General features: G+C 36.5%; 56 protein-coding genes and 2 riboswitches (2 of these 58 only partly in view). Of the genes, 20 read left to right on the forward strand and 36 right to left on the reverse strand.

The genetic code is table 11. The annotated features are described in order from the left end of the window. The 7 genes from BLR62_RS01585 to BLR62_RS01615 form a co-directional block, all read right to left on the reverse strand. Positions 1–37: the 5' end (the start) of a class I SAM-dependent DNA methyltransferase gene (locus tag BLR62_RS01585; RefSeq protein ID WP_090792276.1), read on the reverse strand. It extends 608 nt beyond the left edge of the window; only the first 37 of its 645 coding nucleotides appear in the window; its start codon is at positions 35–37; its stop codon lies beyond the left edge, outside the window. Positions 38–300: 263 nt separating this feature from the next. Next, positions 301–1,149 carry a VOC family protein gene (locus BLR62_RS01590; RefSeq protein ID WP_090792279.1) on the reverse strand — a complete coding sequence of 283 codons (849 nt, stop codon included), beginning with the start codon at positions 1,147–1,149 and terminating at the stop codon, positions 301–303. A gap of 84 nt (positions 1,150–1,233) precedes the next feature. Then, complete coding sequence (locus BLR62_RS01595) at positions 1,234–1,986, reverse strand: DUF7225 domain-containing protein (protein ID WP_090792590.1); 753 nt, start codon at positions 1,984–1,986, stop codon at positions 1,234–1,236. Next, positions 1,986–2,339, reverse strand: a complete 354-nt coding sequence (locus tag BLR62_RS01600) for a DUF2200 domain-containing protein (RefSeq protein WP_090792282.1) — start codon at positions 2,337–2,339, stop codon at positions 1,986–1,988. The genes BLR62_RS01595 and BLR62_RS01600 overlap by 1 nt, the downstream gene beginning before the upstream one ends. Before the next feature lie 21 nt (positions 2,340–2,360). Then, entirely contained in the window at positions 2,361–3,137 is a 777-nt protein-coding gene (locus BLR62_RS01605) for an alpha/beta hydrolase (RefSeq protein WP_245719369.1), read from the reverse strand. 11 nt (positions 3,138–3,148) lie between these two features. Beyond that, entirely contained in the window at positions 3,149–4,609 is a 1,461-nt protein-coding gene (locus BLR62_RS01610; protein ID WP_090792285.1) for a glycoside hydrolase family 43 protein, read from the reverse strand. 89 nt (positions 4,610–4,698) lie between these two features. After that, entirely contained in the window at positions 4,699–4,887 is a 189-nt protein-coding gene (locus BLR62_RS01615; RefSeq protein WP_090792288.1) for a hypothetical protein, read from the reverse strand. Positions 4,888–5,090: 203 nt separating this feature from the next. Here BLR62_RS01615 and BLR62_RS01620 point away from each other — a divergent pair, with 203 nt between their 5' ends. Beyond that, positions 5,091–5,492 (forward strand): helix-turn-helix domain-containing protein, encoded by a 402-nt coding sequence (locus BLR62_RS01620; protein ID WP_090792290.1) that lies wholly within the window; start codon positions 5,091–5,093, stop codon positions 5,490–5,492. A 71-nt stretch (positions 5,493–5,563) separates the two neighbouring features. Here the strand turns inward: BLR62_RS01620 and BLR62_RS01625 are convergent, their stop codons facing one another. Beyond that, the gene (locus BLR62_RS01625) at positions 5,564–5,773 is read right to left on the reverse strand and encodes a hypothetical protein (RefSeq protein WP_090792292.1); all 210 of its coding nucleotides are present in this window, start codon (positions 5,771–5,773) and stop codon (positions 5,564–5,566) included. Positions 5,774–5,935: 162 nt separating this feature from the next. Then, a riboswitch (TPP riboswitch) is annotated at positions 5,936–6,043 on the forward strand. Between the two features lie 89 nt (positions 6,044–6,132). Here BLR62_RS01625 and BLR62_RS01630 point away from each other — a divergent pair. Together BLR62_RS01630 and BLR62_RS01635 are read left to right on the forward strand one after the other, a co-directional pair. Continuing rightward, on the forward strand, positions 6,133–6,729 hold the full coding sequence (locus tag BLR62_RS01630) for a YkoF family thiamine/hydroxymethylpyrimidine-binding protein (protein ID WP_090792295.1): 597 nt from the start codon (positions 6,133–6,135) through the stop codon (positions 6,727–6,729). Between the two features lie 144 nt (positions 6,730–6,873). Next, positions 6,874–7,269, forward strand: a complete 396-nt coding sequence (locus BLR62_RS01635) for a (deoxy)nucleoside triphosphate pyrophosphohydrolase (RefSeq protein ID WP_090792296.1) — start codon at positions 6,874–6,876, stop codon at positions 7,267–7,269. A 17-nt stretch (positions 7,270–7,286) separates the two neighbouring features. Here BLR62_RS01635 and BLR62_RS01640 read toward each other — a convergent pair whose 3' ends face one another. Further along, positions 7,287–10,052 carry a DEAD/DEAH box helicase gene (locus BLR62_RS01640; RefSeq protein ID WP_245719370.1) on the reverse strand — a complete coding sequence of 922 codons (2,766 nt, stop codon included), beginning with the start codon at positions 10,050–10,052 and terminating at the stop codon, positions 7,287–7,289. A gap of 292 nt (positions 10,053–10,344) precedes the next feature. On the opposite strand from BLR62_RS01640, the gene BLR62_RS01645 reads away from it, so the two are divergent. Next, positions 10,345–10,743 (forward strand): RDD family protein, encoded by a 399-nt coding sequence (locus tag BLR62_RS01645; RefSeq protein WP_090792299.1) that lies wholly within the window; start codon positions 10,345–10,347, stop codon positions 10,741–10,743. A 156-nt stretch (positions 10,744–10,899) separates the two neighbouring features. Here BLR62_RS01645 and BLR62_RS01650 read toward each other — a convergent pair whose 3' ends face one another. Beyond that, positions 10,900–12,120 (reverse strand): Fic family protein, encoded by a 1,221-nt coding sequence (locus BLR62_RS01650; protein WP_090792302.1) that lies wholly within the window; start codon positions 12,118–12,120, stop codon positions 10,900–10,902. Positions 12,121–12,949: 829 nt separating this feature from the next. Here BLR62_RS01650 and BLR62_RS01655 point away from each other — a divergent pair. Together BLR62_RS01655 and BLR62_RS01660 are read left to right on the forward strand one after the other, a co-directional pair. Next, the gene (locus tag BLR62_RS01655; protein WP_176759178.1) at positions 12,950–13,417 is read left to right on the forward strand and encodes a hypothetical protein; all 468 of its coding nucleotides are present in this window, start codon (positions 12,950–12,952) and stop codon (positions 13,415–13,417) included. 127 nt (positions 13,418–13,544) lie between these two features. Further along, positions 13,545–14,453 (forward strand): M23 family metallopeptidase, encoded by a 909-nt coding sequence (locus BLR62_RS01660; RefSeq protein WP_090792307.1) that lies wholly within the window; start codon positions 13,545–13,547, stop codon positions 14,451–14,453. 317 nt (positions 14,454–14,770) lie between these two features. Here the strand turns inward: BLR62_RS01660 and BLR62_RS01665 are convergent, their stop codons facing one another. From BLR62_RS01665 to BLR62_RS01675, 3 genes are read right to left on the reverse strand one after another with little or no spacing between them, the layout of a single operon-like run. Further along, positions 14,771–16,186, reverse strand: a complete 1,416-nt coding sequence (locus BLR62_RS01665) for a PTS transporter subunit EIIC (protein ID WP_090792310.1) — start codon at positions 16,184–16,186, stop codon at positions 14,771–14,773. Positions 16,187–16,208: 22 nt separating this feature from the next. Then, on the reverse strand, positions 16,209–16,958 hold the full coding sequence (locus BLR62_RS01670) for a carbohydrate deacetylase (RefSeq protein WP_090792313.1): 750 nt from the start codon (positions 16,956–16,958) through the stop codon (positions 16,209–16,211). 21 nt (positions 16,959–16,979) lie between these two features. Continuing rightward, positions 16,980–18,290 (reverse strand): family 4 glycosyl hydrolase, encoded by a 1,311-nt coding sequence (locus BLR62_RS01675; RefSeq protein WP_090792315.1) that lies wholly within the window; start codon positions 18,288–18,290, stop codon positions 16,980–16,982. Positions 18,291–18,433: 143 nt separating this feature from the next. Between BLR62_RS01675 and BLR62_RS01680 the strand changes: the two genes are divergently transcribed. Together BLR62_RS01680 and BLR62_RS01685 are read left to right on the forward strand one after the other, a co-directional pair. Beyond that, positions 18,434–19,195, forward strand: coding sequence for a MurR/RpiR family transcriptional regulator (locus BLR62_RS01680; protein ID WP_176759179.1), 762 nt, complete (start codon positions 18,434–18,436; stop codon positions 19,193–19,195). 100 nt (positions 19,196–19,295) lie between these two features. Then, on the forward strand, positions 19,296–20,969 hold the full coding sequence (locus BLR62_RS01685; protein ID WP_090792319.1) for a GGDEF domain-containing protein: 1,674 nt from the start codon (positions 19,296–19,298) through the stop codon (positions 20,967–20,969). 115 nt (positions 20,970–21,084) lie between these two features. Here BLR62_RS01685 and BLR62_RS01690 read toward each other — a convergent pair whose 3' ends face one another. Continuing rightward, on the reverse strand, positions 21,085–22,026 hold the full coding sequence (locus tag BLR62_RS01690; RefSeq protein WP_090792322.1) for a DUF5692 family protein: 942 nt from the start codon (positions 22,024–22,026) through the stop codon (positions 21,085–21,087). Positions 22,027–22,039: 13 nt separating this feature from the next. Then, positions 22,040–23,518, reverse strand: coding sequence for a methyl-accepting chemotaxis protein (locus BLR62_RS01695; RefSeq protein ID WP_176759180.1), 1,479 nt, complete (start codon positions 23,516–23,518; stop codon positions 22,040–22,042). Positions 23,519–24,550: 1,032 nt separating this feature from the next. Here BLR62_RS01695 and BLR62_RS01700 point away from each other — a divergent pair. Together BLR62_RS01700 and BLR62_RS12405 are read left to right on the forward strand one after the other, a co-directional pair. Beyond that, positions 24,551–25,219 (forward strand): hypothetical protein, encoded by a 669-nt coding sequence (locus BLR62_RS01700; RefSeq protein ID WP_090792327.1) that lies wholly within the window; start codon positions 24,551–24,553, stop codon positions 25,217–25,219. A 29-nt stretch (positions 25,220–25,248) separates the two neighbouring features. Next, positions 25,249–25,410 carry a hypothetical protein gene (locus BLR62_RS12405; protein WP_176759181.1) on the forward strand — a complete coding sequence of 54 codons (162 nt, stop codon included), beginning with the start codon at positions 25,249–25,251 and terminating at the stop codon, positions 25,408–25,410. A gap of 104 nt (positions 25,411–25,514) precedes the next feature. Here BLR62_RS12405 and BLR62_RS01705 read toward each other — a convergent pair whose 3' ends face one another. The 4 genes from BLR62_RS01705 to BLR62_RS01720 form a co-directional block, all read right to left on the reverse strand. Continuing rightward, complete coding sequence (locus BLR62_RS01705; protein ID WP_090792329.1) at positions 25,515–26,240, reverse strand: hypothetical protein; 726 nt, start codon at positions 26,238–26,240, stop codon at positions 25,515–25,517. 224 nt (positions 26,241–26,464) lie between these two features. Next, positions 26,465–29,632 carry a type I restriction endonuclease subunit R gene (locus BLR62_RS01710; RefSeq protein ID WP_090792331.1) on the reverse strand — a complete coding sequence of 1,056 codons (3,168 nt, stop codon included), beginning with the start codon at positions 29,630–29,632 and terminating at the stop codon, positions 26,465–26,467. Positions 29,633–29,644: 12 nt separating this feature from the next. Further along, complete coding sequence (locus BLR62_RS12555; protein ID WP_090792334.1) at positions 29,645–30,901, reverse strand: restriction endonuclease subunit S; 1,257 nt, start codon at positions 30,899–30,901, stop codon at positions 29,645–29,647. Beyond that, positions 30,891–32,486 carry a type I restriction-modification system subunit M gene (locus tag BLR62_RS01720; RefSeq protein WP_090792337.1) on the reverse strand — a complete coding sequence of 532 codons (1,596 nt, stop codon included), beginning with the start codon at positions 32,484–32,486 and terminating at the stop codon, positions 30,891–30,893. Before BLR62_RS01720 ends, BLR62_RS12555 begins: the two co-directional genes overlap by 11 nt. A gap of 400 nt (positions 32,487–32,886) precedes the next feature. Between BLR62_RS01720 and BLR62_RS01725 the strand changes: the two genes are divergently transcribed. After that, entirely contained in the window at positions 32,887–33,408 is a 522-nt protein-coding gene (locus tag BLR62_RS01725; protein WP_090792339.1) for a DinB family protein, read from the forward strand. Between the two features lie 98 nt (positions 33,409–33,506). On the opposite strand, the gene gtfA is transcribed toward BLR62_RS01725, so the two are convergent. The 6 genes from gtfA to BLR62_RS01755 all read right to left on the reverse strand — a co-directional run bounded on the left by gtfA (position 33,507) and on the right by BLR62_RS01755 (position 41,224). Next, on the reverse strand, positions 33,507–34,976 hold the full coding sequence (gene gtfA, locus BLR62_RS01730; protein WP_090792341.1) for a sucrose phosphorylase: 1,470 nt from the start codon (positions 34,974–34,976) through the stop codon (positions 33,507–33,509). Then, positions 34,977–35,930 carry a carbohydrate kinase family protein gene (locus BLR62_RS01735; RefSeq protein ID WP_090792342.1) on the reverse strand — a complete coding sequence of 318 codons (954 nt, stop codon included), beginning with the start codon at positions 35,928–35,930 and terminating at the stop codon, positions 34,977–34,979. An 18-nt stretch (positions 35,931–35,948) separates the two neighbouring features. Continuing rightward, the gene (locus tag BLR62_RS01740; RefSeq protein ID WP_090792345.1) at positions 35,949–38,138 is read right to left on the reverse strand and encodes an alpha-galactosidase; all 2,190 of its coding nucleotides are present in this window, start codon (positions 38,136–38,138) and stop codon (positions 35,949–35,951) included. A gap of 32 nt (positions 38,139–38,170) precedes the next feature. After that, positions 38,171–38,983 carry a carbohydrate ABC transporter permease gene (locus BLR62_RS01745; RefSeq protein ID WP_090792347.1) on the reverse strand — a complete coding sequence of 271 codons (813 nt, stop codon included), beginning with the start codon at positions 38,981–38,983 and terminating at the stop codon, positions 38,171–38,173. Beyond that, entirely contained in the window at positions 38,983–39,876 is an 894-nt protein-coding gene (locus BLR62_RS01750; RefSeq protein ID WP_245719371.1) for a carbohydrate ABC transporter permease, read from the reverse strand. Before BLR62_RS01750 ends, BLR62_RS01745 begins: the two co-directional genes overlap by 1 nt. Before the next feature lie 70 nt (positions 39,877–39,946). Beyond that, a complete protein-coding gene (locus BLR62_RS01755) occupies positions 39,947–41,224 on the reverse strand; it encodes an ABC transporter substrate-binding protein (RefSeq protein ID WP_090792352.1) in 1,278 nt (425 codons plus the stop codon). 316 nt (positions 41,225–41,540) lie between these two features. Here BLR62_RS01755 and BLR62_RS01760 point away from each other — a divergent pair, with 316 nt between their 5' ends. The 4 genes from BLR62_RS01760 (at position 41,541) to BLR62_RS01775 (ending at position 45,885) form a co-directional block, all read left to right on the forward strand. Beyond that, the gene (locus tag BLR62_RS01760; protein ID WP_090792355.1) at positions 41,541–42,533 is read left to right on the forward strand and encodes a LacI family DNA-binding transcriptional regulator; all 993 of its coding nucleotides are present in this window, start codon (positions 41,541–41,543) and stop codon (positions 42,531–42,533) included. 414 nt (positions 42,534–42,947) lie between these two features. Further along, positions 42,948–44,417, forward strand: coding sequence for a methyl-accepting chemotaxis protein (locus BLR62_RS01765; RefSeq protein ID WP_090792358.1), 1,470 nt, complete (start codon positions 42,948–42,950; stop codon positions 44,415–44,417). A gap of 197 nt (positions 44,418–44,614) precedes the next feature. After that, entirely contained in the window at positions 44,615–44,992 is a 378-nt protein-coding gene (locus BLR62_RS01770; RefSeq protein ID WP_090792361.1) for a hypothetical protein, read from the forward strand. A 74-nt stretch (positions 44,993–45,066) separates the two neighbouring features. Continuing rightward, positions 45,067–45,885 (forward strand): hypothetical protein, encoded by an 819-nt coding sequence (locus BLR62_RS01775; RefSeq protein ID WP_176759182.1) that lies wholly within the window; start codon positions 45,067–45,069, stop codon positions 45,883–45,885. Between the two features lie 459 nt (positions 45,886–46,344). Here the strand turns inward: BLR62_RS01775 and BLR62_RS01785 are convergent, their stop codons facing one another. The 9 genes from BLR62_RS01785 to BLR62_RS01820 all read right to left on the reverse strand — a co-directional run bounded on the left by BLR62_RS01785 (position 46,345) and on the right by BLR62_RS01820 (position 53,593). Further along, a complete protein-coding gene (locus BLR62_RS01785; protein ID WP_090792368.1) occupies positions 46,345–47,397 on the reverse strand; it encodes a homocysteine S-methyltransferase family protein in 1,053 nt (350 codons plus the stop codon). A gap of 99 nt (positions 47,398–47,496) precedes the next feature. After that, positions 47,497–48,417: a LysR family transcriptional regulator gene (locus BLR62_RS01790; RefSeq protein ID WP_090792371.1), complete on the reverse strand. Its 921-nt coding sequence runs from the start codon at positions 48,415–48,417 to the stop codon at positions 47,497–47,499. 33 nt (positions 48,418–48,450) lie between these two features. After that, on the reverse strand, positions 48,451–49,185 hold the full coding sequence (locus tag BLR62_RS01795) for a cyclase family protein (protein WP_090792374.1): 735 nt from the start codon (positions 49,183–49,185) through the stop codon (positions 48,451–48,453). A gap of 150 nt (positions 49,186–49,335) precedes the next feature. Next, positions 49,336–49,439, reverse strand: a riboswitch (SAM riboswitch). Positions 49,440–49,530: 91 nt separating this feature from the next. Continuing rightward, positions 49,531–49,707: a hypothetical protein gene (locus BLR62_RS12410; RefSeq protein ID WP_176759183.1), complete on the reverse strand. Its 177-nt coding sequence runs from the start codon at positions 49,705–49,707 to the stop codon at positions 49,531–49,533. Continuing rightward, the gene (locus BLR62_RS01800; RefSeq protein WP_176759184.1) at positions 49,700–50,272 is read right to left on the reverse strand and encodes a CDP-alcohol phosphatidyltransferase family protein; all 573 of its coding nucleotides are present in this window, start codon (positions 50,270–50,272) and stop codon (positions 49,700–49,702) included. The genes BLR62_RS12410 and BLR62_RS01800 overlap by 8 nt, the downstream gene beginning before the upstream one ends. Continuing rightward, on the reverse strand, positions 50,233–51,132 hold the full coding sequence (locus tag BLR62_RS01805; RefSeq protein ID WP_090792379.1) for a lysylphosphatidylglycerol synthase transmembrane domain-containing protein: 900 nt from the start codon (positions 51,130–51,132) through the stop codon (positions 50,233–50,235). Before BLR62_RS01805 ends, BLR62_RS01800 begins: the two co-directional genes overlap by 40 nt. Further along, complete coding sequence (locus tag BLR62_RS01810) at positions 51,126–51,611, reverse strand: class I SAM-dependent methyltransferase (RefSeq protein WP_176759185.1); 486 nt, start codon at positions 51,609–51,611, stop codon at positions 51,126–51,128. The genes BLR62_RS01805 and BLR62_RS01810 overlap by 7 nt, the downstream gene beginning before the upstream one ends. Positions 51,612–51,663: 52 nt before the next feature. Continuing rightward, positions 51,664–53,373, reverse strand: a complete 1,710-nt coding sequence (locus BLR62_RS01815; RefSeq protein WP_090792386.1) for a ferrous iron transporter B — start codon at positions 53,371–53,373, stop codon at positions 51,664–51,666. Next, positions 53,360–53,593 (reverse strand): FeoA family protein, encoded by a 234-nt coding sequence (locus BLR62_RS01820; protein WP_090792389.1) that lies wholly within the window; start codon positions 53,591–53,593, stop codon positions 53,360–53,362. The genes BLR62_RS01815 and BLR62_RS01820 overlap by 14 nt, the downstream gene beginning before the upstream one ends. 206 nt (positions 53,594–53,799) lie before the next feature. Here BLR62_RS01820 and BLR62_RS01825 point away from each other — a divergent pair, with 206 nt between their 5' ends. The 3 genes from BLR62_RS01825 to rpsN all read left to right on the forward strand — a co-directional run bounded on the left by BLR62_RS01825 (position 53,800) and on the right by rpsN (position 55,320). Continuing rightward, a complete protein-coding gene (locus BLR62_RS01825) occupies positions 53,800–54,513 on the forward strand; it encodes an HAD family hydrolase (RefSeq protein ID WP_090792392.1) in 714 nt (237 codons plus the stop codon). A 129-nt stretch (positions 54,514–54,642) separates the two neighbouring features. Beyond that, a complete protein-coding gene (locus BLR62_RS01830) occupies positions 54,643–55,044 on the forward strand; it encodes an AsnC family protein (RefSeq protein WP_090792394.1) in 402 nt (133 codons plus the stop codon). A gap of 6 nt (positions 55,045–55,050) precedes the next feature. Beyond that, positions 55,051–55,320 (forward strand): 30S ribosomal protein S14, encoded by a 270-nt coding sequence (gene rpsN / locus BLR62_RS01835; protein ID WP_090792397.1) that lies wholly within the window; start codon positions 55,051–55,053, stop codon positions 55,318–55,320. A gap of 317 nt (positions 55,321–55,637) precedes the next feature. Here the strand turns inward: rpsN and BLR62_RS12415 are convergent, their stop codons facing one another. Together BLR62_RS12415 and BLR62_RS12505 are read right to left on the reverse strand one after the other, a co-directional pair. Then, positions 55,638–55,913: a hypothetical protein gene (locus BLR62_RS12415; RefSeq protein WP_090792400.1), complete on the reverse strand. Its 276-nt coding sequence runs from the start codon at positions 55,911–55,913 to the stop codon at positions 55,638–55,640. A 343-nt stretch (positions 55,914–56,256) separates the two neighbouring features. Further along, positions 56,257–56,433, reverse strand: coding sequence for a hypothetical protein (locus tag BLR62_RS12505; protein WP_218119743.1), 177 nt, complete (start codon positions 56,431–56,433; stop codon positions 56,257–56,259). A gap of 447 nt (positions 56,434–56,880) precedes the next feature. Here BLR62_RS12505 and BLR62_RS01850 point away from each other — a divergent pair, with 447 nt between their 5' ends. Together BLR62_RS01850 and BLR62_RS01855 are read left to right on the forward strand one after the other, a co-directional pair. Then, the gene (locus BLR62_RS01850) at positions 56,881–57,420 is read left to right on the forward strand and encodes an RDD family protein (RefSeq protein WP_090792406.1); all 540 of its coding nucleotides are present in this window, start codon (positions 56,881–56,883) and stop codon (positions 57,418–57,420) included. A 3-nt stretch (positions 57,421–57,423) separates the two neighbouring features. After that, positions 57,424–57,671, forward strand: partial view of an AraC family transcriptional regulator gene (locus BLR62_RS01855; RefSeq protein ID WP_090792409.1) — the 5' end (the start) only. Its footprint extends 616 nt past the window's final position; 248 of the gene's 864 nt are visible here — the first part of the coding sequence; the start codon lies at positions 57,424–57,426; its stop codon lies off the right edge, out of view.

Raw genomic sequence — 57,671 nt, forward strand, 5'->3', positions numbered from 1 at the left:
CCCAATCATTGAACAACGAGACAAACTCTCTTCCCATGCGACTCCCTCACTTTTCGTTTTAATTCATACTATATATGTATGAATTATCGGATTAATTAGTTAATAAGTTACCACAAGATTGACAGAAAAGCAAAAACAACTTGATACAAAAAGCCAGATGCCTTGTAAATGGCATCTGACTTTTGGATTTGTGTGCGAAAATCCTATTTTGTGTTCATTTTTTTGATTTTGTGTGAAAAAATCTTAATTTGTGTGCTTTTTTTGAATTTTGTGTGCAAATATCCTATTTTGCGCGCGAACTCACATCACTTTGAAATAAATCTTCATCCCTTGTGGATCCTCAACATATAATCGCCCAACTGATGACTGAATCTCAACGTTCGACTTTTCCAATTGATCGAGTACTCGCTCAAGTGCCTCCTCAGACGGGTAACGGATCGAAAAACCTTCCATTTGAATCGTATCTGGCGCAGGCGGCATTTTCCCACTCCATGTATTCATCCCAATGTGATGGTGATAGTTTTCTGTTGCTAGAAATAAAGCCTGATGCCCTAATGTGCTTACCACATCAAACCCGAGTAACTTCGTGTAAAAAGCACCCGATTCTTTTAAATCACGAACGTGCAGATGAATATGACCGAGCGTTGTCTCAGGCTCAACTCCCTCAAACATTTGAGTCTGATCCACCTCGTTCAAAATACCTTCAAAATCTAGTGGCTCCACGGTCATCTTAACCAATCCATCTATCCATTCCCATGTCGATGGATCTCGGTCTCGATAAATTTCAATCCCATGACCATCCGGATCATCAATATAAATCGCTTCACTCACTAAGTGATCAGCGGAGGCCACTTCATGATTATTTTTAATGAGCTGAACAATAATACGACCTAATGCTTCACGAGTCGGGACAAGAAACGCAACGTGATACAAACCTGTTGAACTCATGCTTCTTTTCTTCCGATCCTTATCCTCAAGTAATGTAATCAAAACATGCTTACCATCAGCTGTCAGCTCAACTTTTTTAGCTGATTGCTTAAATATACGAAAACCTAACACATCACAATAAAACGTAATCGAACGATCTAAATCATGTACATATAAACAAATATCCTGCACGAACGTCGCAGCTGTTTGATGGAATGGCATCTTCTATCTCCCTTTCTTATCTAAGATATCCACTCCTCTTCCCGAAAAACAATAAATTAAACATCTTGAATTCAAAATAAAAAATCACTCCACCAACCGCTTCAACCCCGACAAACTGACTTCATATTTATCTTTATACACGCGTGCAATCTTAAGAATCGGTTCTTTTGGGCCGTCATACAAGATATGAAATTCATCATTTATATACTGCAAAACGAATAAATAATCGAATTGATCAAATGTTTTCGAATTAATGGTAATAAAATCTTTTGTTTGAGCGGTTGTTTTCACACTAATTCTCGTCTGTCCTTTCCAGACATCAAATCCATGCTGATTGACCTCTTTGGCTAAATGGCCGTTTTTATAAATCGCACAATAAAATTCACCTAATCGACCGAGCAGGTGCCTCACCTCTGTTGGCTGACACCCTAATACATTGATTTCATAATTTAAAATGCGACTATACTCTTCAAACAATTTTTTCATTTGTTCCGTGCTTATAGCACCATCTTCTAAATCTGTATTTATTGTTTTCTTGCCTTGTTGCCACTCCCCAACAATTTGATCATCTTCACTACCTCTTGGCCGTTGGAAAATCAAACCCGTATACGGATAATTTTCACCTAAATACTTATAAGTCGCACGATTGATTCGCTCAAATAAATGCCGGTCAAATGCAATACCTTTGTTGTAAAGGTTATAGCAGTAATCTGATATGATCACACTTTTCGGGTTTGTTCCGAATCGATCATAAAGCTCGTCTTTTAACTCCGCCGGTGAAATAAGTGGATCTTTTCTTTCCTGCATGACAGTTTTGATTTGGTCATATATCGTCATCATGATGAACGTAAAATCTTCTCCATCTTTTTTCCTTTGGCGAGTTCATCGATCAACTTGTCCATATAACGAATCTCTTGCATTAGCGACTCTTCAATCTCTTCCACGCGCACACCACAAATAACACCCTTAATAAGATGACGATTAGGATTAAGCTCAGGTGCCTCGTCAAAAAATGTCTCAAAATCAACCTCTCGTTTAATTTCATTCTCCAATTCCGCTTGTGTGTAGCCTGTTAGCCAACAGATAATATGATCCACTTCTTCTTTCGTTCGATCTTTTTTCTCTGCCTTTGTTACATAGTGTGGATAAACTGTGGAAAAACTCATTGTATAGATCTTAGGTTTTGTCATTAAAGGTATCCCTTTCCTTACTTAGTGTTTTTGTTTAAAAAATTCGTACGTTTCTTCATAAAGTTTCATCCGATCAGGATAAGTGCCAAATGCATGGTCTGCACCTTCTAAAACAGATAATTCACCTTGTGCTCCATAATAGGTCATATATTGATGCGAATACGATAATGGAACGACTTGATCATCACTGCCATGAATAATTTTAACACGCTTTTCATATTGCTTGGCTCGCTCAAAAAGCTCAAACGTTTTTAAATCGTCGACAAAAGAAGGACCAACACGTAAACTATAAAAATCAAAGTAACCTTGATGTGACATTTCCTCTTCAATATCGCGTCCTTGAATTTGCTTTTGCTTATTCACGTCATCCAAAACAACGGCTGCTGGTGCCCACATACATAACGCATGAATCGACTCTTTCATCTCGCCAGCGACGATGCTTGCTACCACGCCACCTAAACTTAAACCTAATAAATCGATTCGATCAGGATCAACAAAATCGAGGCCTTTGACGTAGTCAACTATAGCCTTTGCCTCATCCACCTCATTAGAGAGCGTCACATCATAAAAGTCTCCTTCACTTTCGCCATGACCTGAAAAATCAAATCGAACGCTTGCGATCCCACGTTCTTCAAAGTATCTCGACATCCTAACGAATAAACCTTTACTTTCTAAGCGGCTTCCACCAAAACCGTGAAACATAATCACAGTTGGATGTTGATCCCTTTCGTTATCCGGTATGTGAACGGTACCTGTTAACTGTTTATGATTATGTTCAATCATTTCAAATTTCATCATATGATCACTCCTCATTCACCTATTCTAAAATAATCAAAATCCGCATAGCCACCCATAGCTTTTGTCGCATAATTAAAAAGCGCGAACCGGTAGCCCATAAAATGCTTCGGTAACGTGTACTTCATTTGAAGAATATCACCAATTGAAAACCACCCTGATTGATCAGTGCGATAATAAAAATGAGCTTTGTCATTCCTATTTTCAAAATCACACTCAATTTTAAAATAGATTCGATTTGTCTCAAGTGGAATTTCTTCTATAATCTTTTCTTCTTCACTATTTCCTCGCACCATCACAATAGACTTTCGATCATCATCGGCCTTAACCCCGACAAAACCGTAATTCTCTTGCAATAAAGCAAGACCTGCCACATCACCAGCCTTCATATGATCCACTTCCATCGCCACTTCCCCAGAACAAAACGGTCCGAATGTTCGCTGTGTTAAAGTGTTTTTGGCAGAAATCAGTGTATCTCGAACCGATCCATTTTTTAACCTTAAAAAGCCTTGTCGTTCAGTTAAACTCCAATACCGCTTGTCAGGGTTATGGTTCCACTGCCAAGCGAGTACAAGCTCATGATCATCAAAATCATCAGCGGCGACGACATTCGGAATAGCTTGATTAGAACCCTCATCTAAAGTTACATGATGCAAGGGCCAACCGTTATCCCATGTGATGTCTACGAGGTAAGGCACTCGTCCGACCGCACCACGGTCTTGAAACAATAGTGCATACCAATCACCATCTGCTGTATCAACTAAACCACCTTGTGCGATACCACGATTCTCTAAAGCAATGCGACCTTCATACTCACCGTCCACTCGATCTGACCGGTACATTAATTGAATCCGCTCACCATCTTTTCTCATCATAATTAAAAATACATAATACCATTCATTATTTTTTTGAAAATGAGAGCCTTCAGCTGGCAATAGATAATCCTCACCCAACACTCCACTCGCATTTGGAATCAGCGTTTTATGTAGCCCATCTTCTTTAATAGCCGTCGCATCTTGAGTCAGTTCAATGATGTTAATATCGCCACCACCATAAGTCATAAAAACCCTGCCCGTATCAAATAAAAGTGACATATCATGATAAACGCCATCAAAAGTAGACTTTTTCCATTGCCGACTCGTGATATCTTTTGTTTTAAATATGTACGTCTTATCTGCGCTAAACGAAGCCACCGCTAAATAAAACACGCCCTCATGATAGCGAAGACTACTCGCCCAAGAACCGTGCCCATACTCTTCCTGGCCATTCGATAACGTTTGTGGATCATTATGTTCTAATACATCGTAGACGTATGTTAATAGCTCCCAATTGACTAAATCCCTCGACATCATAATCGGGACACCTGGATTCATATGCATCGTCGTACTCGACATGTAATAAACATCACCCACCCGAATGACACAAGGATCCGGCACATCTGCCCAAATAACGGGATTTTTGTCACTTACCTTCATAAAAACATCTCCTTAGTACAAAGCAAATTGCATTTATACTTTCATTGTAAGCGCAAACAAATAATTGTAAAGAAAAACAAATGACATTATTACGGCTTTGCTTTCTCTTTAGGTTTTGAATCTGTCATTTTGTACAACTCATGCAGTGATCGAATTGCATTATTCATGTAAGCCTCAGCATGAAACAAACGCCCTTTATTCACCTCATCATAAGCACAACTTAAACAATATAATAGACAACCTTCTTCTTTATCTTTCTGATCTTCAGCTAATAACACCTCAATCACCTCTTGATTTAAAATTTATCTGGCTTTTTTTACCCTCATCAATCCTTCGTCCAATAAATTTGGATATCATCTACATTTTAAGCGGAAATATATGACATTTCAACAAAAACATATGACTTTTTTGGACTATTGTTTTAGAAATACGTGTTTATAGTACAATTAATTTGAATTTCGAAGTGTAGGGGGATTTAAAAATGCTTTCTGAAAGACTCAGAATCGCTAGAAAAAATAAACAACTAACCCAAGAACAATTAGCTGAAAAAGTGCATACTAAAAAACAAACCATCTCTAATTATGAAACGGGATATAGCTCTCCTTCAAATGAAATGTTAAGTGAGATTGCAGATATATTAAGTGTTTCAACAGACTACTTACTCGGCCGAACAAGTAACCCGAACACCCATAAATTTGAACCCATGTCTGAGATCAACAGACTCCTGGATGAATACTGTATTGAACAATCTGGCCTTTATGACATTGACCGTTGGAAAGCGATGGGACCAGAAGAAATGAAAGAACTTGAAAACTATTTTAAATACATTACCGATCAAGCAAAGAAAAAAACGGATAAAAACGATGCAAATAAAAACACTTAACTATGAAATGACCGTCAAAATGAGGGCTGTTTCACACTTAAGTGTATTTTTATCTATTATACAAGAAAACGTTAGCGAGAGGCTTTAGGTGGTTGGCAAACATCACATTTTCGCTGATGTTTATTTTTGAATTTCGTAAAGTTCTTTTCAAATAGATTCCCACAAGCACATCTAAATTGTAATTTCTGAGAAAAACCAGTATATTCTGTCGTCAATAATGTGCTTTCTGAATTATTTTCTACAAATGTTTTAATTTCATTAATTGTCCATCGTTTGTTCATTTTCTTATCCCTCCATCAATCAAGTGCTTCATTATAACATGACTTCATGAGCCCATGTTAAAAATCCATTAAATCTTATATAATCCGCTTCATATTTCAAATGCACAAATCTTTACATCACGTTTTCAGTTCGTTACGATGAACATGAACAATCTTATAAAAGCGTTGCACTAGGGGTGCCGATTGAATTGGCTGAGAGGAACGAACCTGTTCTAACCCTCAGAACCTGATCTAGGTCATACTAGCGTGGGGAAGTGCAGTCTGGATCCATGTATAAAATTAAGTCAATGTCTCATTATACATAAAGGCTGCATTCCTAAAAGGGGTGCAGCTTTTACTATTTTTAAGGAGGTCATAACATGACACAATTTGTATGCGATAGTAACAGAATAGCAGGCGTTAACTTTTCCATTCATCCGAAGCGCGATGATTTCGTTGAGATTATTACCGGTGCCTTGGAGAAGGTCGACACATCGAAAGTATGGATCGAAACGGATGATGTCAGCACATTAGTCAGAGGGCGGATTCCACACATTTTCGACGTGACAAAAGCGATCTATCTACATGCGGCGAATACAGGCGCGCACGTTGCGTTTGAAGCGACGTATTCAGTTGGCTGTCCGGGGGATACGTCTGGTGAAGTTTATATGGCAGAAGATGACATCGTGCTAAACAAAGAAAAGGTTGATGACATTTCACAACAAGCTGCCACGAAGTTCGCCCTATATCCACTAGGTGGTGGCGATTATATGGATCAAATCTACGCCCAAATCGAAGCGATGAAAGATCGTGGTGTAGAGGTGAGTCCAACACACTACGCAACACGATTAGATGGGGAAGCCACGAAGATCTTTAATGGGTTAGAACAAGTCTTTATCGACATGGAAGAAAGCGGATCATCTCATACCGTCATGACGGTATCAATGTCAGCTAATAGTCCCTCAACGAAAAAATAAATTAGCTTAAGCCTAGAAAACCACCTATTTTCCGATGGTCAAACGACTCAAGAAAATAGGTGGTTTTTTAAATAACATAATTGTAAATCACGTCATTTCTGTCTATTATGAGAGATAAGTATAGACTTAGGAGGCATATAGAACATGAAAAAAACAGTCAAAGTAGTTGCGGCTATTATTGAGAACAATCATAACGAAATACTATGCGCATTAAGATCGACAGAGATGACAATCCCTAATGTATGGGAGTTTCCCGGTGGAAAAATTGAAAATGGCGAGAACCCTTACAATGCTTTAAAAAGAGAAATTGAAGAAGAAATGAACTGCACGATTGAACCATCAGAAATATTGAATGTACATACGCACGAATACAATCATTTTATTATTGAATTAACCGCTATAAAAGCTAAAATTGTCAAAGGACACCCTGAGCTTAGTGAACATGATCAATTCGTTTGGTTAAAACGTGAAAACCTTGATTCCCTTAAGTGGGCACCCGCAGACATACCAGCTGTGGAATTATTAATAAATGAGGTCTAGCCTTCAATATGATATGGCTAGACCTTTTCTGTAAACTCAACGTATAACTGGGAAGGCACTTCATGCTCTAAACGAAGCATCACTTGAATAGGCTGTTCGCCTGAATAGTCAACCACATCACCCTTACCAATATAGATATATGGCTCACTTTTATTTTTCTCAATCTCTTTGTACTTTCTAACAAAAAGATGCAATCGGATGTCATGTTTATTATTAAAAATAATATTTTCCCCTCGTTCTGATGACTGCTTCGTGCTATTCGGCGTCTCCCATTGGAATGTTTGTCTATCAATAAATTTATCATTATAATTAATGCTATCTTTTATCGTTGCTTCTTTGTGTAAATCTACAAATAAAAAATAATCATTTCCGTTTACTAATAGACCTTGTCCTCGGAACGAGCTATGAATCTTACGATAGTTTGATAGATGTGCAGCATCCACCATTTTATATTGTTCATATAACTTAAAGTGAGGAATGCCATAATCTGTTCGATCAAAATAGTGACTATATCGAAAAATACCATAATCTAATACGTCTTCAATATAACGATTGAATTCGGAACTTGTTTCAAGCAATGTCCGAAATGTTTCAGTTCTTATTAATGTATCTTCGTGTAATTCACATAGTTTCTCTTTATTACTTCGTTGAACACGATCAAAAAATGCATGATTTAGATATTCAAAAGCATGATAAATGCTATCTGTTGCAACATCATCCACAACTTTCAAAATCTCTTCTCTTGCTTTTTCCATCGATATTTCTTGATGATTCATCAAATAACGTAGAATGATGAACTCATAAACTCTCTTTAACGGCAACATGCTTGAAAGGTCTTTTAGAACCCGTTCGAATTTATCATGATAAAGGAGCAACTTTAATTGTTCATCTTTTTCTACCTTTGCTACAAAATTAAGGTATGTCTTTTCTTTTTCAATAAATTTAATTGGATCTGGTGAACCATCATATTTCATGTAATCCATTAAATAAAGAGGTGTTTTTCCATTATTCAAATGCTTAAATTCAAAATACTCCTGTTTTAAATATTTCATTGAATAGAAATTTTCAGCATCAATTTGCGCTAATATTCTCTCTTGAGAAATTTTATCTAATTGAATATGTGTATTCCCAGGTATGTTAGCAAAATCTGTTGCGATTGCTACTTTCAGACTGTCTTTATCGTAATATCTATTCCCGCGTAAAGCTAAGGCAATTAAAAACGTCTTGTTGTGATTACCTATAAAATCTAAAACCGTAAGAAATTCTTTATCAGGATGCTTTCTTAAGCCCCTTCCTAACTGTTGAATGAAAACAATAGGAGAATTCGTGGGCCTCAACATTAGCACCGTATTGATTGAAGGAATATCTATACCTTCATTAAATATATCAACTGTAAATATAATAGATAATGGATCATGATCATCTTCTAAGCGATTGATATGCTCACTACGCTTAAGAGAAGAATCATTGCCATCCAATGCAGCTGTTGTATACCCTCTCTTATTGAACTCTTCAGCCATATACGCAGCATGATCTCGACTGACACAAAATCCAACACACTTTCGCTTTTCATTATCGTGACTATAAAACTCTAAGTTTTCAATGATAAAGTCAACACGCTCATTGACTTTAAGACGCTTCGTTACCTCAGCTATATCATCAACATCAATGTCACTAAGGTCAACAGATCCAATGTCAGTTACACCAAAGTAATGAAAAGGGATTATCAATTCTTCTTCTAAAGCTTCATGTAATCGAACCTCTAATGCAACATTTTGATCAAACAAGTCAAAAACATTTTGACCATCTGATCTTTCGGGCGTCGCGGTCATGCCGAGTGTGAATTCAGGATCGAAATAATTAATAACATCTTGAAAAATAGGACTTGTCACATGATGAGCTTCATCATAAATAATATAATCAAAATCACGAGGCTGAAATTTTAAATAATGTTTGCTTAATGTATGTATATTCGCAAATAAATAATCTGCATTAAAATCCTTTTTGGTTCCTGTTAAGTAACCAAATGATCCGGGCTGATTAATTAATATCGTCTCAAAAGTTTCTTTTGCTTTTCTCAAAACTTCTTCTCTATGCACAACAAATAGTAACCGTTTTGGCTTAACATTTCTCACATCAAATGCCGACATATATGTTTTTCCCGTACCAGTTGCAGCAATCACTAACCCTTTCGTTTCACCAAATTTTCGTAATCGATCTAGATTATCGACTGCTCGACGTTGCATCGCATTGGGTACAACATATTTATGATTCTCAGCAATAGACAAATGGTGATGATCAAACTTATTTTTTAGTTCATTTAATAAAGCTCGATAAGTTTGAATAAATGATTCGTCTACTTTCGAACTCTGATCCCATAGCGCTTCATACTTTTCAAGAACTTCTTTGACAAAATCATCATCACGTTTTAACACAACTTCTACATTCCATTCAACATTACTTTTCATAGCACTTTGGGTAATGTTAGATGAACCAATAAATATTTTATAAAAATCATCATATTCAAATATGTATGCTTTTGTATGAAAACCGATTTGCTGCTCATCCGTCATAAATATTTTCATATCAATATTTTCAAAGGTTTTGATTTTTTCTAATGATTTAGCATCTGTGAAATTCAAATAAGTGGACGTTATGATTTTACCTTTTGTTCCGTTTAGACCAGCTTCTTTCAATGGTTCCAAAAGAAGTTGAAGACCACTGAAATTAATAAATGCGACACTAAAATAAAAATGTTGACATTCCCTAATGCTTTGAACCAATTCTTTTTATAAATTTCCATTTTCTGAGTTGGTAATAAGACGTTTATCAACCATGGCATCACAACCTAACTTAAACAATTACTATATATAATTTAACAGTTCCTTTAATTTATTGTAACATAAGAGATACACTGGAGTAATACATATAATTCCATATACAAATACTATAACTACATTGATATATGCTTACATTACAAACAATCTATGTATAACCTATTACATTTTGTCAATCTCGCTATCCACTATCTATTCAATTCAGGAGGTGTTTACAATCGATATTGATGTATCAAATATGAGTCCTGTCGATGCTTTTGAGCGCATATTAGCGATCATCATTGATTTTAACTTTCTCATGATCGGTGCCCTACTTATTAATTGGTTCGTTTCAGATTCCTACTTCGTCATATTAGTTGTTTTTGCGATTTTTTATAATATCTTATTACCACGATTTTGGCATGGCTACACAATCGGAAAACGTGCCGTTGGCATACGCATCGTTCATCTTCAAGGAAAAAAACTAACTTTACCGACACTCATCGTGAGAGAATTCCTTGTTAAATCAGCTCTTTATAGTCTTTTCCTTGGCCTTTTACCACTTATTAGCATTATTCTAGTAGGAATGGGACGGGATAAACGGGCGATTCATGATTTTGTGGCTCGAACGTATGTGACATCAAGAGCTCCTGAATGAGTGAGCAATCTTATTATTCATTCTAATTTATTCAACAAACTCAAAAAATGATTGTCTCATTCCAAAACACCTATAAATAAAATGTTACATAAAACTAGAGTCCACCCTCTAAACAAGAATGGACTCTCTTCATACGTATTAATAAGTATTATTATTTTACTGTTCAAAATATTGACGATCAATGCTGAAGTAAGCAGGTCTCTCTCCCGTTTGATTAATTAATGATAAGTTTAAAAGCTCTTTTAAAATCTTTCTGACTGTCGTTTTTGATAATTGTAGAAATTGAGCTAATTCTTTAACTGTAATCCCTTTACTTGAGTCAAAAAAGTAATTTTGAGCAATCACAATCATCATATCTTTATAGTGATGGGATTGATCATTTAGCTTTGGCTCGGTCTCAATCTTTTTAGATGCTAATTGCAATAATTCATACTTCTCTTTTAAATCAGATAGCATGCCTTCTAAAGCGCTGCACACAATAAAAAGGAATGTTTCGATAAAGACGTTCATTTCGCCTCGATTTTTCAGGCTATTCGTTAGATCAAATGAGGTTAAATATTCTTTTTTATCGTGATGACAACCACGAGATAGCGATAAGCTTCCAATATCACCTAGCACTTCTGACAAATAGACACTGCTTATAAACCGTGACGTTCGACCATTTCCATCATAAAACGGGTGAACGTACCCAAAGAAATAATGACCAATCGCAATTTTAATGAGCATAGGAAGCTGCGCATTTTCCATAAACGTTAATAGATTTTCAATTTCTTCTATAACTTTTGATTCAGGCATTAGTCCTGTATGGATCACTTTTCCTGACCCTAACTGCTTTAAAACAAAGGTGGGGTCTTTTCTAAATATAGCTCCATCAGGTAAATCTGATTTGCCAATTTCACCACGTGTCATTTCATCATAAATATCTCTTACGTTTGAAGGTAACTTAAGCTTTGTGACGTCACCGTTTATTAAGTTCATATAAGATTTAATCATGTTTTTGAATCGTACATTTGTATCTTTATTTAATCTGACTTCTCTTGCACTCCTGGCAAGCTCTTCTCGGGTGCTTTTTACACCTTCAATATCATTTGTACTATACAATTCCTCAACTAAACTCTCAAGAATGAATTGCTCTCTAGCCACAACTGGTAGCAAATCAAACGTTCGCTGTAGTTCTCTAGCGTATTTATGAATAGTATCTGTTAAATCAATCATCTTGTTCGTTGGTACATAAAACAACTCAAACGCATTCGGCTGATTTTGAGGCTTTACTTTTAAACCTAACCTTTGGGTGGTCGGCAGTTCCATTCTTTTATTGTATTCTTTATCAAATTGAGCACGACTCTTTTCATGAAAAATCTTATACAAATACTTCACAAACACACCTCCATTCTCATAATTGTATTTTTACACACAACCGCTCTTTTATCTGTTTCTATGTATCAAAATTGTCTGTTTTTAATACATAGAAGTGTATTTTTATATGAAAAGTTATCATTTTGAACATTTTTTTATATAGTCAGGATAAACAATAAGCAACTATTCCATTCTCGTATTATGAGTTTAACCATTTGGAAAAATGTATAATAACGAACTGACTCGTTTTATTAACTCTTTTAAAAATGATACGCATCTGTTAAAATTTGGACATTATGTATGAATAGTATGATGATAAAGTAGAAATGGATTTCTCCATGTAACTAAAATTCATAAGGTAAGGTGGTTCCTAATGAAAAAGGCGGATGGGGTTAGTTGGTTTTTTTACAGGTGTTTTCATTTATTTTCTGTTTCACTATTTTATTTGAAATAATATGATGATAAGAAATAGTCTATCAAAAATGAATAGTCGAGGTAATTAATTATGATATCTAAATTTAAGAAATCATTACCGATTCAAATTATTTTCTATATTAATAATATAGCTTTAATCCTTCTAATGACCCATTTCGATTTAGAAGGATTTATGGCGCTATGGTTTTTCTCGCCTTTCCTTTTATATATGTTCTCACTAACTTTTTATACCGAAATAAGAATGACATCATTACACAAAATCAAAAAATTAATAAAGCTAGAATTCAGCATGAGAACAGCTATCTTGTTCATCAATCTTGTTATCTTATCATTTCATAATACGGGTACTCCTTCATTTTTCATAAATCTTATCGTCACACTTATGGCTTTCTTTTTATTATTTAAACTTAACAACATGATCAACAGTAACCAATCCGCTATTCGTGAAGCTTACTCAAACCATGCTCATAACTTTTCAGAAAAAGTTCCTAATCATAAACAAGCGACAACTTTAATGGCACTAATCGGTTATTTGAATACGATCATTATCCTTCTCCCTGCAATATCTATCGTCCTATTCCGCGTTTTAGGTAAGGATCACAGATGGATTGTATTCTTGATGGCATTGATACTACTAACTATTTATTTTTATCTGAACGAAAAAAAGTTCTATTTATATAATGCCCATTACAAATTTAGAGATAATATAATGCTATTCATTGGTATTGCTATTATATTGATTTTTCAAGGGCATATACACATAGATACAGATACATTTAACTTTTTAGCCGTCTTTGTCGGCGCTATTTTTTGTTTACCAACATTTATAACAAATCAATCTATAATCGATGAACTTAAACAGTTCCATTCATCAGATCTTTGACATCGTGAATGGCGTAGAAACGGCTGGTGCGGGTTTGCTAAAAGCCCCCCGTATAATTGTTCATTGCTTGTAGGGGCTAATATTAGCTGAGGACATTCTATGAAATATTTAACCAAAGAGGGGTTCTATGAATTTAAACAATAAACTTAACAAATATAAAATAAAATTATTATTACTAGAGTTTTCAAGAAACGTTAAATATGTAGGGATAACTAGTGTTATACTGACATTTTTCTTTGAATCAATCATTTTCACTTGGCTTTCGCTCTTATCATTTTTTGCGTTCGTTGAAGTTGTTTTGGATTTTTCAGTTTATAAAGCAAGTGCACTTCAACTTTTGGGAGAGATTGTCATCAAAATCAAATATCGCCAAAACACTCCCACGTTTGAAAATTATCAAAGCGAAGTTGTGTATTCCCTTCCGTTTGATGGTGAATGGGTCATTATAAATGGAAGTTACATAAAATCACATTCTCACTCTTGGGATATTACGCCCCAGCGATATGCCTATGATTTTGTTATCATGAATGAAAATGGCACGACTTATGAAGGCAAACCCAATAACCTAAGCAGCTACTTTTGTTATGATCAAGATATTTTAGCTCCTGCAGATGGCGAAGTAGTACAAGTCTATAATAAAGCGGAAGATAGCCTACTATTTAAATCCGGAAAATTTCTGTCAAGATCACCGCATATTGCAGGCAATTATATCATGATTAAACATAGTGAAAATGAGTATAGTACACTAGCTCACTTAAAGAAAGACAGTATATGTGTCAATGAAGGCGATCACGTCTCAAGAGGTGAGAAGGTTGCGACGTGTGGCAATACCGGTAATTCAACAGAGCCACATTTACATTTCCAAGTACAAAATGGAAACAGCTTTTTCACGAATCCAGGATGTCCGATTAAATTTGAAAACTATGAACTGAAAATTCCTAAGCAGTACAAAAAAATAGACCCTAGACTGACTCTTTCAAAAGAAGAGATGGCAGACGGATACATTACACGTGGCTATATCGTTAAAAATCAATGATTCACGAGTGACTTATGTATTTGACTAAATAATAGGTTCAGGAATAGCATTTTTAAAGTGGTGGTCACTTGCGGCGAAAAGAGTTAACGCTTATGCAAGAAAAACAATACCACCCTATCTAAGCAATTCGCTTGAATAGGGTGGTACCGTCTAAAGTTATAATTAAGACTGCCATTCTATGGGCAACCTATCCTAGACCACTAAAGTGTTCCCGCACCTTAGTGGTCATTTTTATTATACGACAAAATGTACAGCCAAACGCATCACGTTGATAAAAGAGCTGATCCCCATTACGAAGATCAACTCTTTTTGTATTTCTATTCATCATCTAACAATTTATTGAACTCGCCCATGACACTTGTTACTTCAGGGCCGATGACGATTTGATAATGCGTATCTGACACTTTAACGACACCACTTACGCCAGTCTGACGAATACGTTCTAAATCAACTTTGTCAGCTTCATTAACGGTCACACGCAATCTAGTGACACAGTTATATGCGTCCTCTATATTACCTTTTCCACCTAAAGACTCAAGCATTTTTTTAGCTAAAAACGTGTAGTTATTCGTTTCTAATCCGAGTTCTTTTTCTTCTTCAGTTCTCTCTTCGGTAAATGTTTTTTCGTCTTCTCTTCCTAATGTTTTCAGTTGCATCTTACGAATAACAAAACTAAACGTAAAGTAGTAAAGGAAGAAGAAGGCGATTCCGACCGGTATAACTAACAAGCCATTTTCAGCGATATTATAGCCTAAAGTAAAATCAATGAGTGAAGCACCAAACGAGAAACCAAACCTGATACCGAGCGTGTAGGTTACCATACCTGCCAAACCAGCAAAAATTGAGTGAATCACATATAAAATAGGTGCTGTGAACATAAAGGTGAATTCAACAGGTTCTGTAATGTTTGTAAGGAAGGATGTAAATGCACCACCGCCCATAATACCTTTTACTCGCTCTTTATTCGCTTTATAAGCCGTGCGATAGATCGCAAGACAAATACCAGGTACACCGAACATCATAATGACAAAGAAACCAGCCAAGAAGTAACCTGCTGTTGGGTCACCATTTAAAAATCGAGGAATTTCACCTTGGAATACTTCTCCCGCTTCATTCGTGTACTCATCTAGATCAAAATAAATGTAAGAGTTAATAACATGGTGCAAGCCTAGCGGTATCAATAGTCGATTTAAGAACATGAACAACCCAACACCTAGAGCACCCATTTGAACCCATGTTTGAGCAAATATATCTAAACCTGACTGAATAGGAGGCCAAATAAATCCAAACAGCACAGCTACGAGCACTTGTACTAATAAGACAACCATTAAAGGGAAACGTTCACCAGCAAAGAAAGACAGTGCTTGTGGGAGCCGTTGTTCTTTAAATCGGTTATAGGTCCAGCTCGCCATTGAACCCGATACAATACCACCAAAGATCCCCATATCAATGTCTGGATCTATAATCTCTAAACCTTGTTGCAACGTTAGTATCGCTAGAACAGCTGTTAAAGCAGCCATGCCTTTATCTTTCGCTTTAGCAAAACCAAAAACAACACCAATCGCAAATAAAATATCTAAGTTAGTAAATACCGCATTACCCGCAGCAGATAAGATCGGGATGTCAAATAAATCTTCCGCTGAGAGCCTTAGTAAAATACCAGCAAGCGGCATAGCCGAAACAGGAACAAGCATTGACCTTCCAAGCTTTTGTACATTTGTTTTTATATCCATGGAAATCCTCCTAAAATAATCGTTATGAAATAATGTCTTTATAGGTTGCTAATTGAATTCCATTTTCTTTTAATATGTTTTTATATGCTGGGTTTTGCAATTCTTTCACCGTGTACACCCTGTTATCTAAAAGCGTCGATGATTCAAGTAAAACATGATCGACATATCCAGGATGGCACATGATTTCAACTGTTCCGTATTTCTTACAATCTTTTATTAAATTAGTAATAACAAATGGTTTCCATAATTCTTTGGTCGATCCAAGGTTATCGAATTCAGTAAAAAACTTATTCGTTGTATTTACATCTTCCGGTACTATGAAGTTATTTCGAACCGGTAAGTCATGCTTTCGCGCTAACTTCACAAACACTTCTGTAATAGATGGAATAATATTGACATGGTGATGCGTATCCATATGTGTCGGATGGATTCCAGCATCTTTAATTTTATTAATTTGCGCATCCCATTCTCTATATAATTCATCTAAATCGATCGAGAAATCTTTTTCATAAAAGCTGATATGATGAAACTCATCTTTATTGATTAAAGATGGAACATCATGTCGCACGGGTTTACCGGCTGTTAAAACTAAGTGTACCCCAATGCCAAGATCAGGGTTTTCTTTAGCCATTTGAACGCCATGTTCAAATCCAGGCATATTCGCCATCATGGTTGTAGATGATAAGATACCTTCTCTGTGAGCATCGACAATGCCTAAATTAATGCCTTTACTATAGCCAAAATCATCTGCGTTAATAATTAAAAGGCTCATTTCCTTCCCCCATTTTCTTTTTTAATTCAGTTCGACCCAGAAGTCCCCGTTTCTCTCTATTAATTCATCTAAGACGCGTTTGGCAATAACAGCATTCGGAATCGATTGATTAAGTGTAAAGGCTTCTAATGCTTTTTGATAGGATTTTTCAAAAAAGGCATCGACTAATAATTTTTCTGACGCAACCTGCGCTTCCATTAACCCTTTATGGAAATCGGGAATGTCTTCTCTTAATGAAATTGGCTCAGCACCTTCTGCATTCACATAACAAGGTACCTCTACAACCGCATCTTCACGCAAATTGGGTATCGCACCTTTATTTGGCACAATCAACATAAATCGGCGATTCTCATTATTTAAAAGTGAAACGGCCATATCGACAATATATTGTCCGTGAGAATTACTTTCATAGTCCACTTCATCCATAGACGAAGCTGATTTAATTTTTTCAACCGCTTCTTCAATCTGTTTCAAACGCCCATCCATAATCTCATTTGCTCGTGTATAGGATGGATCCGCTTCTTCTACAATTAAGTTGGGATATAAATAATACTCTAGGTAATTATTTGGTATATGAGTCGGGAAATCAGCCACCATTCTTTCCATCAACTTAAATGCTTTTGCCCAACTTTCGCCTAACTGATCTGTCTTAAATCCTTCATTGACAATTTGATCAATAACTTCAGGCATAATATCTTTTTGCTTCGATACATCATAAATTGCTTTGTACCAACCGAAATGATTTAAACCGTAATAACTGCTAATCCAGTTCTCTCTTTCATACCCAAATGAATAGGCAATTAATTCTTCAATAGCTATTGTTTGATCACATGCGTTTATAATTTTAATATCTGGAAACTGTCTTCTAACTGACTCTGCAACAAGCGTTTCAGGGTTCGTATAATTTAAAATCCAAGCATCTGGCGCATAATCTTGAACATGCTGAACCATCTCGAGAAACCCTTTCATCGAACGCATACCATATGAGAATCCACCAACACCACATGTTTCTTGTCCGACTACTCCGTGTTTCAGTGGTACCTTTTCATCAATTTCTCGCATCTTAATTCCACCGACACGGATTTGTGAAAAGACAAAATCGGTGTTTTCAAATGCTTCTTTCGGATCTAAAGTGGCTTTTAACGATACATCATAACCGTTCTTTTGGATTAGATATTGAACGATAACTTTCATATCACTGTTTCGTTTTTCGTCAATATCGTACAACCGAATCTCATCTACCGGAAAAGAGGCACGGTTTTCTAAAATCGTGAGGACAATTCCAGGCGTGTACCCACTTCCTCCACCAGCGATTGTTACCTTGTTTGTCATGTCTTAACCACCTTTTAATTTATTTGATATCTTATTTTTACCACTAATCTGTGATAGACTGAAGAGAAATCGGCCAACACTTAAGCGTTTTCATGTTAATGAATTTTTTTCATTTCCTGAAAATTTTTTCGGAGGGATCACTTATGAACTTAATTGAGAAACAACTAAACAAATACCTACAGCATTTGAATGCAAACGATATTGAGATTATCAAAAATATTAATGTCCATTACAAAAAAATCCCTGAAATGAAAATCAAAGAATTGGCTGAACAAAGTTACACATCTGTATCAACGATTCATCGCGTTATTAAAAAACTAGGATTCGAAGGGTTTAGTGATTTTAGATACAACATTAAAGGAGAAATTGAAGAAGAAAAGCAACCAACATTTAACAGTGAAGAGTATTTCGAAAAAACGATTAATGATATAAAGTTGACGAGACGGTTAAATGAAAAAGAAATCACTAAAGTAGCGAAGGCAATATTGGAAAGTAGGAATTGTTATTGCTTTGGAACGGGATGGAAACAAAAGCAGCACGCAGATAATTTCTCGACAGACTTGCTGTACTACGGAAAAACATTCAAGTCACTTCGAACGATTGGCGATGTGCAAATTGTCTCAGAAAAATGTGATCAAGATACGCTAATTTTAATTGTTTCACTTAGTGGAAATAGTGAGGAGTACATAGACGCCATCAAAAAATTCGCGTTTAAAAATAGCCAGATCGTGAGTGTCACACTTGATACGAGCAATCAATTGACCTCACTCGCTAACTATTCTTTATACTATAAAACAGATACATTAGATAACAATAAAAAACATTGGAATAGCATTACATTACAATTTCTAATGGATTATTTATTAGAAAGTATTGTACAAGAAGTTGATAAGACCAACCCATAAGTTTATGGGTTGGTCTTATTCATAGCTATACACACTAGAACCTTTACGGTATAATACGAATAAATTAGGTCTAACGTCACAAAGAAGGTGTATAGTAAAGATGAGACACGAAACCTCTAAATCTACAAATCGTAAACATAAAGCTGTTTACTTAGGCATCTATTTAGCGATTATTTCCGGCATTTTACTTTTAAACCTTTATACGTCTCAAGTTGATTTTTTAACAGAAGATAATACTGTATTTATAGAGTCCTCTTCTTTTGATCCCGATTTCAGTACTTATGAACTCTCTTCAGGTGATGAAAACCTCTTTCATTATGAGGTCTCTTTATCAAAGGAAGACTTCAGCCACTTAGACGGTGAAATATATAGAATTGTACTTAATGGTGTTCATAGTAACGCCATCCGTGTTCATTTTAACGATCAGTTGATTATTGATGAAGGTGATATGGAAGATGGCTTCAGTATGCTTCGGGCAGGGATTGTTCACGGAATACTCGATCAAGATTGGATAGAAGACACAAATACGATACATATTACGAGTTATGCTAGCTTTAGAACAGGTATATTAAATCCGATCACGATCTCTGAAAATACACCTGGTAATCGAAATATTGGTTTATTGCGACTATTTAACGAGCGACTAGTGACACTTGGTATTGGACTGGTGTTTATGTCTGGTCTTTTCAGCTTGTTTATTTATTTTCTCAATCGAAAAGACAATGTTTTTTTACTCTGGCTCAGCCTAGGCACTCTATTTACAGGCGTATATCTATGGGATTACTTACCTATACAGCACCTTCATGTCGATTACATTTTTATTAAAAAGACATTACTACTCAGCTTATCGATCGGTCTTCTTTTTTATGGTTTAACGCTCTATTCAATACTCAAGAAAAAGTATATATTAATACTTCCGGTCATGCAGCTGGGCTATTACCTTTTTATCTTCTTTATATCAACGAATATGATTGATTTTAGAAGCTACTATGATTATTATTTCTTAAGTATTATTGTGATTGTGTTTTCCCTACTATTAATAACATTTCACCATTGCAAAAAAAATAATACGCTTTTTGTGATGCTTTTACATTTTTCTACTATTTTTACGTTAGGTCTTTTATTAGTATTTAGAGGTTTTAGAGTTGGATACTACTCATTGTCGACACCTATCTTTATTATTGTTGTGATTGGCTTTCTACCCTTAATCATTACTTACGTTTTATTTTTAGAAAAAGATATTAAATTGCTTCAGGAAAAAGAGTTAAGGCAGGAAGCGATGCAACAAGCGATGACAGACGGACTTACAGGTGTCTACAATAACACGTATCTAAAAAAACAGCTTGGACAGTTGAATGATGCCTCAGTTATTGCAATTGTAGATTTAGATAATATGAAACCCATTAATGACACGTATGGCCATTTAGCCGGTGACTATGTCTTATGCTATCTCACCGATACGATCAAGCAATATATACGAGATAGAGACGTGCTATGTCGGTATGGTGGTGATGAATTCGTTATTCTATTTAAAGACTGTTCATTAAAAGAAGCAAGGCGAATAGCTAACAACATTCGGAACCATTTTCATCAGCATTCCATTTCCTATAATGGGCATAAATTAACGACATCAACCTCCATTGGCATGTGTGAAATTACTAATGACGTTGATTCGAAGTCAATTCTAGATTGTGCCGATCAGGAATTATATAAAGCTAAACGAAAAGGGAAAAACCAACTATTCTGGAATGATGATCCTATCAAAACAATCTAAAAAGTCCTCATCTGTTCTTAAAGAATAGATGAGGACTTTTCATTTGTTAATACAATGACAGGTTTTAATCATTGAGACCTTTACATGTTGTAAGACTTACAAAAATAAAATATACTCATTTTAAAATGGCAGGCAGTACGACTTCTCCGGTACTGATGTCGTTATCTTCTGATATGGACTTTTGCCACAATTGATCTTTCAAGGGATTAAGACGATACTTAACGATACGATATACTTGCCAAACCGCAAGTGTCATATTTAATGTTAAGCTAATACTAGCAAGCACCCAGTTAGCACTTGGATTGTAGCTCACACTCACGTTAAATGCACTTCCGTCTGCAAAAAAGTAAGGAAACGTCATCACCCAAATCATCCAAAAGGATAGCGTATGCGCTCTTGACTGCATCCATGTACCTTTTGCCCATAATAAAGCAGGAAGAGTGGCAGCGATATTTAAACCGAATCCCGAATAAAAAGCATTTCCTGGTGCACATGAATAAACATAAGCAATATTCCATACACCATATGCGATAATAAATAGACGCGTTTGATCTGGCCAAATCATATCTTTATGCTTACCCTTTGTTGCATAAATGCCTACCCATCCACAGATTAACAAAAGATTCAATAGTCCAGCAATAGCATTGAGATAATTCCAGCCACCAGAAATATAATACATGCCATCAATCATTCCCTCAAACTCCTGCCAACCAACTTGAAATTCTCGAATGACCGCTTCAATAATATTTATCGCTAAGATTCCAGGTACCAAAAAGACATACCAACTATACGTTTTATGATAATGATGGTAGCGTATCCCCATATAAATCAAGCTTCCTGCTAATGCTGAATAGACCTTTATCCACGTAAACCACGAGGTTATTTCATTATCTTTGTTGAGATACCAAACAACAGTTAATACTAAAGGTAAGATCAGAAATAAAATAATACTTGCCCGCTTGCTTAATCGAACCCATTGATTTAACCCCAAAAGGATGGCTAACACAAAAAGCCAAACAAAAATGTTGTACCATGGGAAAGCATCGAAGAAGAACATCAACGATCACTCCTTAATCATTTTTCAAATGTGTTCTTAATTTATCCGTTAGTTGATCAATTTCAATAACTTTATCGTTTAGGTCATTCATTCTTATATTTTGTTCTTCAATACTTGCTAACACTTCTTCCACAGATGCACTTAATTGTTCAGATGTACTAGAGACATCGTTAATTTCATCAACAACAACCGACGAAGACTGGCTTAACTTAACGACCCGCTGATTCAAATCTGCAGAGGTTGCTTGCAATTCAACAATAAAACGATCAACATTACTAAAAGCTTGATTCGTTGATTTTGTTAATGATTTACTTTCACTAAATAAACTTTCGCTTTCTTTCACTCTTGCTGTCGCCTCATTTGTCTTATTTTGAATTTGACTTAAGATTTTCGTAATCTCATCTGTAGAATCAATCGAGTGCTCAGCTAACTTCCGAACCTCTTGGGCAACAACTGCAAAACCCTTCCCAGCATCACCAGCTCGTGCAGCTTCGATCGCTGCATTTAATGCAAGTAGGTTAGTCTGATCTGCAATATCTGAAATCGTTTTTAAAATCGCTTCTACGCTTTCTGTTGCCTGGTTTAATCCTTCCATTTCAGCGACAGTCTTATGTAGGGTTAAGTCAACTTGCTGTATCGTATCGGTCAACTGATTGACTTGTGCAAAACCATCCTTAACCACTTCACCTGTATGTTTTGCATCTTTTTCCATCGTGATTGTTTCTGATTCAATATGGTTGACTTCTTGATCAACGGCCATGATTGATTCGCTTATTGAACTCGCGCTGTCCGCCTGATTTTCTATCCCACCAGCGATTTCATTAAAGGTCGTAGCCAATTCATTTGAATACGTATTGGTCGATTGGGAATGGTCAGTTAATTGTTCATTTAAACTATCTAATTTGTTTACTGTAACCCCAACCTGTTGCATGATTGATTCGATGCGTCCCTTTGACTCTATCGCTTCAGATGCTAACTGCTGTGCTTGGCCTTGAATGTTTTTTCCAATAATACATTGATAGATAAGAAACATGGTCATCAATACGAACAAAATATTAAATGACACCAAGTGAACAGTCGTATAATCAACAACCGTTATATCACCATATCGGACAAAAAACAGATTGGTAATGACCAATCCAAACAAACCAGAAATCAATACATAGTGATAGTAATGATAAAGCGAAATAATAATAATACTATAATAGACGAGTAAATAGGATGTAATCGCAGGACGATTCTCAAGCATGAAGATCGTCATCATCGCTAAGCTAATAATTAAAATGTAAGGAATCAAATTCACTTTCTTGTTTAGGCGATTCATCGTATAAACTAAAACAACGGTTGTCACACCAAATAAGGTACCGATCAGATTAGTCACCAGCGGGAGACCCCCGGCAAACAATATAATCGTTGCCAATACTACAGATACTACATATAACTTAATTAATAAACTATTTCTCTCTTCAAACGAATATTCCTTCTTAGACATAAAATCCCCCATTATTCAATATTTTTACATATTATATATTTATTATATCGTACACTCATCTTAAAATGTGTATATTTTTTCAAAATTTACTGATTGATAGGAGGATAATTTAAACAGGATCAAAAACAGGGATCTATAATAGAGATACCTTCTTTGAACCTTAGTAAATAAAACGTATATATGTTTGACTTAAATAATATAAATATTGCCACTAAAAAGATCATAAATATGGAAAATATTACAGTAAAGGTATCGATAGCGTTTATAGGGTGGTGGTCACTCCCGGTGAAAGGGGGTGACGCTTTTGAGTATGTATGAAAGTCTTATCATCATGATAAGTTTTGGAACATTAATCATACTGCTTATGCAAGAAAAGTAATACCACCCTATCTAAGCAATTCGCTTGAATAGGGTGGTACCGTCTAAAGTTATAATTAAGACTGCCATTCTATGGGCAACCGATCGTAGACCACTAAAGTGTACCAGCACTTTAGTGGTCGTTTTTATTATATACGTTTATATTGATGTTATACCACAAAAATGTAAATATAGGCATACATAAATAACATAATTTACTAAATCTGAACTATTCGTTCCTTTCACCTGTTTCCTAACCGTGTTTTAAATCCTTTAGCCGTTTAAGAATAGTCGGTAAAGTTTTCTCTTTAGTCAATCTCTTTGGAGAGTGTCTATACTTGCAGGTATTGTTTTACTCGTATCATGATGCTGATATTCTAATTTGTCTTCAACATTTTTAACCGTGAGTCCAAAATCAGTAAAAATCTATATCTATAAGAGGCACGATCATTTAATGCATACGATAATTCCTCTAAATTAATCCACCCTCTACTCTCAGGTTAGTACCTTCAGTTACGAAATAGAAAATACCTATGTAACCAATCACAAAAACAAAAGCATCATAGAATTGTGCTAGTAAATAATATCCTCACATTTAAATTATTAGTAATTATTGTAAAGAAAGAATATATATGTTAATTTTGCACATGAAATTAAAAATAAGGAGGAATTTTCATGAAAAAAATGTGTGTAAAGTTTCTAATTGTTTCTATTGTATTAGCTATACTTACAGGTAATGTTTCCACAAGTGTAAGTGCTGATGTGTCAAATGATGATAATGAAGAATCAGTCTCGAAACAATCCTCTGATAAAGGTGATTATTCAGTTTTATCAGAAGATTTGATGAAGACAGCGGATGATTATATTGAAGTTAAAGATAAACAATTTGAGATAACAAATCCACAAAAATTAAAAGATGATATAGGAAAAGAAGCATTTGAACAAGTAAAAGATCATGTGAAAGTATCAAATGAGCAATTATCTAATGTTGATGAAAATAACTTGACTGTTAAAAATGATCGTATTTTAACTAATACTAATCCAGATATAAACACTGTACACGCTAATACTATACATACATCTTCAATAGAAGGAAGAGACGACTTTGAAATTTATTGGTGGGGGTACCAAGTGTGGTTAAGTAGGTCGACCGTAGAAAGCATACTTAATGTTGGATCAACAGCTGGTGGCACTGCACTTGGAGGGAAATTAGGCTCATTACCAGGCGCGGTGGTAGGTGCTGTAGTAGGATCCGTTTTACAAGAATTTGTAACCCCTTCAGCTGCAAGACCTGTCTGGGTTAAATATAATTGGGTTACTGTGACTGATTTCGGTTTTCAGTAGTACTCGTAAAAAATGGAGGATAGAATGATATGAACAAATGCTTCGGAACGCTCACATCATCAGTGATTACAGCCATGGTTTTAACAGTGATTCTGTTATTTATTACTGACAATGTCCTTGTCCATAGAATAGGAACATTTTTAATTATTTTTGTATCCGTATTGCTTTTTAGTCATCAAAAAAAACAATAGATTATTTAAAACTTATAAGTGATTTTAATACAATAGTTTATTAATCTATACGTAGACAAAAAACGTGAGGAGATCTCGATCCCTCACGTTTTTAATGCATCCCATTAAGTTAAAAAATAACGTTCTTTATTCCGTTTTAATCGTACGTCTAGTTTAGATTTGTCTGCTACTAATTTCTCCTCGATCAATTGGTTAGTGATATTTTTGATATCATGTATCCTCTGGTTATTGTAATGAATCTCATTATACATATCTTTATCTACATACATATTATTTAGCAATAAGAACATCGCTACAATGTATAGGAATAAAAAAGTGACCAACCATGAGGAGTCTTTTGCCCATGAAAACAAAGAGTTTAAAGTTGAAAAAACGAGAGGTAACGACGCTACATAAGAAATGGATCTAAGTGCAGATATATGATACGATGCATGTTTTTTTACGGATTGTGACAAATGATCTTTAAAAAACGTCAATGCCTCTACGGATTGAAGTTGTTGTTCATTTAAAAGCCAATCTCTCACCTTATCCATGGTTACTTCAGTTTCATTGAATTCTTTATGCTCCTGTTTTACCTTGTGTGAGTTTCGTCCAATAAATATCCACTCTTTTACACCCATAAATAAAAGTACATACCATATCCATGGTACAGATATTTTATTACCGAATGCAACTAGGAGAAAAGATATTGTGTAAGCTAACGTTATAGCGGCTATAAACCTAGCGAAATGTGAACCAAACCAATATGTCGATCTTATTAAATACTTCTCCTCAAAATTTTTGATACTGCTTAACTTATGTTCGTCTTTTGTTTCATGTTGTTGTTTCATTGTGAACCCTCTCCTTTAGTTTATTTTTTGGTAACAATTTATTGTAGAATCCTTACTATTTTTTTATTACTCTATATGTCGACATAAAAAAACCTTAGGGTATCATAACTAATAAAAGTTAATGACTGAACCCAAAGGTTTCATTTTTAATAAACATATATAGACGTTTCTTCAAATAGACGCTCATAAAAATAATAGATACGTTTATTCTACAAAATTTTACGCTACTTTAATTCCTCTTCAAGTGGCACAATGTGTTCGTCCAACAGTTGACGCCACGCACGTTTGATCTTTTGCGGATATGAGAATGGCTTCACCTCAGGATGGCGCATTTTAAAGGCATCATAATCTTTACTTTCAATAATGCTCCCCTTATTCGGGATATCATCCATCCCCACAATATACTGCACAGCTGAGGCGTGAAGTTCCTCACTCGATACGCACCAGTATTCGCTGAATTGGTCAATCGCCTGATCTTTTTGGTCGGTGAAGTAACGACGTTTGACCGCAAAGATATCTTCATTCTCGTCAATTTCACCTTGGTCAATCGCATTCAACATACGGCGATAGACGTCTTTGACGATATCAGCTTTATTTAATTTCTGCATCGCTTGTTCAATTTCATCACGCACATCTGGATTATTGGCTGCATATGTGCCGAGTAGTTGATCAATATAGGCTGCATCAATGTCGTATAACTTTGATGTATAATCACCATAGAAAGCAAGGTCAGAAAAGTCAGGTTCTTCCTCAAGATCGGTTTCCTCTTCCTTCAACTCGATTAACGATCCCTTCACCGTTTCATAAATGCCTGCCTGTTCTTGAATCATACTCACTTGATCATTCAATGCTTTGGATTCATCCATATCATTGTTGTACGAATCATACGTGACAAGAGCTTCATAAGCATTATTGAGCTCTTGGAACGCTTTCACATACTCCACACGTGTTTCAAGTGGCGCTTGTTCGTCAACATCGCCTGCCTTTTCGGTAATCGTTTTAAGTTCTTTATGCGCTCTCTTAAAGCGTTTCTTCGCTTTATCATACGTCGGATAAATCAGACCGGATTCCTCTTTTACTTCAGAGTATAACTTCGTGGCCTTGGCGACGTTGGTTTCCATTTCATGCGGTTTGCGGAAGGTGACAATTAAGCCCTTCGTTTTATCCGGATACGTCCGGTTCGTGCGTGAGAAAGCTTGAATTAAGCCAGCATACTGCAAGTTTCGATCCACAAAAAGCGTTTGAATCGTTGGCGCGTCAAAACCTGTTAATAGACGATCCACGACAATGACTAAATCGACTTGGCGCCCAATCTGCTTAAACTCTGCTCGTTTTCTAGCAAGACGATTGTTAATATCGCCGTTGTATCGTTCAATATCCGCTAACGTCCATGCTGTTCGATAATACGCATTGTAATCATCGAGGATGCCTTGCATTTCGTCTTCTTGCGCCATCGCATTGTCTTGGTTCTCATCCATTGAATACGTAATCGCAATACGTGGAAAGTCTGGGTCATCGATCGTGCGTCCTTGTCGAATCGGCTGATCTGAAAAAACATGATCCATCCAATTCGGATCTTGGGTCATTTCTTTTATTTTATGGTAGTAACGCTTCGCCATCGCAATCGAACTCGTCGTTAAGATCGCTGATTTTGTTGGTTTCCCATTTTTAAAATCAAACTTCGTATACGCATTGTCGGGTCGGAAGATTTTTCGAATCACTTTTTCAATATGCTCATCTCGTTCATACAGGCTGTTATCGATATACGACTCTTTCTCTAAACCGTCCATCTGATCGATTGCCTCATTGATATCCTCAGGTGTTGAATCCGCATAATGTGCACTTGCTTGTAGGGTGTCATGGATGTGATTGTCTAACCAGGTTTGATCAATCGTTGTTTCATGTTCCACTTGAAACCCTAATACAGAGCCATCTTCTAACGCGTTTTTAATCGTATACGTATGTAGGACTTCGCCGTACTGGTCATAGGTCGTTCTAGCCAATTTCCCTTTGGCTTGTTTTTTGTTTTCTTCAAAGATTGGCGTGCCTGTAAAACCAAACCACGTCGAATTCGGGAAGAAGTCTTTGATCTCTTCCATGTTTTCGGCACTCAACGCACGATGGCATTCATCGACGATAAAGACAATATGCTGGCCAATCAACTTCTGGTAACGGTTCGTCCCTTTTTGTTCTTCTTGCTTTTTGGCATATTTCAAAGCTGAATCGAGTTTTTGACGCGTCGTCACAATCACCACATTCGAATTGGCATCAGCTAATAATGTCTCACTTAACTGTTTTGAACTGCCTGTTCCGACAATTAAGCTGTTGGCACGTGCGGTACCCGATGAAATGCCTGTATTGAATTCGGATGCGAACTTCGTGAATTCGCTTGTCGTTTGGTTATCCAAGTCTTTTCGGTCAACGATCATAATCGTCCGGTCAATACCTGCCTTTTTCGCCAGTAATTTCGTCGAGACAAAACTCGTTAACGTTTTTCCTGAACCCGTCGCATGCCAGACGTAGCCAGATTGATGTTTATTCGCCGCTGTGAATAACGCTTCAATCGCATGGATCTGATATGGATGTAAGACCATTAACATTTTATTGTCTTGGTCTTCACTTACAATCGTATAACGGGCAATTAAACGATGCGCATCTGGGATATTGAGCGCTTGTTTACAAAACTCATACACGTTGTCCACCTTTTTATTATCCTTTGTTCGCCAACTGAATAAAAACTTCTTATGCATGTTGGTAGGCATCGCATTCGCAAAGTAGCGTGTGGTCTGTTCGTTCGAGACGACAAACAGCTGAAGGGTTGAAAAAATATTGTTTCGAAACATACCCTCTTCCGCATACTTTTTAATCTGATGAAACGCTTGATAGACGCCATCTTTTGCGGTCACTTTCTTCAGTTCGATTTGAACAATCGGAAGGCCATTAATCAGTAACGTCACGTCAAACCGTCGATCACGACCACTCTCTCGGTCACTCTTCTTGGCGATTTGATTAACGATTTCATAATTCGATATCCCGCCCCCAATATCATGGTTGGAATAGAGCACTAAAGATACGTTACCTAGACTTGGATCCTCACGTTCAATCGTCAGCCGTGCAATCCCGTTCTCACCCTTCAACCATTTCGCCGCATCAAATGGGGTTTGGGTTCTCAGTAACAGTTCTGTCTTAATCGATTCAAATTCTTTATCCGTTAACGGGTGCTCACCGAGTTCCGCTAAATTATTTTGTGTGATCTTTTGACGCAAATTGCGCCACAGATCCGCCTCTGATTTTAAATCGGGGCGAAACGTCCATTGGTTATACCCCTCACCTAAAACATCGATGAGGTGGTTCTCAATCTCTGCTTCCGACCGGTGTGTTGGCTTGCTCATCGTCTTCACCTCCTAAACAAACATTTTTTGTAAGAAGCCTTTTTTTGTCTCTTGTAGCAATTCGAGTTCTTTTTCGTGCGCTTCAATGGCATCGTCGAGGTTTTTAAAGAACTCTCCGATTTTTTGTTGTTCTTCTATTGATGGATACGGGATAGGCATTAATTTAAAAACTGAATCTTTTATGGCTAAACGATCTGAACGTGCACCAGAATCACCATTCAACTTCATAAATTTATGCCAATAAACAGTCTCAAAATACTTTTCAATAAAAACTTTGTCAATTTCCTGAACAGTAAAAATATAATACAACGGGGACATTACACCAGTTCGATTTAATTTATTTCGTTTAATCGGTCCAACAGGAGCATGCTTAGAAATTCGCGGATTATAAACAAAATCATTAGGCGATACCACATAATATCCATCAATATTAGCATCATTAGATATTTGTTTATCGAAATATTCAGCCTGACTTATAACTCCTAGCTCAGCTGAATTTGTTAAAGTCTCTAAATATTTTTTATCTTTATTTTTCTTAGTAATTTTTTTAGAAATTTCACCTAATTCTCTCTGTTCCCACTCCTCACTAAACCCATCAAACCGAACCTCCGGTACGCGTTCGCCATCTTTCGGGAATAGCTTTTGCAAGAAGCCTTGTTTGCTTTCTTTTAATGATTTGATTTGTTGTTGCTGCAGGGCGATGCGATCGTCGAGGTTCTTAAAGAATTCGCCGATTTTTTGTTGTTCTTTCTTTTCAGGAATGTTAATACTCCATTTTTTCACTTCTGACATAGGAACCAAATTAGTCATTGCTGATCCGGCATTCGAACTGGTTAAATATCTTTGCATATCATCTGATCTCACAAATTGAATGAAAAACTCTGAATCAGTTATTTCTCTATTAATCCTAAAACGAATAAGTGCTTGATTAAATACACCTGGTTTAATCCCTTTTGGCACTCTTGAAATTTTTCCAATTGTACCAGCACCACTTAAAATAAAATCACCTTCATGCAAAGCAAAGTTTTTAAGTTCTTCATATTTTTCTTTAGTAATGTTGTATCTTGTCTGATAATTATCATATATAGCATTATATTGCTCATAAACAACATAATCACTTTTCGAAACAAATATATCCTTCTTTAAAGCACTCCCAAAAGGTCCTCGACGAACTCCATCTTTAGGATCAAGTAATTTCTCAAACTTCAACTTCTCCCACTCTCCACGAAACCCATCAAACCGAATTTCAGGCACCATCTTATTTGTCATAACCAAACACCTCTAACGCACCTTGAATCCAATCCGCATCTTCTTCGCTGTATTGCAAAGAGGAAATATCCTCAAGCAAACGCTTTTGCAACACCTGTTTCTTTTCCTGAATCTCTTTCATTTCGGTTCCTACTGCCTTCATATCGACAGGTTCTTCTTCCTCAAACGTATCGACATAACGTGGAATATTGAGGTTATAATCGTTTTCTTTGATCTCTTCAAACGTGGCAAGGTGTGCATACTTGTCTACATTTTCACGTTTGTTATATGTTTCGATCACTTTATCGATGTTTTCTTCTGTGAGTTTGTTTTGGTTTTTACCTTTCACAAACTCGTTGCTCGCATCAATAAACAGCACATCACGATCGGTTCGATTTTTCTTTAAAACAATAACCGTTGTTGGAATTGATGTCCCGAAGAACAGGTTTGATGGCATGCCGATCACTGCATAGATACTACCGTCTTCTAATAACTTTTGACGGATCGTGCCTTCTGCTGCCCCTCGGAATAAAATACCGTGTGGCAGGACAATCGCCATCGTACCGGTTTCTTTCAAGTGATAATAACCGTGTAAGACAAAGGCAAAATCAGCTTTTGATTTCGGTGCCAATTTCCCGTAACGGTTAAAACGTGAATCATCTAAAAAGCCTTTATCGGCTGACCATTTTGCTGAATACGGTGGGTTCATGACAACCGAATCAAACGTATACGGTTCATCCGTTGGCCAGTCACGATTAAGCGTATCGGCATTTCGAACGTTCATATCTTCGTTATCAACACCGTGCAAAATTAAGTTCATTTTCGCCAAGTTAAACGTCGTCGTGTTTAGCTCTTGGCCATGGTATTTCACCTTTTCTGGGTGATTTAAATAATGGCGAACATTCAGCATTAACGAGCCAGATCCCATGGTCGGATCAAACACACTAAACCATTTCTTATCTTCTTGTCCAATCGCCACAAGTTGTGCCATCATGTCCGAAATCATATGCGGAGTGTAGAATTCACCTGCTTTTTTACCGGCTTCAGATGCAAACTGGCCAATTAAGTACTCATACGCATCGCCAATGACATCTCCTTCATAGCCGACCACATTGACATCATCTAACTTCTTCAACACTTCTGTGATCGTCACATTCCGTTGTTGATCATCTGAGCCAAGTTTTTTCGATTGAAGATCGACATCATCAAATAAGCCACTAAACAACTTATACTTCGAAGACAGCTGAATAAAGGCGTTGCTTAAATCATTCAGCTGAAAAATATTTTGTTTTGCTTGATCGGCTAAAACGTTAAATAAATAAGCCGGTTCAATATCATAGCCTAACGTATCAACTAATGTTGCAATTAGATCGTCCTTTGTATCCTCGTCATTAAGCAGTTCTTGATAAAGTTCGGTTTGCTTTTCTTGTGTCGCATATGTATCAAGGGATTCATCCGCGAGTTCAACCACCTGAACGAGTAACTTATCCGATAAGTATTTGTAGAAAATAAGCCCCAACAAATAGTTTTTGTATTCCGATGCATCCATTTTGCTGCGGAGATTATCTGCCGCACTAAATAATTTTTGATTTAATTCTGCTCCCATGTTCATCAACCTTTCTTCTCACTTCTATTGTATATAGGACTTTTTAGTAACTGACATTTCGTTTTTATTCAATTGCGTCGATCGCACATTGGCAAGCTAAAGACTGTTAGTGCACAAACACTAACAGTCACGGGAATCTTCATCCCCAAAAAGCGGATCTTAAAGAACACCTTCATAAAAAGACCAATTTTCATAGCTGTTACCCTAAATTATAACATACGTATACCCTTCGCTATACAAATTGGAATAACATTTATTCACGTCAAGGAAGAAAAACATTTGAATTTGATTATTACCCACATTAATTCTGTACATCCGTTGTATGATAAACTTACTATGTAAATTTTAATAAAACATAGAGTAACTCAACTTCAACAAAATTAAGAAAGGGTATGCTGTAATGACTAATCACGATTTAGTGGATAATATTAAATTTCAATTCAGTATTTCAAAACAACTTCTTGACTACCATCTTTCATCATTGGAGCAAACAGAATATATGTGGCAACCACCAAAAGGGAGTCTATACATTAAAGAAATAGAAGGCGAATGGTACGCAGAATTACCTGAAACAGAATCCTATCACATAGGGCCGCCTAGCATTGCATGGACACTGTGGCATATTACATATTGGTGGGAAATGGTCTTTGATTATTCTTTCGGGGATGGTGATTTAACTAAAGATGACATAAAAGTCTCGAATGACGTATCAGAAGTTAAAGATCATATATACTCTTTAGTGAATAGGTGGGAGGAGAAACTTTTACAGCTCACTAATGAGGAGTTTAATAGTAAACAATTTAGTAAATTCCCCTTCAATAACGATGTTGAATTTCATAAATTGGCATCATGGTTAAATCTCGAGCTTATGAAGAATGCTTCAGAGATTGGATATGCTAGGTTTGATTATGCAACGCGATAGAAATGTTAAATCCAATTTAAACTAAAAGCAACTTCTTTACACAGCGTGAGTGTGCTAAAAAGTTGCTTTTATCATTATAATGAGATACTTTAAGGGATTTAAATAACGTACTCAACAACTTCATCAAACTCATTTAAGTAAACAATTGTTGCCTGATAAGTCGTTAGGTCAATGTGTAACGTGCAATAAAGATGATCCTTTGCAAAATGTAATGTCACTTCATCATCACGACTATCTAGCACTTTAAAATCACCATTAAATGCATCGTATTCATTACGAAATCGAATTAATTCTGTTAGCCTTTTAACTACGTCCTTATTAAATGCTGCTTCTATTTGCTCAATCGTAAAGTTCTCACGATTTATTTCTCGTCCATCACCTGTTTCATTTACCTTCTCTTCATTATTTTCTCCTGCTAATAAGCCTACATAATAAACTTGCGGAATACCAGGTGTGAAGAATTGTATAGCTCGCGCCGCTAAATATGCATCATCATTTTCATTAAGTACTGAGTAATACGTACAGCGAATTTGATGGACATCGAACCCATCTTCACTTTTATGTTCATCTGACAAAATCAGGCTCAAATTAGAACCACGTTTGACAGCTTCATCAACAATGGATTGCGCTTCTTTCGTGTCAATTAAATCATCTAGATCTGGCTTAACAGGAATACCATCATGACAATCAAGCATGGTGAATTGCTTGTGTGGTCGATCTTTTAGATATGATTTGAGCGCGTCGGATCGTCGATTAATCAGTGTTTCTAATACTCGATACGGTAAAATGAAGTCATAAATCCAATAGCCTTTTTCAGCTAACTTATATTGTGTCTCATAATGGGCATGTACTTCTGGAAGCAAAGTAATGCCTCGCGCATCAGCAATACTTTTGATCCATTCTAGAAATTGATAAATATCTGGTTCAACAAAAAAGCAACTTGTACCAAGTTTCTTGATAATATACCCTACAGCATCTAACCGAACAATGCTAACATTGTTGGCTTTAAAATTATCAAAGAAATCCACAAACAATTGCTTTACCTTTTCTGAATGCACATCTAAATCAATTTGTTCACTAGGATCACTCTTACCGAAAGTCGTCCAAACTTGTTCTTCTTCTCCTGTATTTTCAATCGTAAATGTTGAGTAAGGACGCTTTCTTCTTAAAAACATTTTATTTATATCCTCTTCTTTTGGTTGACCATCTTCCCATATTTTATCTAATGTTATAAAGTAATCAGCATATTCTGATTGACGTCCTTTTTTAAAAAAATCTTGAAAGTACGGGGATTGTTTGGAAATATGATTGACCATTAAATCAAGCAATACATCATGATTTTCGCCAATAGAACGAATATCTTCCCAACTGCCAAATTCAGGATCGATCTCAAGATATGTCAATGGAGCAAATCCTCGATCACCAGATGATGGAAAGGGCGGAAGTATATGAACACCACCAGGAAATAAGTTTTGTAATTTCTCTTTCATCAACTGATCTAGAGCTTTTAGATCCCCACCTAAAGAATCTGGATACGTAATGAGTTGTACTTTGTTTTTCAACATTATTTAAGCCTCCTCTGCCACATCAAACATGGTGTAGTGCGGTAAATCAACAACAGCTCCTACATATTTCAATTTAAAAGCACTAACCGAAAATCCTAGTTGGAGCGCTTGTTCGATCGTCTGATTCTGCGTCAGTCCTACATAAAATCCTGACCAAAACGCATCACCAGCCCCTGTTGTGTCGACAACCTCTGTTGATACAGCTTCAAAATGTTTTTTGTCACCGTTGATTGATACAATAGCACCTTTTTCGCCTAATGTCATAATGACAAAAGGGACACCGTAATAATGAAATTTATCTATTTGATTATCATGCGTATCTTGACCAAATAGGCGCTCAGCATCATCTTCTGAAGGTTTAACAATATCGATGTGTTTCAATAAATTTTTAATGTAAGAAATACCATCTTCTTCATCCCAAAGAAAAGAATGATAGTTCGGATCAAAACAGATCATCGTCTTATTTTTTTTAGCGACAGAAATTGATTGTTCAATCAGATATCTCGATTTCGATTTAGAAATCGGCCAACTAGATAGGTGCATAATCTTCGATTCTTTAATAGCGCTCTCTAGTTCTTGATTCATTTCTAAGTCGTAATCAGCCCCCCTATAAAATATAGGAATAGGCGTTCCTTTACTTTTATTAACAACCACCATACTTGTTGATTTTTGACTTCGTTGGATTAAACGTGCACTAAGACTAGATTGTTTTATTTGATTCACTAAGTAGTCACCTAAGCTATCTTGCCCAACGGATGCAACCAACTTAGCTCTGCTACCCAGTCGGTTGACATTCATCGCGATATTAGCAGGCGACCCACCAAAATGACGCTCGAATTCACCACTTACCAGTTGGTCACTATAATCTTTAGCAATCATATCCACTAGTAATTCGCCCATTGTCAACAAATCATTCGGTTTATTCTGAAATGGTATGGCATGATCAAAGTCAAACATCACTGCACCCCCTCTCTTTTAATTCACAGCAGATAAACGATATAACGTACTATTAAAGTCGCGATTTGGGTATGGAATATTTAACCCAATTCGCATTAATTCGTCTCCACCGTAAATGGCATCTAATTCTTCTACTTTATAGTCTTTATCCGGATCAAGACCTGATAATTTAACGGATTTAAAAGGGCCATTTGGTTCGGCTAATTGATTTACATGGATGAATACAGCCTCCGTTTTGTCCTGGTTAACATGAATTGATCCATAATCTTTTTCGTTAAATGGGTTAACAAGGCGATAAAAGTCGCCAAATTGAATGGTCTGTCTGACTGTTTTATAAAAATCAACTTGTTGCTTAATTTCTTGGATATCCTCTTCTGTCAGCTTCGTTACATCTAACTCATAGCCTAAGTTCCCATCCATCGCAACATGCCCTCTTGTTGAAAGAGGTGTTATTCTCCCTACTTGATGATTAGGTACTTCTGATACATGTGACGCCATTGAACTAATTGGATATACTAGACTGGTTCCATATTGAATTCTCAGTCGTGAAATGGCATCCGTATTGTCACTTGTCCATGTTTGAGGCATGTAATGTAACATACCAGGATCATAGCGCCCACCACCACCTGAACAACTTTCAAATAATATATCTGGAAAACGCGATGTAATCTTTTCTAGAACATAATAAAGACCTAATATATAACGGTGTGCGACCTCTTTTTGTTGATCCTCTGGCCAGAACGCAGAACCAATCTCTGTCATGTTTCGATTCATATCCCATTTCACATAATTAATTGGTGCTGACTCTAAAATGACAGAAACGCGTTTGATCATCTCGTTACAAACATCTTCACGTGAAAAATCAAGAATGAGTTGATTACGTGCTTGGGAACGTCTGCGATCCGGAACATGAAGACACCAGTCAGGGTGTTCTTTGTATAGCTCACTTTCTGGTGATACCATTTCAGGCTCAAACCATAAACCAAATTGCATTCCTTTTGCGTTTATTTTTTCTGCTAAAGCATTCAAACCATTCGGAAGTTTCTCTTGATCTACAAACCAATCACCTAAAGAAGTAAAATCATCATGACGTTTACCGAACCATCCGTCATCAAGAACAAATAATTCTATACCTGCATCTTTTGCACGATCAGCTATGTTCAAAATCGATGTCTCATCGAAATCAAAGTATGTTGCCTCCCAGTTATTAATTAGGACTGGTCGTTCTTGATCGCGATACCTTCCTCTTATTAATCGATCTCCGTAAAGGTTGTGATAGATACGCGACATCTCACCAAGACCTTTAGAGCTATGAACCATGACAACCTCAGGCGTCTGGAATGTTTGGTTATGTTCTAATTTCCATGAGAAATCAAAATCATTGATCCCTATATTTACACGTGTTTGCTCTGTTTGGTCGACTTCAATTTCAGCCTTGAAGTTCCCGCTATAGACGAAGCTAAATCCGTATGCTTCTCCGCATGTTTCTGTTGTCTCGGGACGTACCAAGGCAACAAAAGGATTTTGGTGATGGCTACTTGATCCTCTTCTCGACTCCACTGATTGTGACCCTCTCCGAAGTGCTAAACGTTCAATATCTCGTTCCCTAACATGAGCACCTGGTAAGTTAATCATCTCAAACTTAGAATCTCTAAAATCAACATTCATTGATTGAACTTTTTCAAGTCGCACCGTTTCTTTACCTTCATTTCGATATTTAACAGAGCGCGTGATCGCACTGTAGTCATGATAGACTGTATATTGTAAAGTCACTTTTAACCGAATGACGTGATCATATAGATCAATTTCCAATGTATCAGCTTCGGATTCATTTTCTGTGTAAGTAGCTGGAAGACCTTGCAATTTGGGTTTTCCATTATATATACGATGTGTTAAATATCGTAGATCCGTTATTCTAGAGCCGTTGTTTTGATCAATATAAACCGCTGGTGAACGGAAATCGGTATTACCATATCCAGGATATTCTTGAGGTAATGTATCAAGCGAAAAGCTACGGTCATCGCTATTAGGGTTCGGTGAAAAGCCTCGATCTCTATAGCGAAGCGGTCTTGGCATTCTTGCTTCACGCACTCGTTCTCCCCAATAAAGATGTGCTAAGTAACCCTCGTTAACAATTTGCATCATATAACTGGTTTGTATTGTTTGTAAGTGAAACGTTCTATCTACCTCATTAAAGAAAATTGCCATCTAAAATCCCTCTTTCTTTACAATAATCATCATTAACCTTTAACAGAACCAGCAGCTAAGCCTTTAATAAACTGTTTTTGTAAGAATAAGAATAGAACCACCATTGGCAGCATCGCAATGATCGATGCAGCACCAACTAGCTGCAAGTTGTTTGCATTTTCTCCAAAGAATCTTGATAGGGCAACTGTCATTGTATGAACAGAGCGATCTTGTAGGAAGAAAATCGCAAATTGGAAGTCATTCCAGATATAGACACATGAGATAATTAATACAGATGCTGTTACGGGTTTCAGTAATGGAAATACTATTTTAAAAAATATTCCTGGCGTGCTTGCTCCATCAATCCTTGCCGCTTCTTCTAATGACTTAGGAATCGTAGAGCGAATAAAACCTGAGTATAAGAAGATAGTTAAAGGAAGGAATGAAGCCACATTATTTAAAATGGCGACTGTTCTAGTATTCATTAACCCAATTGACACAACCAGTTGATAAAGAGGAACTAAAGCAGCTAACGGAGGAATGATCATCACTGAAATAAACAAATAGTAAACAACTTTATTTAACTTTGTTTGTTTTCTAGCCAGAGGATACGCTGCTAAGGATCCCACGAAAATCAAAATCGTTGCTGCGAAAAAGGTTATAAAAGCCGTATTAAATAATGCTGAACCTAAATTCGCCATTTCCCATGCTTCACTAAAGTTTTCCCAGTTAATATCACTCGGTAGGACCCATTTAGAACTAAAGTCACCCCGCTCTTTCAACGCTGTCGTAATAAGTACATAAAATGGAACAAAGTGAATAACAGCTAGAAAGAAAGCCAATATAGTTAACAGTTTCTTTTTCATTATGCTTCAACCTCCTTGCTACGAAAGTATATTAATGCACTAAAGCTTAAGATTAAAATAACCAACATCATTAACACACCTTGTGTGGCGGCATAACCTGCATCTTGACGCGAGAAGTAAAGGTTATACATGAAAGTCGACATAGATTGAGAAGCCATACCCGGTCCACCATTGGTTAATGCAATGATGACATCAAATAATTTCAATCCACCTATAATATTGATCACGACGTTAATCGTAATAGATGGCATTAATAGAGGGAGTGTAATTTTTTTGAACTGTTGAAACGATGAAGCACCATCAATATTGGCTGCTTCGTAATATTCACCGGAAATACTTTGTAGACCAGCTAAATAAATAATCATCGCTACCCCAACGAATTGGAATGTATTCACAAATACAATGATCCATATATTCGCATCAGGGTTTCCTAATAAGTTTACTGGGTCTCCGCCAAACAACATTATAATGTCATTAAGTGCTCCGCCTTGATAAGCGAAGAAGAAGTACCAAATATAACCCATAATTAATGGACTAATGATGACAGGTAAATAAATAATAGTTCTCGTAATAGCTTTAAATTTGATACTTTGATTAAGCAAAATTGCATAAAGTAAACCGACTACATTTTGCAAAACCGTACTTCCCACACCATACAGAAGCGTATTTCTTAAAACTAACCATGTATTATTGTCACTAAGCATACGCGTATACTGATCAAGTCCAACGTAGTTGTATGTTTGTGAAAAACCGTCCCAATCCGTAAATGAAATTCTTATACCATTCAAAAACGGGTATAAGATGAAAAATCCGATAAATAGCAGGGCGGGAACATACATATACCATAATGAATCGTTTATGTTTTTAAATCGTGCTGTTTTAATTTTTTGCATCATTACCACCTCGATTTTTACAACGAGTGAGAAGAGCTCACTCGTTGTATTAAGTCATTGATCCACAAATTTATTCTTCATCGTATAAACGGTTATATTCTGCAGCCATTTGCTCCGTTACTTCTTCAGGTGTCATTCTGCCCGATAATAACTCTTGTGCTGTTTCACCGTAAACATCCCACATGCCACTTGGGAGAAATTCACGATCAAAATATGGTTCGACAATTACGTCATCATATTCTTCATAGAAATCTTGGTAGTAAATTTCCGCTGAAACATTTTCTAAGCCAGATGGAAGGTTTGTGCCTTCTGCCACTTTTTGTGCAATATCAGGTTGTGCTAAAAATTCAATAAATTGCTTAGCTTCTTCTGGATGGTCACTGTTTTGGGCTACAGCTAGTGTGAAACGCTCGCCACCAATCCAACTCTTCTCACCGCCATCATGAATAGGTGGAACTGGCATGATACCTAATTCTATATCCTCATTCAATTCATGAATTGAATCCACAGGAAGCGTTCCCATTACAAAACCAATTTTATCTTGAGCGAAGAGTTGCGTTTGTTCATGTGTCTGTGCTGTTAAAACATCAACATTTAATAAATCTTCTTCTTGCATTTGCAGAAGTTTTTCAGGTAAATACGTATACTCATCCCAACCGTACTCTCCTGCTTTTAATTCTTCTGAATAATCATGATCTTCGTGTGTTACTAAAAGTGGTGTTGACATGATATCTAGGAAATAACCTAATGAATATCTGTCTGAACCCGGGAACCATAACGGCGTCACTTCGCCATCACTTTGGTCTCTAATTTCTCTTAAAGCATCCATTAATTCATCAAAAGTTTCTGGAACATCGATATCATACTCTTCTAATATACCAACATTGTATGTTAAACCATCATTTGCTTGATTCATTGGATAAGCATAAACTTTACCATCGTCATCAGTGATAATGGGCTCTAAGGATGGATCTAAATTATCAACCCAATCCATATCACGAAGATCCATCGTGTAATCACCGTATCTATTTACAGCCCAACCATGTGTATCAAAAAGATCAGGCATATCATCTGCGCCCATGCGAACACGCATCATACTTTCATACTCGCTTGTTGGGAAATTATAATCAATTTGAATATGATCATTTTCTTCTTCAAACCGCTCTATTACTTCTTCAAAAATAGCTTGATCACTTTCATTTGTTACACTTGAGAATAGTGTTAATTCTACTGCTTCTGCCTCTGAATCTCCCGCTTGATCGTTACCATTTTCATCTCCATTACCACAACCAGCTAAGACAAGTGTTATTAATACAGCGAAAAGAAAACCTTTAACATATTTTTTCATCATTCATTCCTCCTGAACTTAATTTGTTAAGCGTTTACAAATGGACTTAAATAAAAAAATTAAACCCAAAATCCTTAAACCCTTATGATGTAAGTGTTAAGTCATCACCTCTTTATTTGAATCAATTTGTGATTAAAGAATATCATCATCAATTTTATATGTCAATCGTTTTCATAAAATTGATGATGAAAACGCTGTTTATATTCAAAATTTAATCACACAAGCTTGTCTAGCGGGAGTTTAACTGTGTGAAATCGTTTAATATATGCTATAATGGCAATCATAGATTTAAATCATAAGAAAATGAGGAATGAGTATGGTAGGTATTAAAGAAGTTGCAGAAAAAGCTGGCGTGTCCGTCACAACCGTTTCAAGAGTGATGAATAACCGCGGTTATATTGGCGATAAAACAAGGAAAAAAGTAGAAGATGCCATTAAAGAGTTAGATTATTCACCGAATCAAATTGCACGTACATTATTAAAAAACCAATCTTATTTAATTGGACTCATTGTTCCTGAATTAAGTCACCCTTTTTTCAGTGAATTAATCCACTGGATTGAAGAATATGCTAGTAGAAAGAACTATAAGATTATTATTTGTAATTCTTTGCAAAATGCACAAAAAGAAGCTGATTATTTAACGATGTTAAGAGAAAATAGAGCAGATGGGATTATTATGTGTAGTCATACATTAGAGATTGAAGAGTACAAAAAAATCAACATTCCAATTGTTACCTTCGACCGCATTATATCCTCTAGTATTCCTTATGTTGCGAGCGATAATTACCATGGCGGTGAACTTGCAGCTCAGCACCTTATTGAAAAAGGATGTAAAAATCTTCTACATATCTCCGGGCCTTTAGAGTTTGATATGTTGTCGAATAGACGAGCTGATGCATTTCAGCTTACGTGCTCAAGACACAAAGTCAATTGGGAGGTTTTAGAAGGTGCCAACATTGAAGCCACATATGCAGATAATTGGCGTTTTATTGATGAAAATCTTAAGGCATCTCTATCGAACTATGATGGGATATTTTGCAGTAATGACTTAATGGCCTATACACTTGTTACCTATGCAAGGCACATGGACATTCAGATTCCAGAAGAGTTAAAAGTAATGGGTTATGATTATCATAGTTTCACTCGCATGCTACAAGAGCCTAAGTTGACAACAATTAAACAGCCAATTGAGCATCTAGGCAAGAGTCTATCTCGCACACTAATCAAACAAATTGAATCGAAAGATCCTGACCATAATATACAACCTACAATCTATGATATTGATCTAGTAATTGGAAACACAACATGATAAAACCGCTCAGCTTTATTTTGGCTGAACGGTTTTTGTATTTAACGAAATATAGTATATTTTACTTTCTACTTTTTAACTTTTAAACTCTCATGATAATAAACTTTGAAAAAATACTTGAATATGATCCTACTAGTTGATATTCTCTACTAATTGCCCGTAATTATTTGTCATATTTGTGACATTTATGTGTTTATTCCATTTTCACCTGTGTCAATCATTTAGATTATTCATAAATCTGCCGATACTATTAGTGGTATTATTTTTTGTCTTCATTTGTCGATTGAAGGTGAACAATCCTCATTTAGATGCTAGCGTTTATGTTAGCATATTCCCTTCTAAGTTATACACTTCAATGACATAACATGCTGAAAATACATACCATAAATCACATTAAAACGGAGGAATTACTTCATGAATGCTATACAAGAAATGAAGCTAAATGATATAAAGACGAAAAATAAGTTAGCACTGATTGCCTTTTTAATCTCATTATTTAGCGGTTTTATATTATCAGCTTTAGACGGTGATGTTTTTAGATCTTTATTTTACGGAACAGAAATTATTTTGTTAGTCGTTCTTTATTTTGTATTTAAGCTTTTGCTTAAGAAAGACCAGCTTTATCCTTATGTATTCATCATTGTCGCTATGGTCTATACGATCACAAGTATCTTTTTATTAGAAAGTACACTTTCGATCACTCTGATCTTTTTCTTTTTACTTGTCTTATCAACGATTCATTTAATGAAACCACTCTTTTTCTTAGGACTTATAACAGGGGCAGTTGGTATTTCTTTAAATGCAACGATGCAAACAGGTGAAGCTGTTTATTTAGAAGACAACTTAACATTGACACTTGCAACTTATCTATTAACCGGGTTACTCGCTTATATATTGATTCACTTAAATCATAAACAACAAGCGATGATTGAATCATTGTTGTTACAAACAGAAAAAGAAGCTGCTGAAAAAGAAGCGTCACGTCAAAACTTGAAAACTCAGGTTGATACCATTGTAGAGCACTTATCCTCTATGAACGAAAAAGTACAAGCAAACCTTTCTTCTCAAGGTGAGATTGCTACGGCTATTAATGAAGTCGCAACGGGAAGTACCGATCAAAGTGAGAAAATAGCTGACATTAGTGGCTTTGCTAGTCAAACATTAGCAGAAGCAAAAACAATGTTGGAAGAATCAGATAAACTGAAAGAAAATGTTACACAATCAACGTCTACTGCAAACCAAGGCGTACAACTGCTTCAAGAACTTGTTAATAATACAAAACAATTACTCGTCGATTTTAAAAGTATGCACGAATCGTTTAACGAGTTATCTACCAAAATTGATGAGACGAACACATTCTCAGAAAGTATTATTCAAGTTAGTGAACAAACAAATTTACTCGCTTTAAATGCTTCGATTGAGGCAGCTCGAGCTGGTGAGGCGGGTAAAGGATTTGCTGTTGTGGCTGAAGAAATTCGAAAATTAGCTGAAACAACGAACCAAGCTGCTGAGAGTATTACAAGTAACTTAAAAGATGTGAACGATACGCACCATTTCACATTAGAAAAAATGCAACACAACTTAACGATGAGTGAAGATAACTTATCGCGTGCCAATGAAGTCGATCAAGCCTTTGGTACATTAGCCGGTTATTTAGACCAATTGAGCCAACAATTCAATCAATTTGAAACAAATGCCCAGCAAGTAGAAAATAATACAAACCAAGTCAGCTTCCAAACGAATGATTTAGCGGCCATTATCGAACAATCATCTGCTAGTTTAGAAGAAATGAATGCGACAATTGAAACGTTAAACAAACAAAATACAATCGTCGCCAAAGAAATGGATGAAACAGAGAGCACAGCAAAAAAATTAGTTGAATAAATTCAAAAACACTGCCATATCCACTATTTGTGAGTATGGCAGTGTTTTCACTAACGTTGCAATGACACACTTAGCTTTGTTTTGGTGATTGTGATTAACGGCTTTTGGTGTATCGTTTAAATAAAAAATAAAGTTATGTTACGATCATCTCACAAACTTGATGTCTTCAGTTCAAAAGGAAACGAGGTGAGAGGGAAATGAAAAATGAACATAAGCCGATAAAGGAAACTAACAAGGAATCAGTGACAACGATTCTATTAATCATCGCTTCAATTGGAATATTTGGTTTTATTATGTCTATGAATATGAATATATTTCTAACGCTTTTAACCATTTATCCTATAGCTAGTTTTGTCATTGGATTAGTCAGCTATATCGTATCCAGACGTGTTTGGATTGGCGTTGCTTCTGTACTTTTAGGCGGATTATTTTCTCTTTTACCCTACTTCACTGCAGACTACTGGGTATTTGTAATTTTATATACGTTTGTTAGCTTGTTAGGGGCACTAATAAGTAAATTGATTATGTATATTGGACAAGAACTAAATACACGTAGACAGTCTGTGAAACAATGATTTGAATTTCGTGTCAATCTACCAAATAAAATTCAACAAACTACATAAGAGGCAGCAACGGTAGCTTGAATGCCTTGAAAAAGGATGATTTGATGTTCACACTAGGTCGTGCAATTGACATGCGCTATAAAAGCAATATCATGATTTTAGGTTTAACGTTAATGGCCGCAATTTTAGGCTGGATTTTCACAGGAGAAGGGGTCCTCGGACTATATTTAGGTGGTGGCGTCTTCTTAAGCTGGGCTTTAGCTAGAGAACTTGATCCTGCCCATGCGTTATCAGCCTTTGTGGTAGCTATCCTATCTTTTTCAACGTTTCTCTCTACGAATCCAATTCAGGTCACCTTAATATTCTGGTTACTTCTTTTAATGAGAGTCGTCAACAGAATTACTGGGAAGAAACTGACCTTAGTCGATGTCGTGTCTACATTGGGGTTCACTGTCTTTCTATCATTCTCCCGTGAAAACAGTCTGTATTTGCTGCTCTTTATGGTGGCGATCGTTAGCTTGGTGATCATCGGTGAACGGTCAATGTTCGTCCTGATCTCTAGTAGTTTCACTGTTATCTTATTTCTAGGACAGACGATCTTTATGGACAGTTTGAGCTTTATTTCTTTAGGTGAACTAGACTATTTAACGGGTAGTCTACTTATTTTAACTTTTCTATCTGTTCCACTATTTTGGAAACTATCAAAAGCTAACATCTTAGATGACTTGGATAAGAAAGTTAGTTCCGTGCGCATTTTTTCCAGTCAACTCGTGTATGCTCTAGCCATTATTCTCTTCACTTTATACGGTAGTCTGACGATTAACGATCAGCTGATTCACCTTGCTGTTATATTAGGAATAATGCTTTATCACCTTAGTGTGCGTGTATTTATCTTTAAATATTAACTTATGGAATACACACTAAAGGTCGATGGTGAGTTGACTCCTCATCGTCGGCATTTGACGTGATCCGAAAAAGCGATTTCTTAATCATTTTTATTATTCGAAATGACCTTTATTATTTGTATCGTGATGACAGTTAAAAAAACCAAATGAAAAATGGCTAACCCTATATATTCCCATGTTGCGACATCCCCATCTAAGATTACGTTAAAAACCACTAAATTTAAAAACAAGAAAAGTAAAATTGAAAGTATTAAATTTACAATTGTATTTTCAGTGAAATTCATGAAACCCGCTCCTTTCCAGGAAAATACATACCTCTTTTTAACATTTTTAAATCGAATAGTAAACCTCAAAAAACTAAATGAAGGTACGAGTAATCATGCTAAAGATCCTGAAACTCTAAACGAAAAACGATCCCTTATCACATGGATTGACCGTGATTAAGGAATCGTTCTTCGCTTAGGCTTTACTTCGATAATTGGCATTATGTGCTTTTAATGTTTTGTCTTTTCCAAATAAGAAATGCTTCTCCATATCTGGTGAATATTTTGAATTGATCGTTTCAATCCCTATCGCTTCAGCAACCGATCTCAACATCGCAGGTGATGCTCCGCAACAAAGACCGATGTAATTAATCCCAATCTGATGTGCTTCTTTTGCCCACTCGGCTAGTTCATATCGATTGTGATAGAGTGGGTCGAGTGATGTTGGGAACGTCGTCTCCGTCGGTAAGTGACAACTGCATCCACCATCCGGTAAATTGAAAAACGTTGGGTGATCGTCTGTTGTTCGATACGGGATCGGAAGCCCCGCCACATAACCATCGACCGCTTCACGTACCTTTTCTAAATAAGGTTGCATCGTATCAGGTCCTCGGAAGCAGTTCATCCCAACAACGAGTGCGCCTTTCTCTGATAGAATTCGACACGACTCTTCAACGGTGTATCCGTCTCGCATGATGTTCTCACCCATTAATCCTAACGTGATCACAGCTTCTAACCCTTGTCTTTGAATTTCTTCAAGCGCAATGACGGCTTCTTCATGGTAATAGAAGGTTTCGCCATTAATGAAATCAACACCTTCTTCTTTACACCACTCAAGCATTTCACGAAACATGCTTCTCACTTTATCTTTAGATGCTTGATCTTCGGGATCAAAGATATTCGTATTGGAAATGTTCCCTGCGACCAATGCTTCTTCAGTTGGGTGCTCTTTTGCGACTTCTTTGGCTAGACGAATCGCTGAACGGTTCAGTGGCTCCAGTAAATCCTCTTTACCGATAATCCGCATCTTCTCGCGATGAGCATTGTACGTAAAGGCGAGTACAACATCTGAACCGGCGTTCATGTAATCACGATATGTTTGTTTTAACACATCCGGATGTTCAAGTGCCACTTCTGGCACAAACGAACCGGCCTGTAAGTAGCCTCTACGCTCCATTTCAAATAAATACCCTTCCCCGGCAATAACGGGACCTTCTTTTAACCTTTGTTCTAACGATCTTTTTGCCATTGTTTGAACCCCTCTCGACTTTTCATTGTATAGGTAGTGTAGCACTCATGACCTGTAGTGATGAAACACGAAAATACTATGGTTTGCTATAGCATCAAGCTATACCGAATCTACTTCTTCATGAATCGTTTCTTTTAAATACTCAATATAGCGCGTCGCTAATGGACTCATCGTTACATCTTTATGTTTAATAAAACCGACTTCAATCGATTCATCGACCTCTAACGGGATCGCCACAACATCATCATTGTTAATGTCATAGCTGATGATCCCTGTCGAAATCGTATACCCATTCAAACCAATCAATAGATTAAATAAAGTCGCTCGATCACTGACACGAATGTTTTTAGGCCTTGAAATTGTATTTAGTATTTCTTCTGAGAAATAAAACGAGTTATGATCTCCTTGTTCAAACGATAAGTAAGGAAACGGTGTGAGATCATCAAGGGTTACAGCATCCTTTACTGCAAGTGGATTGTTTGAACTAATAAAGACGTGTGGTTTGGCAGTAAAGAGGGTTTCAAACACTAAGCGTCCTTCTTTTAAAAACTTCAAGATGACTTTTCGGTTAAAATCATTTAAATATAAAATGCCAATTTCACTTCTGAGGGTCTTCACATCTTCAATAATATCAAAGGTGCGCGTCTCCCTTAATGCAAAATCATATTCTTTGGGGTCAATCTCTTTCAGTAATTTCACAAACGCGCTAATCGCAAACGCATAATGCTGAGCTGTGACTGAAAAATGGTGCTGGGGTGCCTGTGTCTTTTCAAAATAACGGTTTTCAAGTAATGCCGTTTGTTCGATCACTTGTCTTGCATACCCTAAAAACTCTGATCCTTCAATCGTTTCAACAATCCCTTTATTCGTCCGTAAGAAGATCTCAATGCCTAACTCTGCTTCCAGTTCACGAATCGCATTGGATAGACTCGGCTGACTGATATATAAATTATTGGCTGCTTGACTAATCGATTGCTCTTTGGCCACTTCGATCGCATATTTTAGTTGTAGTAATGTCATGTACCTTCTCCTCACTCTCATAAAAACTTTCTATTAAGGTAAAATAGCAAATGCTCGAACCGGAAAGCCAGATGCATTCTCAAACTTAGGTGCGACAGTGAAGATGATCGAGCCTTTAGGAGGCACTTGATCTAAATTCGTTAATAATTCAACCTGAAATGTATCTTGTTCAAGCACATAATATTCTGCTACTAAACGTCCGTTTTTTTGAATATCTTTTGCTGCATCTGTATCAAAGGTTTCATGACCGATCGCCTTGATCTTTCGTTTATCGAATAAAAAGGTTAAAGCCTCAACTGACCAACCTGGCGTATGACTTGAGCCAAATTCATCTTTGTTCTCTATAGCATCTTGGTCAGGCCAACGCTTACTCCAATCTGTACGAAGCGCTACAAATGTATCCGGATCAATCTCACCATATTCTTTTTCAAACTCTAAAATATCCTCAACTTGCAGTGTGAAGTCAGAGTTTTTCTTAACTGCTTCTGACTTATCAATGACCACTAAGGGTAAAGCCAATTCTTTTAACGCTAATTCATCTAAGTAACGTTGCTTCGGAACAAAATGGATGGGTGCGTCAATATGTGTTCCGTATTGGCCTGGAAATGAAAAGTTTTGCACAAAGAAACCATCACTATGGTCAAAAGCCGTACTCACCTCCGCATTTTCTAATGCTGCAAAATGTGGAGAAGCCGGACCAAACGTATGCGTCAAGTCAACCCATCTCTTTTCTTTTAGTTTTTGTAGAGCTGTTAATACATCACTCATAAAGCGATCACCTTACCTTTTTAAATTTTTAAACAAAGCTAAATCGTTACGACCTTATGATGACATCCCATTCTTCAACAGCTTTTTATTACGCCAAAAAACCTCTTCTAAAAAGATAGAAGAGGTTTGCATCAACTGTTAGGGTTTCTCTTCTTATCTTTTCAAGCTTTTAGCTTGCTGGAATTGGCACAGTACTTAATAAGTCTGTTGCCGAGGCTTCAAAGGGCCAGTCCCTCCACCTCTCTGGATAAGATCGTATATAATTTTGAAAATTTAGAATGTTTCTATACAATTTACTTCATTCGAAACAGCCTGTCAATACATAATGGATAAATATAGATTTTTTCATTGTGCACACTTTTCTTCTTTTGCTCGTTCTGCATTTCCCTGACAATGAACAGGTACACACGCCCCTTTCAATGGACAGGCCTCACATGGTTCGCTTTTAGTTTTCCGCTTTATTTTGACATAGAGTCGATATGCGTATAAGGCTAGACCGATCACGACTAAAGCTTCAATCATGCTCTCCCTCCGATCTCACTTCTTTCACTAACGTTCTTACCAATCGATCAACATAGTGGCATTTAAATGTTTTAAAAGGCAGATTCATCAAACTTGCGTAGATCACAATACTCATGACTAAAACAGACGCATGGACACTATACAGATGATGTAAATAAAGGCTCATCACGGTCAAAAATGCAGCTGATGTGACGGGTAAGCCTATATAATGTTCCTTTTGATTTGTTGCGTTAAAATGAGCTAAACGTCTTAAGGCGTGATATAAATAAAAGAAGCTAAGCAACAACCGAAGTGGAAATGGAATCGTTGTGGCAACAAGTTGAATCCAACAAGCCCCACCAACGCCAAAGGTCACCATATCAGCGAGACTATCTAACTCTTTTCCAAATGATGAGGATTGATCCAATAAGCGCGCAACATAACCGTCAACTCCATCACATATAATCGCTAAAAAGAAAGCGATCAGTGCATACGAGATATGACCCTCGATTAAGAAAAATAATTGAAGTAATCCAAAACAACCATTTAAGATGGTGAAGCTGTTTGCCAAGTGTTTATGAACCACTTGATCACCTCCATGCTGGCAAGATACAATCCACTCACTATAAAGACACCGTAATACGTGATAAACCGGAATAAAAGAGCCATTTCAATCGCTGTTGAATAGTTGGTTCCGTGCGATGTTAATCCAAAGACTAACGCTGCTTCAAATGTCCCCATTCCACCCGGTGTGATCGGTAGATTGCCTGCAAAATAGCTAAATAACGTGATGCCAATCAGCTGAATATAACTAATGGATAGATCGTAATGAAGACCTAAGATCCATAGTTTTAACGGAAATAACAACCAAACGAAACTATTGATCGTCAACAACCGGATTAAAATAAAGCCGCCTAACTTAACCAATTGTTCTTGGGCCTCTATGGCGAAACCTCTCACTTTTTCACTCTTCAAACAGACGAAAACAACTGTTGCGATAAGTATAAACAGGCCGACCAATCGACCGATCGTAACATGTGACATAAGCTCATACCCAAACAAAAACATAAGAAAGGTCAAGCTAACGAGAGATAAGCTTTTTCCGATCAAAATCATGGATAGGCAACGCGATTTTGTAGATTGGGTTATTGTTTCGATATAACGCATTTTGACCACTTCACCGCCTACTTTCATCATAGGGGTGATGACATCAAAAAAAGTGCCTAATAATTGCATATGAAGACTTTGAAAGTAGCGAAATGACACGTTTTGCTTCTGAATGATCATTTTATTCTGCCAAGCTAGTAAAATAATCGTCAATAATTGCAAGCCCGCCATCACGGTTAAATGCTTGACTGGATAGTCGCTCGGTAGAGTCATAGACCGAAACACATAAAAAGTTGATAGAATGAGTACACTATAGATCACGATTTTTCGTTTTAACATGGCTTTAACACTCTACGCATACTCAAATGAATCTTTTCGATTAAGCAACGTCTGACAATCAGTACTTGATCACTTTTTAATTGTGACTCAATATGGTCGACAACTTGCTCCTTAGGTATCACCTGTTTAGCCACATGGATGATTTTGTAGTGACGAATATCGATAAGGGATCCTTCAGCCAATATTGATTGAATCCCACCTACATCATATCTAGAAAAGTACTGTTCCATTTGTTCAATCGCTTTTGGGTCTATATCCACGACATCCACTGGATTGTTCGTCCAATAATGGATCGAGCAAGCCGTCTCCGGAAGTGCTCCTCCACCAATACAAAGTACACGTCCTGTTTGATTGCTATAGACACGCCTAAGCTCAAGATGTGTCAACAAACGGTAATAGCCAATGAAGAGCCAACGCACACATGCAAAACGATGCGCCATTTTTTCAAGCTTACTCGTTAATGTGAGTCGTAATTTCATGATTAAAATGCTAGCAAACAATCGCCAGCGCCCCGCCTCCTTTTTCATAAATTTATAACACTAAATGGCCGATTTGATTGACAAGCGTTCCGACAACGAGCGCGATGCCGATCGTTGAAACAAAGACAAGGATGCCAAAACGCAATTTAAATTCCTTAATGATCACCATTAAAACGGACAAACACGGTAAGTAAAAGAGCGCAATCATCGCACCCGTTGTTAATTGCAGCGTGGTTAAATCCATTTCAAGTAGTGGCATGACAGCTAGCTCACGCCTGATAATCCCAAGTAAAAGCGCAAGGCTTGCCTCTTTTGGCAGACCTAATAGATTGACCATGACAGGTTCAATCCATGAACTGATCGCAACAAGGGCATTCGTTTCGACTAAAAATGCTGCCAGTAAGATCCCTAACACCATCGGTACCTCAGCTTCAAAAATAAAATGCTTCATCCGATACGTTAATTTTTTAATAAACGCTGTCCGGTCCGGCATTAAAAGTGGCGGTAAATCGATAATGACAGGCTCTCGTTCTGTTTTTAAGAATTTATGCATGATCCACCCTGTGAAAACAATCACAATTATAGACATAAGAAAAACAAAACCTAAGGCCAAAAGTGACCGATCCCCCAGTAGTGCGATAAAAGCACCTGTTTGTGCGGTACAAGGCACACCGACGGATACCATCATCGTCACCATTAGACGCTCTTTTCTTGATCTAAGCGTTCGCGTACCAAGTATCGCTGGAACCGAACAGCCATAACCGAGCATAAATGGAACAATTGCTTGTCCAGGTAAGCCCATTTTTGAAAATAACCCATCTAGTAATACCGAAACACGCGCAAGATAACCTGTATCTTCAAATAAAGAGAGAATAATATAAAATAAAAAGACATAAGGCAAAATCAATGCAAATGGCCACTCAATGCCTTTAATCAACACACCATATTCTCCAATTAATAACTGTTGCAAAAGACCATCACTCGTCAGTTGTGTGATCAATCCTTCAATAAAGGGCCGCCACACACCATTAACAAGAGGAAGTAGAATGACAGATCGAATGGCTTTTCCGCCTCCAACGACAAATCCTATCGCTAATGCCATCGAGAAAAATAAAAAGAACAGCCCATAGACTGGATGAATCAACAGATGATTGAGTCGATCGCTCCATAATGTCTCTGATGGTTCACGTTTTATCGTTCGGAGTGCTTCTACAAGTGGCGGTAGCGTTCGATTAACGTCTTGCGTTTTTAAACTGAAAATCTGTTCTTTTGCTTTTTCTACCCAATCATTGTCTGTTGCTTTGATCATTAAAAACGGAACACCTAGCTTTTCACTTAATGCATCGACATCAACAGAAATGTTTCGCTTCATAGCCAGGTCACTAAAGTTGATTAAAACCAATGTTGGCTTTTGTTTATTTAATAATTGATATAAAAAAGGAAGCTCTCGCTCAAGTTGCGTTCCATCTAGAACAACGACTAAATCTGTGTTAGGTTGCTCCAACCAATGATGGGTTAATTGATCTGTCTCTGTCTCACCATCAAGCAGGTACACACCAGGTGCATCTGTTAAAAGGTGTGACTTTTGTTTATGACTTATATGAGCTTGTAAGACATCGACCGTTGTCCCTTCATAATTGGCACTTTGAACATGCCGGTCGGTTAATTTAGAAAAAACAACACTCTTTCCGACATTAGGTCGACCCACTAGCAATGTATGAGACTCACCTTTTCGTACTTCTTCTTGATTATGACAAGACATCTTCTGTCCATTCCTTTACTCTAATTTTTCTCGCCAATTGATGGTCAATGGCAATTTGTCGCTTATTAACCTCAACGATCACTGGCCCTTTAAAAGCTGAATGGCTAACACACGTAAAACACCCTTTAGAATGAATACCTAATGCTTCCAAACGTGGATGATCTGGACAATCCATCACACAATACGTTTTTTTAGGACAACTCTGATTGAGAGGAAACATACCTAACACCCACCTTTTAATTGATAACGATTCTCATTATCGATAATAACAGAATATCCCGATAAATGTGTGAACATTTTGTGAAATAATGAACATATTGAGAAAAATGTGGCTGTAAACCTGTAAGAAAAAAACGTTTTTGATTTGATAGACTGAATTGGTATACTTAAAAAGAGATTAGGCGTTAATGAGAAGGAGACTTAGTGATGAAAACTATTATTTTTGATGTTGATGATACATTATATGATCAAGCGCAATCCTTTCACGACACCTTTAAAGCGTTGATTGATGATACGTATAGCTATGATGAGATTGATCGGATTTATCGAACGAGCCGCGAATATAGTGAAGACTTATTTGATCAAAGTGAAAAGGGTGAGATTTCTGTACTCGACTGGCAAACGGGACGTATTTCAAAAGCACTCTTCGATTACGGGATTGAAATCGATGACAAAAAAGCGCTCGCCTTTCATGAACGATACAAAGAGGCTCAAGCGAACATTACACTTTTCCCTGAAGTAAAAAGACTGCTAGAACAGTTAAGCCAGAAACCCGTTCGACTGGCTGTCTTAACAAACGGAGAAGAAAAGCACCAACGAATGAAGATCACGCAACTTGATTTAACACGTTGGATTCCTAACGATCATATCTTTATATCTGGCGCTTATGGTGTAGCTAAACCTCACCCAGATATTTTTAAACACGTAGAAGAAGCCATTGATGCTCGGAGTGAGGCATGCGTTTATGTTGGGGATTCATTTGAAAAAGATATTATCGGCGCCAAACAAGTAGGATGGCAAGCCGTTTGGATGAATCATCGCAAAAGACAGCCTGACACAGAGAGTCTGTATCAAGCTGACAAAGAAGTAAAGAGTGCTGAAGGATTGGCTGACACACTTTTAACTGACTATACGATTTAATGCTCATCGATCATGAAGAGCTTTTTTATTTCGACTCAAATCGTAACTATTACGCTTTACAAACTAAACTTTATATGTTTTAATGAATAAATCGTAATGATTATGATTTAAAACGGGGAGTGAGCTTACATGCAGCGCGTAAAATACGAATACCTTCGTAAACGGGCGATTCGGAAACAACCAGCTGATGATCAAACGTTGCTAAGAACCTATGAGACGTTTGAAGCGAAGCTAATCGAACAAGCACAATCTGAACAAGACTTACTTGATTTAATGCAGAGAGAGCGTCCCTTTCTTATGGCGGCCAAAACACTGCATTTAACAGAGTCTGAAGTCTATAAACGCATGCAACGTCTTGAAAAAGTCTTGAACGACACCGTTCATCGTGATGCAAAGCACTTACATTGGATCGATGTATCCAACTCACTCCCCCATCAGGCATCACACTTTACTGGTGATACCAAAACGTTCCTATTAGCGATGCAAAGCCAAACGCATCTTAAAACAAAGAAAAATCAGAAAGGGGGATGACAGCACATGGCTAAAAAATCAAAAGTCGCTAAAGAAAAAAAGCGCGAAGCACTAATTGAACACTATGCCGAAAAACGTCGTGAACTAAAAGCTAAAGGCGATTACATTGGTTTATCAAAATTACCAAGAGACTCGGCACCCTCACGCCTCACACGTCGTTGCCAAGTCACCGGTCGACCACGTGGAGTCATACGTAAATTCGGATTATCTAGAATCGCATTTCGTGATCTAGCTCATAAAGGGCAAGTTCCAGGTGTTAAAAAATCAAGCTGGTAGCTCCTAAAAGGAGAACCTTAATTGGTTCTCCTTTTCGTCTTTGGGCAAATATTATTGAAGTTATAAAATTCATTCAAATAAATAATAAACAAGTGTTAGGTTGTTCTGTATTGGCTTGTTAAGAGTGGGGGTTAATGCAAGAAAAAACGCATAAGATGCGTCTTAAAATGGATGTCCTGTTTAATCTGAAAGATCCAGAAGAAACCGAAAAACTTTACATGAATGGTATCATCATTTGATGGATTGAAAAGCGAATGATCTGTATTCTATGCCATTGAATTTTAATCAGTATGCTGAACGATCAAAATACCATTGCTTTAAGACTTCTCCTTATCTTGATTCTTTCTTGTATTAAAAAGGTAAATGATAGGAGGAACAGCTAATAATATATAAATAGTCGCAAATACATCGCGATCGAGGATATCTGTCAATTCCACAATATACATGACAATTATGATGCTACCTAAGATGAAAAAGCCTTTCGCCATTTTTTTTTGAAATGTTAAGGCATCCTCTGAACTTAAATCTTTAATGATATGTTGCAGAAGAATTTGACCAGACCCTTTATAGTAGATATAACCGACGCCAAACATGAGTAAAGCTAAAAAGAATTGAATAAATAAAACCTCCTTTACTAGTTTCGTGGGGTTTTGTGGGTTTTATATTTTCAACACCCATTAAACCAATTAACCATCCCGCTAATAAGCATTAAGTCGATTATTAAATGATACAAAATAAAGCTTTTATAGCGATCGAATCAAGATAATATAGATAAAAGAGTAACCATACCCATAAATAGTCCAACAATAAAGCCTATGGTTAAACTATATTTAACCGTTGTCGACCAACGATTAGAATTAATAGTGAAATATTGCTCCATAAATTTCATATTAACCTCCAATCAATAAATAGCAATTGTGAAATTAAGTCATATAGCTATTTATTTAATTTTGAAATTTTTTCAGAAAACATTATAATGATTGTTCCAGCAATATCAGGCATTAAAAAAATGTTATATACATTCAGAATCCAAAGCAAATAACCAGTTAATATCATCAATCCAAAAGAACAAACAAAGAAAACACCCAATTTAACAAGTAATTCCTTTTGCATATAAAAAAACTTTCGATCGTAAATAGCTTTAGGGCGCATCCTAATTGATCGACTAGTTTTATCCTGCCTGATACAATATTATCTTGCTTGTCAATCCCCATTAGCCTCCCCAATTTTAAAGTTGGTTTTACACCACATTGCTTAGAGACTTTAGCTAAACATGCTAAATTACAATCTTTTTCATCCTACATCTTAATGTAATTAAGATTTATTATAAGTCTAATGTTACAGTTAAATAAATTATAACACCATGACTTTTATTGTCGATTTATGCCATTTTTAAAATTCACTTACAAAGTTCCTGGTGTTGAAAATCAAGCTGGTAGATGCTAAAAGGAGAACCGTAATCGCTTCTCCTTTTTTATGTTAAAATAACAATTAATACCGCTTCAGAGGCCTCGTTCTTAAAACACATGAGGTTCAGTGTATTCAAAGAGGAGGCTTTTCATGAATTCGAATAAAGCGACAAACGATGAAACTTCAGTTATTCTGACTAGGTTTAAAGCTTTATTTTTTGACTGGCTATTTATCTGCTTATACTTGTTAATTTTACTCAGTATTTCACTGGCACTTTACTTTCTAGTTTTAGACGGCATCCCAGAATTCACAAACATACAATCACAATTGATCGCTACTTTAACATCTGTTCTTCCTATAATCGTTATTTTCTCAATGATGGAAGGATCCGAACCTTTTGCATCTTGGGGAAAAAGAAAATCAAACTTAAAAGTCCTTTACAATAATCAGCCATTGAAAAGAAGTATAGTCAGAAATACGATCAAATTTCTACCTTGGCAATTAGGACACATGAGTACAATTAATGGTATGTATCATGACTTCAATACGCTTTATTCAATGGTGTTCTTTGTTTTATCGATGGCTTTACCCATTAGTTATATTCTGATGGTCTTCTTAAGAAAAGACAGCCGACATTTAGCTGATCTTTTAACTAAAAGCAAAGTTGTGAAAGTTGAGAGGAGTATATAAGGGATGAACGAACAGCATTCGTTAAACAAAATAAGTGATCCACACGTTCATAATCAGTCTGGGTTTATCAGTTATGGTCACAAGCCTGCCAATGCGCACAAGTGGGGACCTGGTGTACGTGATGTTTATGCCATGCACTATATCATTAAGGGGAAAGGTGTGTTTAGTACGAGAAAGGACACTTTTCATTTGGAAGCAGGCGATAGTTTTATCATCTTTCCTTATATGGAAATTTACTATTACCCAGATGC

This window comes from Pelagirhabdus alkalitolerans (assembly GCF_900096905.1).
Classification (GTDB): Bacteria; Bacillota; Bacilli; order Bacillales; family Amphibacillaceae; genus Pelagirhabdus; species Pelagirhabdus alkalitolerans.

What these genes read in the sequence shown, in the direction of transcription:
- BLR62_RS01590 (WP_090792279.1), bottom strand. Translation starts at nt 1,149, where the DNA reads ATGCCATTCCATCAAACAGCTGCGACGTTCGTGCAGGATATTTGTTTA.
- BLR62_RS01595 (WP_090792590.1), bottom strand. Translation starts at nt 1,986, where the DNA reads ATGACGATATATGACCAAATCAAAACTGTCATGCAGGAAAGAAAAGAT.
- BLR62_RS01600 (WP_090792282.1), bottom strand. Translation starts at nt 2,339, where the DNA reads ATGACAAAACCTAAGATCTATACAATGAGTTTTTCCACAGTTTATCCA.
- BLR62_RS01605 (WP_245719369.1), bottom strand. Translation starts at nt 3,137, where the DNA reads ATGATGAAATTTGAAATGATTGAACATAATCATAAACAGTTAACAGGT.
- BLR62_RS01610 (WP_090792285.1), bottom strand. Translation starts at nt 4,609, where the DNA reads ATGAAGGTAAGTGACAAAAATCCCGTTATTTGGGCAGATGTGCCGGAT.
- BLR62_RS01620 (WP_090792290.1), top strand. Translation starts at nt 5,091, where the DNA reads ATGCTTTCTGAAAGACTCAGAATCGCTAGAAAAAATAAACAACTAACC.
- BLR62_RS01625 (WP_090792292.1), bottom strand. Translation starts at nt 5,773, where the DNA reads ATGAACAAACGATGGACAATTAATGAAATTAAAACATTTGTAGAAAAT.
- BLR62_RS01630 (WP_090792295.1), top strand. Translation starts at nt 6,133, where the DNA reads ATGACACAATTTGTATGCGATAGTAACAGAATAGCAGGCGTTAACTTT.
- BLR62_RS01635 (WP_090792296.1), top strand. Translation starts at nt 6,874, where the DNA reads ATGAAAAAAACAGTCAAAGTAGTTGCGGCTATTATTGAGAACAATCAT.
- BLR62_RS01645 (WP_090792299.1), top strand. Translation starts at nt 10,345, where the DNA reads ATGAGTCCTGTCGATGCTTTTGAGCGCATATTAGCGATCATCATTGAT.
- BLR62_RS01655 (WP_176759178.1), top strand. Translation starts at nt 12,950, where the DNA reads ATGATCAACAGTAACCAATCCGCTATTCGTGAAGCTTACTCAAACCAT.
- BLR62_RS01660 (WP_090792307.1), top strand. Translation starts at nt 13,545, where the DNA reads ATGAATTTAAACAATAAACTTAACAAATATAAAATAAAATTATTATTA.
- BLR62_RS01665 (WP_090792310.1), bottom strand. Translation starts at nt 16,186, where the DNA reads ATGGATATAAAAACAAATGTACAAAAGCTTGGAAGGTCAATGCTTGTT.
- BLR62_RS01670 (WP_090792313.1), bottom strand. Translation starts at nt 16,958, where the DNA reads ATGAGCCTTTTAATTATTAACGCAGATGATTTTGGCTATAGTAAAGGC.
- BLR62_RS01675 (WP_090792315.1), bottom strand. Translation starts at nt 18,290, where the DNA reads ATGACAAACAAGGTAACAATCGCTGGTGGAGGAAGTGGGTACACGCCT.
- BLR62_RS01680 (WP_176759179.1), top strand. Translation starts at nt 18,434, where the DNA reads ATGAACTTAATTGAGAAACAACTAAACAAATACCTACAGCATTTGAAT.
- BLR62_RS01685 (WP_090792319.1), top strand. Translation starts at nt 19,296, where the DNA reads ATGAGACACGAAACCTCTAAATCTACAAATCGTAAACATAAAGCTGTT.
- BLR62_RS01690 (WP_090792322.1), bottom strand. Translation starts at nt 22,026, where the DNA reads ATGTTCTTCTTCGATGCTTTCCCATGGTACAACATTTTTGTTTGGCTT.
- BLR62_RS01695 (WP_176759180.1), bottom strand. Translation starts at nt 23,518, where the DNA reads ATGTCTAAGAAGGAATATTCGTTTGAAGAGAGAAATAGTTTATTAATT.
- BLR62_RS01700 (WP_090792327.1), top strand. Translation starts at nt 24,551, where the DNA reads ATGAAAAAAATGTGTGTAAAGTTTCTAATTGTTTCTATTGTATTAGCT.
- BLR62_RS12405 (WP_176759181.1), top strand. Translation starts at nt 25,249, where the DNA reads ATGAACAAATGCTTCGGAACGCTCACATCATCAGTGATTACAGCCATG.
- BLR62_RS01705 (WP_090792329.1), bottom strand. Translation starts at nt 26,240, where the DNA reads ATGAAACAACAACATGAAACAAAAGACGAACATAAGTTAAGCAGTATC.
- BLR62_RS01710 (WP_090792331.1), bottom strand. Translation starts at nt 29,632, where the DNA reads ATGAGCAAGCCAACACACCGGTCGGAAGCAGAGATTGAGAACCACCTC.
- BLR62_RS12555 (WP_090792334.1), bottom strand. Translation starts at nt 30,901, where the DNA reads ATGACAAATAAGATGGTGCCTGAAATTCGGTTTGATGGGTTTCGTGGA.
- BLR62_RS01720 (WP_090792337.1), bottom strand. Translation starts at nt 32,486, where the DNA reads ATGGGAGCAGAATTAAATCAAAAATTATTTAGTGCGGCAGATAATCTC.
- BLR62_RS01725 (WP_090792339.1), top strand. Translation starts at nt 32,887, where the DNA reads ATGACTAATCACGATTTAGTGGATAATATTAAATTTCAATTCAGTATT.
- BLR62_RS01735 (WP_090792342.1), bottom strand. Translation starts at nt 35,930, where the DNA reads ATGTTTGACTTTGATCATGCCATACCATTTCAGAATAAACCGAATGAT.
- BLR62_RS01740 (WP_090792345.1), bottom strand. Translation starts at nt 38,138, where the DNA reads ATGGCAATTTTCTTTAATGAGGTAGATAGAACGTTTCACTTACAAACA.
- BLR62_RS01745 (WP_090792347.1), bottom strand. Translation starts at nt 38,983, where the DNA reads ATGAAAAAGAAACTGTTAACTATATTGGCTTTCTTTCTAGCTGTTATT.
- BLR62_RS01750 (WP_245719371.1), bottom strand. Translation starts at nt 39,876, where the DNA reads ATGCAAAAAATTAAAACAGCACGATTTAAAAACATAAACGATTCATTA.
- BLR62_RS01755 (WP_090792352.1), bottom strand. Translation starts at nt 41,224, where the DNA reads ATGAAAAAATATGTTAAAGGTTTTCTTTTCGCTGTATTAATAACACTT.
- BLR62_RS01760 (WP_090792355.1), top strand. Translation starts at nt 41,541, where the DNA reads ATGGTAGGTATTAAAGAAGTTGCAGAAAAAGCTGGCGTGTCCGTCACA.
- BLR62_RS01765 (WP_090792358.1), top strand. Translation starts at nt 42,948, where the DNA reads ATGAATGCTATACAAGAAATGAAGCTAAATGATATAAAGACGAAAAAT.
- BLR62_RS01770 (WP_090792361.1), top strand. Translation starts at nt 44,615, where the DNA reads ATGAAAAATGAACATAAGCCGATAAAGGAAACTAACAAGGAATCAGTG.
- BLR62_RS01785 (WP_090792368.1), bottom strand. Translation starts at nt 47,397, where the DNA reads ATGGCAAAAAGATCGTTAGAACAAAGGTTAAAAGAAGGTCCCGTTATT.
- BLR62_RS01790 (WP_090792371.1), bottom strand. Translation starts at nt 48,417, where the DNA reads ATGACATTACTACAACTAAAATATGCGATCGAAGTGGCCAAAGAGCAA.
- BLR62_RS01795 (WP_090792374.1), bottom strand. Translation starts at nt 49,185, where the DNA reads ATGAGTGATGTATTAACAGCTCTACAAAAACTAAAAGAAAAGAGATGG.
- BLR62_RS12410 (WP_176759183.1), bottom strand. Translation starts at nt 49,707, where the DNA reads ATGATTGAAGCTTTAGTCGTGATCGGTCTAGCCTTATACGCATATCGA.
- BLR62_RS01805 (WP_090792379.1), bottom strand. Translation starts at nt 51,132, where the DNA reads ATGTTAAAACGAAAAATCGTGATCTATAGTGTACTCATTCTATCAACT.
- BLR62_RS01810 (WP_176759185.1), bottom strand. Translation starts at nt 51,611, where the DNA reads ATGAAATTACGACTCACATTAACGAGTAAGCTTGAAAAAATGGCGCAT.
- BLR62_RS01815 (WP_090792386.1), bottom strand. Translation starts at nt 53,373, where the DNA reads ATGTCTTGTCATAATCAAGAAGAAGTACGAAAAGGTGAGTCTCATACA.
- BLR62_RS01820 (WP_090792389.1), bottom strand. Translation starts at nt 53,593, where the DNA reads ATGTTTCCTCTCAATCAGAGTTGTCCTAAAAAAACGTATTGTGTGATG.
- BLR62_RS01825 (WP_090792392.1), top strand. Translation starts at nt 53,800, where the DNA reads ATGAAAACTATTATTTTTGATGTTGATGATACATTATATGATCAAGCG.
- BLR62_RS01830 (WP_090792394.1), top strand. Translation starts at nt 54,643, where the DNA reads ATGCAGCGCGTAAAATACGAATACCTTCGTAAACGGGCGATTCGGAAA.
- rpsN (WP_090792397.1), top strand. Translation starts at nt 55,051, where the DNA reads ATGGCTAAAAAATCAAAAGTCGCTAAAGAAAAAAAGCGCGAAGCACTA.
- BLR62_RS12415 (WP_090792400.1), bottom strand. Translation starts at nt 55,913, where the DNA reads ATGTTTGGCGTCGGTTATATCTACTATAAAGGGTCTGGTCAAATTCTT.
- BLR62_RS12505 (WP_218119743.1), bottom strand. Translation starts at nt 56,433, where the DNA reads ATGCAAAAGGAATTACTTGTTAAATTGGGTGTTTTCTTTGTTTGTTCT.
- BLR62_RS01850 (WP_090792406.1), top strand. Translation starts at nt 56,881, where the DNA reads ATGAATTCGAATAAAGCGACAAACGATGAAACTTCAGTTATTCTGACT.